This is a genomic window from Rhodococcus quanlei, from assembly GCF_055231015.1.
Genome location: NZ_JBUYWD010000025.1, coordinates 1 through 57,671 on the forward strand (window position 1 = coordinate 1; position 57,671 = coordinate 57,671).

General features: G+C 64.0%; 53 protein-coding genes and 1 tRNA gene (1 of these 54 running past the window's edge). 16 read left to right on the forward strand and 38 right to left on the reverse strand.

Translation table 11 applies throughout. The annotated features are described in order from the left end of the window. Nucleotides 1-467: 467 nt before the first annotated feature. Entirely contained in the window at nucleotides 468-1,745 is a 1,278-nt protein-coding gene (gene tyrS / locus ACZI8Q_RS17855; protein WP_463374910.1) for a tyrosine--tRNA ligase, read from the reverse strand. A gap of 8 nt (nucleotides 1,746-1,753) precedes the next feature. Beyond that, nucleotides 1,754-2,392 carry a DNA-3-methyladenine glycosylase gene (locus ACZI8Q_RS17860; RefSeq protein ID WP_463374911.1) on the reverse strand — a complete coding sequence of 213 codons (639 nt, stop codon included), beginning with the start codon at nucleotides 2,390-2,392 and terminating at the stop codon, nucleotides 1,754-1,756. Between the two features lie 87 nt (nucleotides 2,393-2,479). On the opposite strand from ACZI8Q_RS17860, the gene ACZI8Q_RS17865 reads away from it, so the two are divergent. From ACZI8Q_RS17865 to ACZI8Q_RS17875, 3 genes are read left to right on the forward strand one after another with little or no spacing between them, the layout of a single operon-like run. Beyond that, nucleotides 2,480-3,220 carry an ABC transporter ATP-binding protein gene (locus ACZI8Q_RS17865; protein ID WP_463374912.1) on the forward strand — a complete coding sequence of 247 codons (741 nt, stop codon included), beginning with the start codon at nucleotides 2,480-2,482 and terminating at the stop codon, nucleotides 3,218-3,220. Between the two features lie 6 nt (nucleotides 3,221-3,226). After that, nucleotides 3,227-3,982, forward strand: coding sequence for an ABC transporter permease (locus ACZI8Q_RS17870; RefSeq protein ID WP_463374913.1), 756 nt, complete (start codon nucleotides 3,227-3,229; stop codon nucleotides 3,980-3,982). An 8-nt stretch (nucleotides 3,983-3,990) separates the two neighbouring features. Further along, nucleotides 3,991-4,617: a TetR/AcrR family transcriptional regulator gene (locus ACZI8Q_RS17875; RefSeq protein WP_463374914.1), complete on the forward strand. Its 627-nt coding sequence runs from the start codon at nucleotides 3,991-3,993 to the stop codon at nucleotides 4,615-4,617. 18 nt (nucleotides 4,618-4,635) lie between these two features. Here ACZI8Q_RS17875 and ACZI8Q_RS17880 read toward each other — a convergent pair whose 3' ends face one another. The 17 genes from ACZI8Q_RS17880 to infC all read right to left on the reverse strand — a co-directional run bounded on the left by ACZI8Q_RS17880 (nucleotide 4,636) and on the right by infC (nucleotide 23,010). Further along, a complete protein-coding gene (locus ACZI8Q_RS17880) occupies nucleotides 4,636-4,851 on the reverse strand; it encodes a Trm112 family protein (protein WP_463374915.1) in 216 nt (71 codons plus the stop codon). Between the two features lie 37 nt (nucleotides 4,852-4,888). Continuing rightward, nucleotides 4,889-7,924 (reverse strand): acyl-CoA synthetase, encoded by a 3,036-nt coding sequence (locus tag ACZI8Q_RS17885; RefSeq protein ID WP_463374916.1) that lies wholly within the window; start codon nucleotides 7,922-7,924, stop codon nucleotides 4,889-4,891. 70 nt (nucleotides 7,925-7,994) lie between these two features. Then, entirely contained in the window at nucleotides 7,995-9,443 is a 1,449-nt protein-coding gene (gene argH / locus ACZI8Q_RS17890) for an argininosuccinate lyase (protein WP_463374917.1), read from the reverse strand. 2 nt (nucleotides 9,444-9,445) lie between these two features. Beyond that, nucleotides 9,446-10,645 (reverse strand): argininosuccinate synthase, encoded by a 1,200-nt coding sequence (locus ACZI8Q_RS17895; protein ID WP_463374918.1) that lies wholly within the window; start codon nucleotides 10,643-10,645, stop codon nucleotides 9,446-9,448. A gap of 62 nt (nucleotides 10,646-10,707) precedes the next feature. Further along, on the reverse strand, nucleotides 10,708-11,238 hold the full coding sequence (locus ACZI8Q_RS17900) for an arginine repressor (protein ID WP_463374919.1): 531 nt from the start codon (nucleotides 11,236-11,238) through the stop codon (nucleotides 10,708-10,710). After that, a complete protein-coding gene (argF, locus tag ACZI8Q_RS17905) occupies nucleotides 11,235-12,182 on the reverse strand; it encodes an ornithine carbamoyltransferase (RefSeq protein WP_463374920.1) in 948 nt (315 codons plus the stop codon). Before argF ends, ACZI8Q_RS17900 begins: the two co-directional genes overlap by 4 nt. Continuing rightward, nucleotides 12,179-13,375: an acetylornithine transaminase gene (locus ACZI8Q_RS17910; RefSeq protein ID WP_463374921.1), complete on the reverse strand. Its 1,197-nt coding sequence runs from the start codon at nucleotides 13,373-13,375 to the stop codon at nucleotides 12,179-12,181. Before ACZI8Q_RS17910 ends, argF begins: the two co-directional genes overlap by 4 nt. Continuing rightward, on the reverse strand, nucleotides 13,372-14,283 hold the full coding sequence (argB, locus tag ACZI8Q_RS17915; protein WP_463374922.1) for an acetylglutamate kinase: 912 nt from the start codon (nucleotides 14,281-14,283) through the stop codon (nucleotides 13,372-13,374). Before argB ends, ACZI8Q_RS17910 begins: the two co-directional genes overlap by 4 nt. After that, nucleotides 14,280-15,482 (reverse strand): bifunctional glutamate N-acetyltransferase/amino-acid acetyltransferase ArgJ, encoded by a 1,203-nt coding sequence (gene argJ / locus ACZI8Q_RS17920; RefSeq protein WP_463375006.1) that lies wholly within the window; start codon nucleotides 15,480-15,482, stop codon nucleotides 14,280-14,282. Before argJ ends, argB begins: the two co-directional genes overlap by 4 nt. A 29-nt stretch (nucleotides 15,483-15,511) precedes the next feature. Next, nucleotides 15,512-16,567 carry an N-acetyl-gamma-glutamyl-phosphate reductase gene (argC, locus tag ACZI8Q_RS17925; RefSeq protein WP_463374923.1) on the reverse strand — a complete coding sequence of 352 codons (1,056 nt, stop codon included), beginning with the start codon at nucleotides 16,565-16,567 and terminating at the stop codon, nucleotides 15,512-15,514. Between the two features lie 39 nt (nucleotides 16,568-16,606). Further along, the gene (locus ACZI8Q_RS17930; RefSeq protein ID WP_463374924.1) at nucleotides 16,607-17,023 is read right to left on the reverse strand and encodes a hypothetical protein; all 417 of its coding nucleotides are present in this window, start codon (nucleotides 17,021-17,023) and stop codon (nucleotides 16,607-16,609) included. A gap of 60 nt (nucleotides 17,024-17,083) precedes the next feature. Continuing rightward, nucleotides 17,084-19,573 carry a phenylalanine--tRNA ligase subunit beta gene (gene pheT, locus ACZI8Q_RS17935; RefSeq protein WP_463374925.1) on the reverse strand — a complete coding sequence of 830 codons (2,490 nt, stop codon included), beginning with the start codon at nucleotides 19,571-19,573 and terminating at the stop codon, nucleotides 17,084-17,086. A 52-nt stretch (nucleotides 19,574-19,625) separates the two neighbouring features. Further along, entirely contained in the window at nucleotides 19,626-20,696 is a 1,071-nt protein-coding gene (pheS, locus tag ACZI8Q_RS17940) for a phenylalanine--tRNA ligase subunit alpha (protein ID WP_463374926.1), read from the reverse strand. A gap of 114 nt (nucleotides 20,697-20,810) precedes the next feature. Beyond that, nucleotides 20,811-21,620 (reverse strand): TrmH family RNA methyltransferase, encoded by an 810-nt coding sequence (locus ACZI8Q_RS17945; RefSeq protein WP_463374927.1) that lies wholly within the window; start codon nucleotides 21,618-21,620, stop codon nucleotides 20,811-20,813. Between the two features lie 38 nt (nucleotides 21,621-21,658). Further along, nucleotides 21,659-22,048, reverse strand: a complete 390-nt coding sequence (gene rplT / locus ACZI8Q_RS17950) for a 50S ribosomal protein L20 (RefSeq protein ID WP_463374928.1) — start codon at nucleotides 22,046-22,048, stop codon at nucleotides 21,659-21,661. Between the two features lie 58 nt (nucleotides 22,049-22,106). After that, nucleotides 22,107-22,301 (reverse strand): 50S ribosomal protein L35, encoded by a 195-nt coding sequence (rpmI, locus tag ACZI8Q_RS17955; protein WP_463374929.1) that lies wholly within the window; start codon nucleotides 22,299-22,301, stop codon nucleotides 22,107-22,109. 43 nt (nucleotides 22,302-22,344) lie between these two features. Beyond that, entirely contained in the window at nucleotides 22,345-23,010 is a 666-nt protein-coding gene (gene infC, locus ACZI8Q_RS17960) for a translation initiation factor IF-3 (protein WP_463375007.1), read from the reverse strand. Between the two features lie 333 nt (nucleotides 23,011-23,343). On the opposite strand from infC, the gene ACZI8Q_RS17965 reads away from it, so the two are divergent. Both ACZI8Q_RS17965 and ACZI8Q_RS17970 read left to right on the forward strand, forming a co-directional pair. After that, nucleotides 23,344-23,697, forward strand: coding sequence for a DUF1844 domain-containing protein (locus ACZI8Q_RS17965; protein ID WP_463374930.1), 354 nt, complete (start codon nucleotides 23,344-23,346; stop codon nucleotides 23,695-23,697). Between the two features lie 143 nt (nucleotides 23,698-23,840). Continuing rightward, entirely contained in the window at nucleotides 23,841-24,083 is a 243-nt protein-coding gene (locus ACZI8Q_RS17970; RefSeq protein ID WP_463374931.1) for a hypothetical protein, read from the forward strand. A gap of 142 nt (nucleotides 24,084-24,225) precedes the next feature. Here ACZI8Q_RS17970 and uvrA read toward each other — a convergent pair whose 3' ends face one another. Further along, complete coding sequence (uvrA, locus tag ACZI8Q_RS17975) at nucleotides 24,226-27,159, reverse strand: excinuclease ABC subunit UvrA (protein ID WP_463374932.1); 2,934 nt, start codon at nucleotides 27,157-27,159, stop codon at nucleotides 24,226-24,228. A gap of 142 nt (nucleotides 27,160-27,301) precedes the next feature. Between uvrA and ACZI8Q_RS17980 the strand changes: the two genes are divergently transcribed. The 3 genes from ACZI8Q_RS17980 to ACZI8Q_RS17990 all read left to right on the forward strand — a co-directional run bounded on the left by ACZI8Q_RS17980 (nucleotide 27,302) and on the right by ACZI8Q_RS17990 (nucleotide 31,441). Further along, the gene (locus tag ACZI8Q_RS17980) at nucleotides 27,302-28,003 is read left to right on the forward strand and encodes an MBL fold metallo-hydrolase (protein ID WP_463374933.1); all 702 of its coding nucleotides are present in this window, start codon (nucleotides 27,302-27,304) and stop codon (nucleotides 28,001-28,003) included. Nucleotides 28,004-28,099: 96 nt separating this feature from the next. Continuing rightward, on the forward strand, nucleotides 28,100-29,044 hold the full coding sequence (locus ACZI8Q_RS17985; RefSeq protein ID WP_463374934.1) for a DoxX family protein: 945 nt from the start codon (nucleotides 28,100-28,102) through the stop codon (nucleotides 29,042-29,044). A 114-nt stretch (nucleotides 29,045-29,158) separates the two neighbouring features. After that, on the forward strand, nucleotides 29,159-31,441 hold the full coding sequence (locus tag ACZI8Q_RS17990; protein WP_463374935.1) for a HelD family protein: 2,283 nt from the start codon (nucleotides 29,159-29,161) through the stop codon (nucleotides 31,439-31,441). Here the strand turns inward: ACZI8Q_RS17990 and ACZI8Q_RS17995 are convergent. From ACZI8Q_RS17995 to uvrB, 4 genes are all read right to left on the reverse strand, one after another. Continuing rightward, nucleotides 31,438-32,913, reverse strand: coding sequence for an alpha/beta fold hydrolase (locus ACZI8Q_RS17995; RefSeq protein WP_463374936.1), 1,476 nt, complete (start codon nucleotides 32,911-32,913; stop codon nucleotides 31,438-31,440). The genes ACZI8Q_RS17990 and ACZI8Q_RS17995 overlap by 4 nt on opposite strands. Nucleotides 32,914-33,233: 320 nt before the next feature. Further along, on the reverse strand, nucleotides 33,234-33,686 hold the full coding sequence (locus ACZI8Q_RS18000) for a universal stress protein (protein WP_463374937.1): 453 nt from the start codon (nucleotides 33,684-33,686) through the stop codon (nucleotides 33,234-33,236). 153 nt (nucleotides 33,687-33,839) lie between these two features. Then, nucleotides 33,840-34,712: an SCO6745 family protein gene (locus tag ACZI8Q_RS18005; RefSeq protein ID WP_463374938.1), complete on the reverse strand. Its 873-nt coding sequence runs from the start codon at nucleotides 34,710-34,712 to the stop codon at nucleotides 33,840-33,842. A 32-nt stretch (nucleotides 34,713-34,744) separates the two neighbouring features. Beyond that, nucleotides 34,745-36,907 carry an excinuclease ABC subunit UvrB gene (gene uvrB, locus ACZI8Q_RS18010; RefSeq protein WP_463374939.1) on the reverse strand — a complete coding sequence of 721 codons (2,163 nt, stop codon included), beginning with the start codon at nucleotides 36,905-36,907 and terminating at the stop codon, nucleotides 34,745-34,747. A gap of 79 nt (nucleotides 36,908-36,986) precedes the next feature. Here uvrB and ACZI8Q_RS18015 point away from each other — a divergent pair, with 79 nt between their 5' ends. Beyond that, the gene (locus ACZI8Q_RS18015; RefSeq protein ID WP_463374940.1) at nucleotides 36,987-37,505 is read left to right on the forward strand and encodes a ribonuclease FAU-1 family protein; all 519 of its coding nucleotides are present in this window, start codon (nucleotides 36,987-36,989) and stop codon (nucleotides 37,503-37,505) included. Here the strand turns inward: ACZI8Q_RS18015 and coaE are convergent. Beyond that, nucleotides 37,492-38,715: a dephospho-CoA kinase gene (gene coaE, locus ACZI8Q_RS18020; RefSeq protein WP_463374941.1), complete on the reverse strand. Its 1,224-nt coding sequence runs from the start codon at nucleotides 38,713-38,715 to the stop codon at nucleotides 37,492-37,494. The genes ACZI8Q_RS18015 and coaE overlap by 14 nt on opposite strands. 148 nt (nucleotides 38,716-38,863) lie before the next feature. On the opposite strand from coaE, the gene ACZI8Q_RS18025 reads away from it, so the two are divergent. Then, on the forward strand, nucleotides 38,864-39,076 hold the full coding sequence (locus ACZI8Q_RS18025) for a hypothetical protein (protein ID WP_463374942.1): 213 nt from the start codon (nucleotides 38,864-38,866) through the stop codon (nucleotides 39,074-39,076). 152 nt (nucleotides 39,077-39,228) lie between these two features. Here the strand turns inward: ACZI8Q_RS18025 and rpsA are convergent, their stop codons facing one another. Then, complete coding sequence (gene rpsA / locus ACZI8Q_RS18030) at nucleotides 39,229-40,716, reverse strand: 30S ribosomal protein S1 (protein WP_463374943.1); 1,488 nt, start codon at nucleotides 40,714-40,716, stop codon at nucleotides 39,229-39,231. 213 nt (nucleotides 40,717-40,929) lie between these two features. Here rpsA and ACZI8Q_RS18035 point away from each other — a divergent pair, with 213 nt between their 5' ends. Then, nucleotides 40,930-41,823, forward strand: coding sequence for a class I SAM-dependent methyltransferase (locus tag ACZI8Q_RS18035; protein WP_463374944.1), 894 nt, complete (start codon nucleotides 40,930-40,932; stop codon nucleotides 41,821-41,823). An 11-nt stretch (nucleotides 41,824-41,834) separates the two neighbouring features. On the opposite strand, the gene ACZI8Q_RS18040 is transcribed toward ACZI8Q_RS18035, so the two are convergent. The 4 genes from ACZI8Q_RS18040 to ACZI8Q_RS18055 form a co-directional block, all read right to left on the reverse strand. Then, nucleotides 41,835-42,596 carry an amino acid ABC transporter ATP-binding protein gene (locus ACZI8Q_RS18040; protein ID WP_463374945.1) on the reverse strand — a complete coding sequence of 254 codons (762 nt, stop codon included), beginning with the start codon at nucleotides 42,594-42,596 and terminating at the stop codon, nucleotides 41,835-41,837. Beyond that, on the reverse strand, nucleotides 42,593-43,558 hold the full coding sequence (locus tag ACZI8Q_RS18045) for an amino acid ABC transporter permease (RefSeq protein ID WP_463375008.1): 966 nt from the start codon (nucleotides 43,556-43,558) through the stop codon (nucleotides 42,593-42,595). The genes ACZI8Q_RS18040 and ACZI8Q_RS18045 overlap by 4 nt, the downstream gene beginning before the upstream one ends. A gap of 19 nt (nucleotides 43,559-43,577) precedes the next feature. Beyond that, complete coding sequence (locus tag ACZI8Q_RS18050) at nucleotides 43,578-44,501, reverse strand: ABC transporter substrate-binding protein (protein WP_463374946.1); 924 nt, start codon at nucleotides 44,499-44,501, stop codon at nucleotides 43,578-43,580. Nucleotides 44,502-44,647: 146 nt separating this feature from the next. Further along, nucleotides 44,648-45,751, reverse strand: a complete 1,104-nt coding sequence (locus tag ACZI8Q_RS18055; RefSeq protein ID WP_463374947.1) for an isocitrate/isopropylmalate dehydrogenase family protein — start codon at nucleotides 45,749-45,751, stop codon at nucleotides 44,648-44,650. 19 nt (nucleotides 45,752-45,770) lie between these two features. Here ACZI8Q_RS18055 and ACZI8Q_RS18060 point away from each other — a divergent pair, with 19 nt between their 5' ends. Beyond that, complete coding sequence (locus tag ACZI8Q_RS18060; protein WP_463375009.1) at nucleotides 45,771-46,292, forward strand: 2'-5' RNA ligase family protein; 522 nt, start codon at nucleotides 45,771-45,773, stop codon at nucleotides 46,290-46,292. Nucleotides 46,293-46,375: 83 nt separating this feature from the next. Beyond that, nucleotides 46,376-46,807, forward strand: coding sequence for a thioredoxin (trxA, locus tag ACZI8Q_RS18065; protein WP_463374948.1), 432 nt, complete (start codon nucleotides 46,376-46,378; stop codon nucleotides 46,805-46,807). 21 nt (nucleotides 46,808-46,828) lie between these two features. On the opposite strand, the gene polA is transcribed toward trxA, so the two are convergent. Then, the gene (polA, locus tag ACZI8Q_RS18070) at nucleotides 46,829-49,564 is read right to left on the reverse strand and encodes a DNA polymerase I (RefSeq protein WP_463374949.1); all 2,736 of its coding nucleotides are present in this window, start codon (nucleotides 49,562-49,564) and stop codon (nucleotides 46,829-46,831) included. A gap of 64 nt (nucleotides 49,565-49,628) precedes the next feature. Then, entirely contained in the window at nucleotides 49,629-50,300 is a 672-nt protein-coding gene (locus tag ACZI8Q_RS18075) for an ANTAR domain-containing response regulator (protein ID WP_463374950.1), read from the reverse strand. A 100-nt stretch (nucleotides 50,301-50,400) separates the two neighbouring features. On the opposite strand from ACZI8Q_RS18075, the gene ACZI8Q_RS18080 reads away from it, so the two are divergent. The 3 genes from ACZI8Q_RS18080 (at nucleotide 50,401) to ACZI8Q_RS18090 (ending at nucleotide 51,780) form a co-directional block, all read left to right on the forward strand. Further along, a tRNA-Leu gene (locus ACZI8Q_RS18080) sits at nucleotides 50,401-50,477 on the forward strand. A 55-nt stretch (nucleotides 50,478-50,532) separates the two neighbouring features. Then, on the forward strand, nucleotides 50,533-51,165 hold the full coding sequence (locus ACZI8Q_RS18085) for a DUF2461 domain-containing protein (protein ID WP_463374951.1): 633 nt from the start codon (nucleotides 50,533-50,535) through the stop codon (nucleotides 51,163-51,165). 108 nt (nucleotides 51,166-51,273) lie between these two features. Further along, the gene (locus ACZI8Q_RS18090) at nucleotides 51,274-51,780 is read left to right on the forward strand and encodes an SRPBCC domain-containing protein (protein ID WP_463374952.1); all 507 of its coding nucleotides are present in this window, start codon (nucleotides 51,274-51,276) and stop codon (nucleotides 51,778-51,780) included. 24 nt (nucleotides 51,781-51,804) lie between these two features. Here ACZI8Q_RS18090 and ACZI8Q_RS18095 read toward each other — a convergent pair whose 3' ends face one another. The 6 genes from ACZI8Q_RS18095 to trpB all read right to left on the reverse strand — a co-directional run. Further along, a complete protein-coding gene (locus ACZI8Q_RS18095) occupies nucleotides 51,805-52,686 on the reverse strand; it encodes an acyl-CoA thioesterase (RefSeq protein ID WP_463374953.1) in 882 nt (293 codons plus the stop codon). Continuing rightward, the gene (gene pyk / locus ACZI8Q_RS18100; protein ID WP_463374954.1) at nucleotides 52,686-54,104 is read right to left on the reverse strand and encodes a pyruvate kinase; all 1,419 of its coding nucleotides are present in this window, start codon (nucleotides 54,102-54,104) and stop codon (nucleotides 52,686-52,688) included. Before pyk ends, ACZI8Q_RS18095 begins: the two co-directional genes overlap by 1 nt. Before the next feature lie 75 nt (nucleotides 54,105-54,179). Then, a complete protein-coding gene (locus ACZI8Q_RS18105; protein WP_463374955.1) occupies nucleotides 54,180-54,872 on the reverse strand; it encodes a TM2 domain-containing protein in 693 nt (230 codons plus the stop codon). After that, the gene (gene lgt / locus ACZI8Q_RS18110; protein ID WP_463374956.1) at nucleotides 54,869-55,909 is read right to left on the reverse strand and encodes a prolipoprotein diacylglyceryl transferase; all 1,041 of its coding nucleotides are present in this window, start codon (nucleotides 55,907-55,909) and stop codon (nucleotides 54,869-54,871) included. The genes ACZI8Q_RS18105 and lgt overlap by 4 nt, the downstream gene beginning before the upstream one ends. Then, nucleotides 55,906-56,709, reverse strand: a complete 804-nt coding sequence (gene trpA, locus ACZI8Q_RS18115; RefSeq protein ID WP_463374957.1) for a tryptophan synthase subunit alpha — start codon at nucleotides 56,707-56,709, stop codon at nucleotides 55,906-55,908. The genes lgt and trpA overlap by 4 nt, the downstream gene beginning before the upstream one ends. Next, nucleotides 56,706-57,671 carry the 3' portion of a tryptophan synthase subunit beta gene (trpB, locus tag ACZI8Q_RS18120; protein ID WP_463374958.1) on the reverse strand. The gene runs 378 nt beyond the window's last position, so 966 of the gene's 1,344 nt are visible here — the last part of the coding sequence; its start codon lies beyond the right edge, outside the window; its stop codon occupies nucleotides 56,706-56,708. Before trpB ends, trpA begins: the two co-directional genes overlap by 4 nt.

Here is a 57,671-nt window from a genome sequence, read left to right on the forward strand (position 1 = left end):
AATCCATCCCAGACGGAAGAATGAAATGAACCAACAGTCACACCCACCAAAAATGGTAGGCGCCAAAAACATTTGGCACTGACATTCATCGACACACTGTTGAGTTCTCAAAGAACACGCACACACCGACACCGTGGAAACATGTTTCCGAAGTATCGGGGCAACCGTTCTAGCTTAAAGCGTTCCGCACATTCGAAGCAAATCGTCTGTGTGGCCTTCCGCAAAGCCGCGAATGACTTCGCGCTTGCAGTAGGGTCATGCGCCTTCGTCCAACCTCGTGTCTCCGGCCTGTCGGTCGGAGTTGGTGTCCGTGTCGCTCTGACCTGAAATAAGTTACGCGACGGATAACGGAGCGTCAAATCCCCAGGTGGGCGCACCCCGGTTGGTTGAATCCGCTGGTCGATGCGACGAAACAGCGGCCGAACCGGGGCCTCGCCTCGAATTACATCATTGTGACCCGCAGCACGCTAGTCCGACACGACGCGAATGCCGGCGAAGTTGCGCTTTCCTCGCCGAATGACCAGCCAGCTTCCATGCAGCAGGTCGTCCGCCCCGGGTGTCCAGTCTTCTTCTGCGACCTTCGCGTTGTTGACATAAGCACCGCCCTCCTTGACCGTGCGACGGGCAGCACCCTTGCTCGCGCACAGGCCGCTGGCGACCAGGAGATCCACGATGGACGAGGGCTCGCCACCTGCGACATCGGAGACCGACGCCTCCCGCAGCGCAGCAGTCAAGGTCGCCTCGTCGAGTTCTTGCAGTTCGGCCCTCCCGAACAAAGCCTTGCTGGCGTGCTCGACCGCGCGCGTGTTCGCCTCCCCGTGTACGAGGGTCGTCATCTCCGACGCGAGCCTGCGTTGCGCCTCCCGAGCCTGCGGGCGTTCTGCCGTAGCAGTCTCGAGCTCCGCGAGCTCGTCCTTCGACAGGAAGGTGAACCACCGCAGGTACTTGACCACGTCGGCGTCGGCGGTGTTGACGAAGTACTGGTACCAGGCATACGGGCTCGTCATCTCCGGATCGAGCCACAGGCTGCCACCGCCGGTGGACTTCCCGAACTTCGTCCCGTCCGCAGCGGTCACCAAGGGAACTGTCAGTGCGTGAACCGACTCTCCGTCGACGCGTCGGTTCAGTTCCACGCCGGCAATGATGTTTCCCCACTGGTCGGATCCGCCGACCTGTAGTACGCAACCGTGATCGCGGCGTAGGTGTAGGTAATCGTTCGCCTGGAGCAGCATGTAGCTGAACTCGGTGTACGACATACCGTCGGCGTCGAGGCGCCGCTTGACGGTATCGCGCGCCAACATCACGTTGACCGAAAAGTGCTTGCCGATCTCACGTAGGAAGTCGACTGCCGACAGCTGTCCCGTCCAGTTCATGTTGTTCTCGATGACGGCACCTGTCGGCGAATCGTCGAAGTCGACGAACCGCTCGAGCTGTCCGCGAATCCGATCCGACCATTCGGCGACCGTATCGGCCGAGTTCATGGTGCGTTCCCCGACATCACGCGGATCGCCGATGAGTCCGGTGGCCCCACCGGCCAGAACGATCGGGCGGTTCCCCGCCCGCTGGAAGCGCTTGAGAGCGAGGAGCGGAACCAGATGTCCAGCGTGCAAGCTCGGACCGGTCGGGTCGAACCCCGCGTAGAGAGTGACCGGCCCGGCGTCGAGGTCGCGACGCAGCGAGTCCAGGTCGGTTGATTGGGCAATCAGCCCACGCCAGTCGAATTCGTCGATGATGTTCTCACTCACGCGCTCGATCATCCCATCCCTATCGAATCCGAAGTCGCTCGCGGGCTACGGCGGTATGCGGACACCGATTTCGAACCCACGATCCACAATCTCCATGGGCGATCGGCCGCACGGCTCACACCCACCCGTGGACCGGATTCCCATCGTCGGTCGACTCCGACCGAGTCGCCGTCCTCCCACTCGAGCCGAATCGGCGACGACTCGTCGAACAGATCCACACCGTTGTCGGCCAGGCCGATTCCGGCGGCCGAACCGAAGTTTCCGGGCCCTCGCGCAAGCTGGTGAGACAGAGCAGTTCTCACCCGCCGTTCGCGGACAATCGGCTCACCCGCGATTACCTCACCGGCGCGCAGGAGGATTCCGCCGGAATGGCCGACCGGCCCGTACGAGACGTTCATACAGAAGTGCATGCCGTAGCTCCGATAGACGTAGAGGCACCCGGCCTTGCCGAACATCACTGCGTTCCGTGGGGTCAGTCCCCGGTACGAGTGCGACGCAGGGTCAGGCCACGGTCCATCCGCTTCTCCCCCGTACGCCTCGACCTCGACGATACGGAGAGCGACGCCCGGCAAGCGAAGCACTGAACCCAGCACTCGCTGGGCCGCAGCCACGGGCCCGTCGACTTCGGTCAGAGAATCCACCGTCACGATCGCGATTGTGCTCTCGACCGACCCCTTTCGCCATCTCACAATTCACCGTACGATGAGTTCATCACACGATGAATGGAGACGGCCATGATCGCGAAACCCGCAGTCAGCACTCGTGAGCTCAACGTGGTTCGCGGCGGTAAGACGGTTCTGCACGGAATAGACGTCGAAGTCGCACGTGGTTCGATCGTCGGCCTGCTCGGACCGTCCGGATGTGGAAAGACCACGCTGATGCGATGTGTGGTGGGCACACAGATGGTCGAATCCGGAAGTGTGACCGTGCTGGGCCGGCCCGCCGGCAGCCCCCCGTTACGCAAGCGCGTCGGATACGTGACCCAATCCCCCAGCGTCTACTCGGATCTGACCGTGCAGCAGAACGTCGGATACTTCGGTGCGCTGCATGGCGTACCCAAGAAGGATGTCGACCACGCGATCGAGGCAGTCGGACTCGTATCCAACGCAAAACAAGCCGCATCCGATCTTTCCGGAGGCCAGTTGGGTCGGGTGTCGTTGGCGTGCGCGCTGGTCGCCGGACCCGAATTGCTGGTCCTGGACGAACCCACAGTGGGTCTCGACCCAGTTCTACGCTCCGAACTTTGGGAATACTTCACACAACTCGCCAAGTCCGGCACCACACTGCTGATCTCCAGTCACGTCATGGACGAGGCCGACCATTGCGATTCGTTGCTCCTGATGCGCGACGGTCACGTGCTGGCACACCCCACACCCGACGAACTCCGCCAGCAGACCGGCGAATCGCGCCTCGAAGAGGCCTTCCTTACGCTCATTCGCACATCGCACGTTCGCACATCACAGCAGGAGGTGTGAAGAAGGATGAATCCCAGAATCCTGGTGTCCACTGCGGGTCGGGTACTCACACAGCTGCGCTCCGACCACCGCACTGTCGCGATGATCCTCGTCGTCCCCAGCCTGCTGATGATCCTGCTGTACTTCCTGTACCAGAACGTGCCCACCACTCCCGGAACCCAGCCACTCTTCCCGCGAATCGCCCTCACCATGCTCGGCATCATCCCGTTCGTGATCATGTTTCTCGTGACCTCGATCGCGATGCAGCGCGAACGCACATCAGGCACACTCGAGCGGTTGCTGACCACGCCCTTGGCCAAATTCGATCTGCTCGGCGGCTACGCAAGTGCCTTCTCCGCTACCGCAGCGGCACAGGCCGCCTTGGCCTGTGCTGTTTCGTTCGGATTTCTCGGTCTCTCCACCCGCGGAGCCGTCGGTTGGGTGGTGCTGATCGCTATCGTCGTCGCGATACTCGGTGTCGCTCTCGGCTTGCTGTGTAGCGCATTCGCCCGCACCGAGTTTCAAGCTGTCCAGTTCATGCCGGTGATCGTCATTCCCCAACTGTTTCTGTGCGGACTCCTCGTCCCTCGTGACCAGCTTCCGACGTGGCTGGAATGGGCGAGCAACGTGGTGCCACTCAGCTATGCAGTCGACGCTCTCGGCGAGGTCGCCCAGAACCCGGGCGCCACGGCGATCATGTGGCGCGATCTGGCCATCGTGGCGGCCTTCGCTGTCGTTGCCCTGTGCCTCGCGGCGGCCACCCTCCGTCGCCGAACGCCTTAGGAGCTCGGATGTCTGGTGTCAACGATCCCGGCCGCCGCACCGGACGGCGCCCGGGTAATCCCGATACGAGTTCACGGATTCTCGACGCCGCACGAATCCGGTTCGCGCAGAACGGGTACGACAAGGTTTCGATCCGCTCGGTCGCCGACGATGCGGCTGTCGATGCGGCCCTGGTGCACCATTACTTCGGAACGAAAAGGCAGCTCTTCATAGCCTCCATAGAACTGCCGGTGAATCCGGACCTCGTACTCGATCAGATCCGGCAGACCCCCACCGAATCGATGGGAGCTGCCATCGCCGGGCAGATACTCAACATATGGGAGTCGCCGCAGCGCGATTCCGTGATTGCGCTCTTCCGGTCGGCTATGGCCGGTGAGGAGGTCGAACTGATCCGTAACTTTCTCTTGCAGGTGGTGCTGCGTGATGTCGCGCCCCGCGTCGACCATCCCGCCGGCACAGGCTCGATCCGAGTCCAACTCGTCGCGTCGCAGCTGATGGGGCTGCTGGCCGCCCGTCATGTATTGCACCTCGACCCCCTCGCGCGGGTGCCCGTCGACGAGCTCGTCGACCTGATCGCCCCGACACTACAGCGATATCTGACCGGACCACTGCCCGTGCAAGGTCATACCCCGTAGCGCCCCGAGCGACATTCTCTATTCGGTGGCGCTCGTCCCGCGCGCGACCAATGCCTCGTGCTCGGACTCGTCCACGTCCCGCGCCTCGTCGATCAGCAGTACCGGAATACCGTTCTCGATCGGATAGGCACGACGCAGTCGCGGGTTGTAGAGCATCTCGTCAGCAATCAGCAGAAGCGGCCCCTTGTCTTGCGGGCACGCCAAAATACCGAGCAACGTCGCATCGATCGCCACGTGAAGGTCCTCTCGAAAGTGTGGGAGCGAGTTCAGATTACCGCGCGCCGCCGGGGACGGATGCCAGCACAGTCGGTGAGACGATCTCGGCTGCCACGGCCTTGGTCATCCGCTTGTAGCAGGACGTCTTCGGGTCGAGATACCACGTCCGCGCACTCGGCTGGGGGAATCCCGCTTCGCGCAGCGCCGACGCACTCGGTCGGTACGACGGTCCGAGCGGAATCGATTCGACGACGTGGATGATGTCCGGTCGTTGCTCGACGGGCAAAGAGTCGAGAGCGTGCGCCACTTCGGCCTGGCGGGGAGCACGACCCGCGCGCAAGGTGACCGCCGCGACCGCCAGATCGACCTTTCCGTTCGGCACCCCATAGACCACCGCCAGGTCGATACGATTCACGGAAACCAACGTATCGACCACCGGCTGCGTGTACACCGACCCGTGACCTGTCCGAATAACCGTGCGCTTGTGGTCGACCAGCCAGTAGTCACCATCGACATCGCGCCGAAACAAGTTCTCGGTCGGAATCCAGGCGTCGCCGGCCGCAAAAATCCCTTGCATGGCATCGTTCGTACGCTCCGAATGAATTCCCGCCCGCCCCAGCAACAAACCGACCTCGTCGTCGTCGCACTCGCGAACGAATCCGTTCTCGTCCTCGAGGAGACGCCGCGCGACGGGGTCGTACGCTGCGATACGGACATCGGCACTTCCCGGGAGCGGACGACCCTTGGATCCGATCTTGACTCCCGCCACGTTCGCCAGAACGACGTCGCCCTCGGTCGAAGCGTAGAACTCGAGCACCTTGGCCGAGGGGAACCGCTCGATCGTCCTGCGCCACAACCCCGGCGGCATGCCCGAACCGATGAACAGACGCAGGTGGTGCGCGTCGTCGAGCGCAGGGACGTCTGCATCGAGAATTTCCCGCAGCATCGTCCACGTGTAACTGACCACAGTCACCCCGTACCGATGAATCTCTTCGCCGAACCGCTCGGGTTCGAGCCCCTTCGACAGGGCGATTCGCGATCCGCCGGCAACGGCACCACCGATGGCAGCGAGCAAGGTCGACGGATGGTGCACCGGGGCAAGGCAGTACACCGTGTCGCCGCGATCGAGGTCCGCGGCCGAGGCCGTTCCGAACGCCGACAGCGCCCACCTGTAGTTCGTGATGTATTTGGGTTCGAGTCGGCCGTTCGACTCGGTGAAGAGAATGAAGGCGAGCTCCCGTGCCCGTCCCGGATCCGGCCTGTACCAACCAGGTATACGGACCGCCTCCGGGTCGATCTGCTCGAGATCGATCACCTTCTGCTCGTCGTCGACGTCCAGACTACGGATGTCGCCGCCACCAAGGACGAGCACCTGCTTCCCGGTCCCCACCGCATCATCGATGTGATCCGGGTCCGCAATGATCTGCTCCACCCCACCCGCAGCCACGGCCGCGTCGAGGTTCGCTCCTGGCGCCAACAGCACTGACACGGCGCCGATTCGCGACAACGCGGCGATCGCAGTGAGCGCGCTCGGCCGCGTTTCCATCAGAACGCCGATACGGGCGGCCGGTCTCACCTTCGAATCGATCAGGCCGCGGACGACGTTGTCGATTCGGGTGTTCGCTGCCTCGAACGTGTAAGCGCGGTTGTCGAACAGGAAGAACTCCCCGTTCGGCGCCTTCTTCCGTTGCTCGTTGACCAGCCGACTCAACGAAATTCGAGTGTGTGGCTGGATCTGTCCGAGTCGGGCGAGTCGTGGCAACGCCCGGGTCGCCTCGCTCGACAATTCGACTGTGCCACGCACCGCACCCGCGGCGAAATCGCCGATCCCTTTACCCAGTCCCGCACCGACTTCGGCGACGGATGCAACCGTGTGCACTATGCGGTCACTGATCGATACACCCGTTTCGCTTCCGTGGTGCTCGTCGTAACCCATCGGTTCGATACCGGCCGGCCGCGCGGAGGTGTCCGACTCCGTCCAGCGAACCCATTCCCCTGTCGTGGGCCACGTGTGGGCTGCTGCTGCCGATCCGACCACCAGCCCGAAATGTCCAGCGCGCATAGAGGATTCGTACACATCGGCGCGCGGAGCCGCCCGACGGATACCACGGACGGCCAACGGCTGGCCGATGTCGTCGACCTCACCGACGAATGCCAGAATCGGGCACTTGATTTCCGCGAGTGCAACCACGCGGTCCTGGATGACGAAACCACCGGTCAGCATCCGATTGTGGACGATGAACTGTTTCAGAAGCTCTGCCACAGCGGGGCCCGACCACGCCACCCACCCTTCCGTCGCCAGGAAGCGGCGTTGCTGTTCACGGGGCAACAACGCCTCACGGTCGTGCAGTTGCATGAGGAAATCGACTCGCGATTTCAATGTCTTCACCGGATCCAGAAGCTGGAACCCGTACCGGGCCATCCAGCCCGACACGGCAAGTCGGTTGAAAACGTGATCGGCGAGGAAGTCGGCACCCTTCGTCGCAACCTCCGCGGGGATACCGAAAGGCAACCCCGCCAATGTGTCCACGGGGCTGCCGAAGGTCACCAGGCTGGCGAGGTTGCGGCTCCTGCGGTAGGCGGCCGCCTGGTAGGCGAACATGCCGCCCTGCGAGTAACCCGACAGGTGCACGTCTCGGCCGGTATGCGACCGCACCAGATCGACGATGTCGCTGACGGCGACGATGTGGTCGGCCAGATTACGGTCCCAGCCACCTTCCTCGGAGTCGGGTGAACCGAAGTCCACGACCCACGGGTCGAGTCCCATGTTGTGCAGAATCCCGACCGCACCCTGGTCGCGAGTGACGTCGTACACATCAGCCGACATCATCATCGGCGGAATCAGCACGATGGGCGGGCCGAGTTCGTCCGGCGGCGTATCCGGGAAGTACCGGCGCAGGCGATACATCGGCGCCCGCTCGACGATCTCGAACGGCGATGTCGTCGAATCGGTTTCCAACCCCCCGAGGCGAACCACTTCCAGTCCGTTCTGGGCCGTAGCCACCACTCTGCGAATCGGCCCCATCACGGACTCTGTGCTCAGTCCCACGAATACGCTCCCAGCCTCAAAGAGATGTGACGTACATCTCATTCACCTGACTCTGCCCTTACAGTACTTCGCGCCCTACCGGTACCGCAGGCACCCCCTCGGCAAGCCGACTTCAGTCCGTCCACACCCGCAATTCACGAGCGAGTTCCTGTACCCGGCCCAACTGTTCGGCTACACGAATACCGGCCGTGCCACCCCGGGCGTCACGGGACGCGATAGAGCCTTCCACCGTCAACACTTCCCGAACCTGTGGGGTCAGGGCCCGATCGACCTCCGCGAGTTCGTCGTCGGTCAGGTCGGCAAGGCCGACTCCACGAGCTTCGGCGACCCGTACGCACGCGCCTGCGGCCTCATGGGCCACGCGGAACGGAACGCCTTGGCGCACGAGCCACTCCGCGATGTCGGTTGCGAGGGTGAAGCCTGCGGGGGCCAACTGCGCCATCCGACCGGTATGGAACTCGAGTGTGCCGACCAGCCCCGCTATCGCGGGGAGCAGCAACTCGAGCTGGGCAACCGAATCGAATACCGGCTCCTTGTCCTCTTGGAGATCGCGATTGTAGGCGAGCGGCTGCGCCTTCAACGTCGCCAACAGGCCCGTGAGGTTTCCGATCAGCCGCCCGGACTTACCTCGCGTGAGCTCGGAAACATCCGGATTCTTCTTCTGCGGCATGATCGAGGAACCTGTCGACCAGGCGTCCGCAAGAGTGACGTATCCGAACTCCGGAGTGCTCCACAAGATGACCTCCTCGGCCATCCTGGACAAATCCACGCCGATGAGTGCGAGCACGAATGCCGCTTCCGCCGCGAAATCTCGCGATGACGTGGCGTCGATCGAGTTCTCGGCCGAGGAGTCGAAGTTCAGCTCGGCCGCGATCGCCTCCGGGTCCAGCCCCAGGGATGAACCCGCCAAAGCGCCCGCGCCGTACGGTGACACCGCCGCACGAGCGTCGAAATCGCGCAGTCGCGCAACGTCGCGCAAGAGCGGATGTGTGTGTGCCAACAGATGATGGGCGAGGAGAACGGGCTGCGCGGCCTGCAGGTGCGTCTTGCCCGGCATGACGGCGTCGGGGTGCGCTGCCGCCTGTGCGGTCAGCGCATCGACGACATCCAGAATGCCCGCCGCCACTCGACGGACCGCGTCGCGCAGCCACATCCGAAACAACGTTGCCACCTGGTCGTTGCGCGAACGCCCCGCACGCAACCGGCCACCGACCTCTGCGCCGACGCGATCGATCAACCCACGCTCGAGCGCGCCGTGCACGTCCTCGTCGCTCTCGCTCGGCGCGAAAGCGCCACTCGCCACATCGGCAGCAAGACGGTCGAGCCCGTCGAGCATCGCCGCGAGATCGTCCTCGGACAGCAGAGCGGCCTTGTGCAGGACGCGTGCGTGGGCCTTGGACGCACGGATGTCGTAGGGCGCGAGAACCCAGTCGAATTGTGTCGACTTGCTGAGCGCCGCCATGGCGACGGCCGGTCCGGACTCGAACCGGCCACCCCACAACGCGCCCGCGACGGTACCGCCCTGCTTCCGGGCGCCTTCGTTCGTGCCCTGCGAGCTCATGCTCACAGGCCCAGATCGCGCTTCGCCGCAACCTTCGAGGACAGGCCGTGGATCTCCACGAACCCCTTCGAGGCGGCCTGGTTGAAGCTGTCGCCCTCGTCGTAGGTCGCCAGGTTGAAGTCGTACAGCGATTGCGCGCTGCGACGGCCGTTGACGATGATGGCACCTCCGTGCAGCTGGAGGCGGATGTCTCCGGTGACGCGCTCCTGAGTCTTCGCGACGAAGGTGTCCAGAGCATCCTTGAGAGGCGAGAACCACAGACCGTCGTAGACCAGCTCGGACCAACGCTGCTCGGTCTGACGCTTGTAGCGACCGAGCTCACGCTCGAGGGTGACGTGCTCGAGTTCCTGGTGCGCGGTGATCAGCACCATCGCGCCGGGTGCCTCGTAGATCTCGCGGCTCTTGATACCGACGAGACGGTCTTCGACGACGTCCAGGCGGCCGACACCCTGAGCGCCCGCGCGCCGGTTCAACTCCTCGATCGCCTCGAGCACCGTGACGGGCTTGCCGTCGATCGCGACGGGCTTGCCCGCCTCGAAGCTGATGATCAGCTCGTCAGGTGCGTTCCAGTTGACCGTTGGGTCCTGCGTGTAGTCGTAGACGTCCTTGGTCGGGGCGTTCCACAGATCCTCGAGGAATCCCGTTTCCACAGCACGTCCCCAGACGTTCTGATCGATCGAGAACGGAGACTTCTTGGAGACGTTGATCGGGATCTGGTTCTCCTCGGCAAAGGCGATGGCCTTCTCGCGTGTCCACGCGTAGTCGCGAACCGGCGCGATGACGTCCAGATCGGGAGCGAGCGCTCCGAAGCCGACCTCGAACCGCACCTGGTCGTTTCCCTTGCCGGTGCAGCCGTGAGAGACGACGGTGCCGCCGTGGGCGCGAGCCGCCTCGACGATGTGCTTGACGATCAGCGGACGACTGATGGCGGAGACCAGCGGGTAACGGTCCATGTAGAGCGCATTGGCCTGGATGGTGGGCAGGCAGTACTCGTCGGCGAACTCGTCACGAGCGTCGACGACCACCGACTCGACAGCACCGCAATCGAGGGCACGCTGACGCACGACCTCCATGTCCTCGCCGCCCTGGCCGAGATCGATGGCGACCGCAACGACTTCCTTGCCGGTCTCCTTGCCGATCCAGCTGATGGCGACGGAAGTGTCCAGCCCGCCCGAGTAGGCGAGTACGACGCGATCGGCCATGGTGTTTGTGCTCCTTAGGTTGAAGATCTACAGAAAGATTCAATTGTCGAACAGGTCCGCGCTCATGCGAGTGATTCGATCATCGTCGCGAGTTCGGCGCCTGTCATCGGTTCGCGCGCCACCACGAGAATCGTGTCGTCGCCCGCGATGGTGCCCACCACGTCAGGTAATGATGCCCGATCCAGTGCGCTGGCCAGATAGTGAGCCGCTCCAGGCGGTGTTCTCAACACCGCGAGGTTGCCACTTCCGTCCGTGGAGACGAGGAGCTCTCCGAGCAATCGCGACACACGGTCGGTACCGCCGGACACTCCGCGGACCGGGCTGCCGTCCTCCGGCACCATGTACACACCGGCGCCGCCGTCTGCTGCCCGTAGCTTCACCGCCCCGAGTTCTTCCAGGTCACGCGACAGCGTGGCCTGGGTAGCTTCGATGCCCTCGACAGCCAGAAGCGTGGCGAGCTCGGTTTGACTGCGAACAGGGTTCGCCGACAACAAAGCGATGATGCGTGCCTGCCTACCCGCCCGCGTCGGAGCCGAGGCTCGGCCGGCGCGCGGCCCCACCGCGCGCACCTTCTCCCCCGGGCCGGAACTCATCGTCGCTCCGCGGACTGCGCAGCGAGTACCCACACCAACAATGCCTTCTGCGCATGCAGGCGGTTCTCGGCTTCGTCCCACACGACGCTCTGCGGTCCGTCGAGGACCGCGTCGGTGATCTCCTCGCCCCGGTGAGCGGGCAGGCAGTGCATGACGACGGCATCCGGTTTCGCCAGCCCCAGCAGGTCCTCATTGATCTGGAACGGGCGGAACGGTCCGACGCGGTCGAGCCCGTCGTTCTCCTGTCCCATCGAGGTCCAGGTGTCGGTGACCAAGGCGTCCGCACCCGAAACCCCACCTCTGGGGTCGTTGGTGACGGTGACGGTTGCGCCGGTTTCCGCGGCGCGTTCGGTGGCCGCATCGAGCACCCACTGCTTCGGCTCGAAGCCGGGCGGGCTGGCAATGGTCACGTGGATACCCGCGGTAACTCCACCCAGCATCAGCGAATGCGCCATGTTGTTCGCGCCGTCGCCGAGGTAGGTGAGCTTCAGACCCGCCAGCTTTCCCTTACGTTCGGCGAGCGTCTGCAGGTCTGCGAGCACCTGGCACGGGTGGAACTCGTCGGACAACGCGTTGACGATCGGAACGCTCGCACCCTCTGCCATTGCTTCGAGACGCTTCTGACCGAACGTGCGCCACACGATCGCATCCACATATCGCGACAGCACCCGTCCGGTGTCCTGCAGGGTTTCCTCCCTGCCCAACTGGGTGCTCTGACCGTCCACGACGACGGCATGCCCACCGAGTTGCGCTATTCCGATCTCGAACGAGAACCGCGTGCGTGTGGAGTTCTTCTCGAAGATGACGCCAACACCCCGGGGACCCTCGAGTGGCCGTTCGGAGAACGGTGCTGCCTTGAGTCCGGCGGCGATCTCGAGAACTTCTGCCTGCTGATCAGGGGTGAGGTCGTCGTCCCTGAGAAAGTGCTTCACCGGCGTTGTCATTTCTCCCCCTGCTCGGTCGATAGTGCCGAATCGAGAATTGCGGGTAGTGCTTCGACGAAACTCTCCGCTTGCCGGTCGGTCAGCACGAGCGGCGGCGCCAGTCGGATCACCCCGGGTTGTGCAGCGTTGACGAGATAGCCCGCGTCTCGCGCGGCGCTCTCCACCGCAGGTGCGATATCTCGCGTCAATACGATGCCCAAGAGCAGTCCCGCACCCCGAACGTGGTCGACGAGAGGATGCCGGAGCGCTTCGATGTCCGTGACGATGTTCTTGCCCAACGTGTCCGCGCGCGACACCAGATCGTCTTCGGCAACCGTCTTCAGCACGGCGAGAGCTGCGGCTGCACACACTGGATTGCCACCGAAAGTCGTACCGTGCTTGCCGGGACCGAACAGATCGGCAGCGGCACCGGTGGCCACACATGCGCCGATCGGCATTCCGCCGCCGAGCCCCTTGGCAAGCGTCATGACATCGGGAACGATCCCGACCGCCTGATGCGCATAGAACCATCCGGTCCGGCCGATACCGGTCTGGACCTCGTCGAGCACGAGGAGGGCGCCGTTGTCCGAGGTGATCTTTCGCGCAGCGGCCAGGTACCCCTCGGGTGGAACGACGACCCCGCCCTCCCCCATGATCGGTTCGAGAAACACCGCGGCCGTGTCGGAATCGATGGCCTTGGCCAGAGCATCGACGTCGCCGTACGGAACGAACTCGACGCCGTCGGGCATGGGCTCGAACGGCGCCCGCTTCGCGGGTTGACCGGTGAGCGCCAGCGCACCCATCGTCCGACCGTGGAAGGAATTGTGTGCGGCGATGATCTTTCTCCGGCCCGTTGCGCGAGCGAGTTTGAATGCCGCTTCGTTCGCCTCGGTTCCCGAGTTGCACAGGAAAACTCGTCCGGATGCGCCGAGATGGGACAGGAGTTTCTCCGCCAGCTCCACCGCAGGCTCACTCGCGTACAGGTTCGAGACGTGCCCGAGTGTTCCGAGCTGTGCGGTCACCGCTTCGATGATCGCGGGATGGGCGTGCCCGAGGATGTTGACCGCAATGCCTGCCAGTAGATCGACGAAACAGCGACCGTCCGCATCCGTGACGACGGCGCCTTCACCCTGCGCAAGTGCCACCCGGGGAACACCATAGGTGTTCATCAACGAGTTGGACCACCGTTGCTGAAGTTCTGGTGTACCGGTCATGACTGATTCCCCTCCGATGTGTGAGCGGCAGACGGTGTGACCATGGTGCCGATACCTTCCCCAGTGAACATTTCGAGCAGGACAGAGTGCGCGACACGACCGTCGATCACGTGCGCTGTGGGCACGCCGCCCCGTACGGCCCGCAGGCAGGCTTCCATCTTCGGAACCATCCCCGAGTCCAACGACGGCAGGAGCTGTGCCAGCGCGTCCGCGTCGATCTCGGTGGCCAGCGAAGTACGGTCCGGCCAGTCCGTATACAGACCCTCGACATCGGTGAGCACGACGAGCTTCTCGGCGCCGATCGACTCGGCGAGTGCCGCAGCAGCCGTATCGGCATTGATGTTGTGGACGACACCGTCGGCGTCGGGGGCGATCGTCGAGACGACCGGAATCCGTCCTGCCGCAATGAGATCCAGCACCGCCTCCGGATTGACTGTGGTCACATCGCCCACCAGGCCGATGTCGGCGTGCGCCCCGTCCACCATCACTGTGCGTCTGGTGGCCCGGAAAAGGTGCGCATCCTCACCGGAAATTCCGACGGCATACGGCCCATGAGCGTTGATCAATCCGACGAGTTCACGACCGACCTGCCCGAACAAGACCATTCGCACGACGTCCATGACTTCGGGTGTGGTGACCCGGAAACCGCCCTTGAACTCGCCCTCCATCCCCAGTCGGGCAAGCATCGCGTTGATCTGTGGTCCGCCGCCGTGCACGACGACCGGATGAATTCCCACCGTTCGCAGAAAAGCCATGTCCGCGGCGAAGGCGACCTTCAACTCGTCATCCACCATGGCGTTTCCGCCGTACTTGACCACCACCACCTTGTCGCGGAACTGCTGAAGCCACGGCAGCGCCTCGGCCAGCACGTGAGCCTTCTGGTGATCGTCGATTCCCGGAAGTGTCATGACGAGTACGCCGAGTTCTCTTCGACGTACGCATGAGACAGATCCGTGGTTCGGATGGAGACCTCGTGCTCACCGACAGCCAGGTCGATGTTCAGTTCGATGTCGATGCCGGACAGGTCGACCTCCCTGGCACCGGGAGCTCCCACGCCGTCGATACATACCGGATTTCCGTTGAACGACACCGAGATCTTGTCCGGGTCGAGTGCGACCGGCGCGATGCCGACCGCGGCCAGCACGCGGCCCCAGTTGGGGTCGGATCCGAACAGCGCAGTCTTCACCAGGCTGTCGCGCGCCACCGTGCGCGCCGCGATCAGCGCGTCCTCTTCGCTGGCGGCCCCGCCGACGGTCACCCGTATTCGCTTCGTGACCCCTTCCGCGTCTGCCATCAATTGATCGGCGAGGTCGTCGCAGACGGCCGTCACTGCTGCGTTCAGTTCGTCCTGTGTGGGTGTGACGTTGCTCGCCCCGGACGCCAGCAGCAGGACGGTGTCGTTGGTGGACGTGGCACCATCGACGTCGAGTCGGTCGAACGTGACACGCGTCGCCGCCCGCAACGCCTCGTCCAACTGTGCGGCCGTTGCCACCGCATCGGTCGTCACCACACAGAGCATGGTCGCCAGTGCGGGCGCGAGCATGCCCGCTCCCTTGGCCATACCGCCGACGTTCCACTTGCCGTCGTGATGCAGCGCAACCTGTTTGGGCACCGTGTCGGTGGTCATGATCGCGTAGGCAGCATCGGTGCCGCCGCTGATTCCACCCGCAAGTTCGTGCACGATCTCGGTGACTCCGGGAAGGAGTTTGTCCATCGGCAGCCGGTCACCGATCAGCCCTGTCGAGCAGACGGCAACTTCCACGGCACCGGTGTCGGTGCCCCAGTTGCTCAACGCGGATGCCACTTCTTCGGCGGTCGTGTGGGTGTCCTGAAATCCAGGTGCCCCGGTACAAGCGTTGGCGCCGCCGGAATTGAGGACCACCGAACGCAACCGCCCCGTCGTCAACGCCTGCTGCGACCACAGTACCGGCGCCGCCTTCACCTTGTTGGTGGTGAACACGCCGGCAGCTGCCAGATCCGGGCCTTCGTTGAACACGAGCGCGAGGTCGGGATTGCCGTTCGCTTTGATCCCTGCTGGGATTCCGGCCGCCCGGAACCCGGAGGGTGCGGTGATGCCCTGGTTTCGGAGCAGCTTGCCGTACGGCAGGTTCCGAACATCGCTGCGAGCTTCGGTGGTCACGGGGCAACTCCCACAGTCGAGAGACCGGTGGTCTCCGGTAGTCCAAGGACAAGATTCATCGATTGCACCGCGGCGCCGGCGGTGCCCTTCGCGAGGTTGTCGATCGCTGCGACGACCACGAGCTGGCCGGCGTCGGCGTCGACCGTCACGGACATCTGGATTGCATTGGATCCGATGACCGCACCGGTCTGTGGCAGCACACCGGTCGGCAGCACATGCACGAACGGTTCGTCCGCATACGCCTTCTCGTAGATCGCGCGCACCTCGTCCTCCGATGCGGAGGTCACGGCTGTGCACGTCGCGAGGATCCCGCGCGGCATAGGAGCCAACACCGGAGTGAACGAGACGGAGACTTTCTGGCCGGCGAGAGCCGAGAGATTCTGGATGATCTCCGGAGTATGGCGGTGGATGCCGCCGACACCGTAAGCGCGCACCGACCCCATCACTTCCGCGCCCAGGAGGTCCGGCTTCGGTGCGCGGCCGGCACCCGACGCACCCGTGACCGCAACGATCGTGACTCGCGGCTCGACGACACCGGCCACGACGGCGGGGGCCATCGCCAGCGTGGAGACCGTCGGGAAGCAGCCCGGAACCGCGATGCGCTTTGCGCCCTGCAACTTTTCCCGCGCACCGGGCAGTTCGGGAAGGCCGTACGGCCAGGTACCGGCATGCTCGCTCTTGTAGAACTTTTCCCAGTCCGCCGCATCCGAAAGTCGGAAGTCTGCACCACAGTCGATGATCACCGTCTCTGCCGGTAGCGCTTGTGCGTACCGGGCAGAGTTACCGTGCGGCAGGCCGAGAAACACCACGTCATGACCTGACAGTGTCTCTACGGATGTCTCCTCGAGGACACGGTCTCCGAGCGGCAACAGGTGTGGATGCTGCGACGCGAGGGTGGCACCCGCGTTACCGCCTGCGGTGAGCGCACCGATCACGATGGAACCGTCGAGATAGGAGGGGTGATTCAGCAACAGGCGAAGCACCTCTCCACCGGCATAGCCACTGGCTCCGGCAACGGCGACCTTGATCTGTTTGCCCAATTGCTCAGTCATAGGACTTATTATGCATCATAATGCAAACTAATTCATCCATCAGGTGCCGAGCGATCGTCTGATCTCGTCCAATCGCGCCTTGCCGGCCTTCTCCCGCGCCGCCCACTGCTCCTCCACCGATCGACCCGACGCGCTCTCGTGGTCGAGTTCCTCGGCACCGGATGCGCTGCCCACCCTGTGCTCGATCTTGTCCCGCACCGAGTCGAAAGTAGGGACGCCACCTGCCGTGTAGTCGGGTTCCACAGAAGAACTCGGCACGGCTGCACCCGAGACACCTGCATGGGGCGCTGTGCCCGCGAAGTCGATCGGCGGCGTCGGCACACGTTCGCCTCCGCTCGCGGCGGTACGGAGCGACGAGAGACCGGGTCGATCCGCTGCCACTGCGCGAACCACCTCGAGGAACTCGGCGTCGTTCAGTTGCGACGCTGCCGCCACAACTTCGTTCACCTCGACCATCGCACTGCTCCTACCGATCGCTACCCGTCCGTCCAGACTACGTTCCGTGAACCCAGCCGGTCAGCTCCTCAGTTCGGCACCGACTGCCGTAGTCGCCGCTGCGACGGCCGCGTCGCGTGCCGCGGATGCTTCGTCTTCGGTGAGGGTGCGATCGTAGCCGCGGAATCGCAACGCGAACGCGAGCGACTTACGACCCTCGCCGACCTGCTCGCCCTCGAATACGTCGAACAATCGCACATCCTCGAGCAGCTCACCACCGCCGCTACGCAGTGCCGCCTCGACATCGGCCACGGGGACAGGTTGATCGACGACGACCGCCACATCTTGCAGAACAGCCGGGAACGGTGACACCTGTGGGGCAGGCAACCGTTCCGCCAGAGGCAACGCATCCAGGTCGATTTCCACCGCACACGTGCGGGCGGGCAAACCGGCGCGTTCGAGAACAGCCGGATGTAGTTCGCCCGCATGTCCGACGACGACATCGTCGACGAGTAGCTCGGCGCAACGGCCCGGATGCCACGGCAGGTACTGGGCGGCGCGTAGTTCGACGTCGACGCCCGCGGCCTCGGCGATCGTTCGCGCCGCAGCGAACGCATCCGCTGCTTCCGCGGCGCGTCCCGGCCCCCACGGGCCGCTGGGTTCACGCATACCGGCCAAGACCGCGCCGACGTGGACGGGCTGGTCCGGCAGCGATGCCAGCAGCTCGGATATCTGCTCGTCCGTCGGTCGACGATCGACGGGAAGGGCATCAACCGGCTTGGTTTCCGGCCCGGGAAGCACGACCTGTGCAATCCCGAAGAGAGATGCGTCCCGCTGGCCACGCGAAACGTTGCGGGCCAGCACCTCGAGCAACCCTGGCAGCAGTGTGGTGGCCAATTCCGGGCGGTCCGACTCGAGCGGATTCAGCACCGAGCTGGTCACCCGTCGGGCATCGTCGGCGTCGAGTCCCCACACGTCGAACACGCCCGCAGGCAGGAATACCGGAGGCAGAACCTCGACGTACCCGCCGTGCGCGAGCGCACGACCCACCGCACGCTTCCGTCGTTGCGAGGGTGTGAGCCCACGGCCGGCGGGTGCTGCGGGAAGGATCGACGGAATCTGCTCGAGGCCCTCGAGCCGCAGCACTTCCTCGACCAGATCGGCCGGCTGGGTAAGGTCCGGACGCCACGACGGCGGGTTCACGGACAACTGACCGTCATTGCCCTCGTCCTCGACCTCCACGACGCAACCGACCTGCACCAGGCGACGTTCTGCGGTGCCTTCCGGATAATTCACACCTGCTACGCGGCCGGGAAGGTCCACACTCATGCGAATCTCGCGAGAAGAACCCTGTGCCTCGGAACGCACGTCGGTGAGTGCGGATTCAACGCGTCCTCCCGCGATCTCCACCAGCAAAGTCGCTGCGCGGTCCAGCGCTGCCACCGGAATCTGCGGATCCACCACTCGCTCGAATCGCTTCGCAGCCTCACTCGAAAGCTTGTGACGACGCCCTGTCTTGAAGACCGCCAGCGGATCCCACGTGGCTGCTTCCAGCAGCACATCCGTCGTGGTCGGCCCGACCTCGGTGCTCGCTCCACCCATCACACCGGCCAGGGAAATAACCCCTGAATCATCGGCGATCACGACGTCTTCTGCATCGAGGATGCGTTCCGCCTCGTCGAGGGTGGTCAGCTTCTCGCCCCCGGTCGCACGGCGCACGACGAGTTCGCCCGTCAACTTGACGGCATCGAACGCGTGCAACGGCTGCCCCAGCTCGAGCAGCACGTAGTTGGTGACGTCGACGGCCGGAGAGATGGGCCGAATCCCGGACATGAGCAGACGACGCTGTAGCCACCACGGGCTGACCGCCGCGGGATCGATCCCCGTCACCTTCCGCGCGGCGAAGCGGGTCGCATTCGACTCACTCTCGACACGAACCGGCCACCCCTGCCCGTCGTCCGGAAGTGCGGGAACATCAGCCGGATCGGCGAACTCCAGATCGAAGCCACACGCCAGTTCACGCGTGAGACCGCGCACCGAGAAGCAATATCCACGGTCCGGCGTGATGTTGAGTTCGATGACGGTGTCGTCGAGACCCATCAACTCGTTTGCGTCACCGCCGGGCTCTGCCGTGCCCGGCTCGAGCACGAGGATGCCGGAATGGTCTTTGCCGATACCGAGTTCCGCGACAGAACAGATCATTCCGTCCGAGATCTTGCCGTACGTCTTGCGCGACGCGATCGCGAAACCGCCCGGTAGCACCGCGCCGGGTAGCGCTACCACGACCAAGTCGCCCTCGGCGAAGTTGCGAGCGCCACAGACGATCCCCTGCGGCTCGGCCACGCCCACATCGACCTGACAGTAGCGAATGGGTTTCTTGAACTCGGTGAGCTCGGTGATCTCCTGGACTCTGCCGACGACGAGCGGTCCGTCGACCTGCTCGAGATTGTCGACTTCTTCGACTTCGAGACCGACCCGGACGAATCCGGCGTCCAGTTCCTCTGCCGTGACAGACCAGCCCGGGGTGGCCCGCTGCAGGATCTCGGTCAGCCAGGATTGCGCTACTCGCACGTCTGCTCAGCTCTCTCGTTCGTGAATGCCGTGGTATTTGCGATCATGGTGTTCAGCCCTGCACACCGAAGGGCAGCGTGAATCGGATGTCGCCCTCGACGATGTCGCGCATGTCCGAGATTCCGTTCCGGAATTGCAGCGTCCGCTCGAGACCCATGCCGAATGCGAACCCGGTGTACACGTCCGGGTCGATTCCCGACGCACGCAACACGTTCGGGTTGACCATGCCGCAGCCACCCCATTCGACCCAGCCTGCGCCGCCCTTCTTGTTCGGGAACCACACGTCCACCTCCGCTGACGGCTCGGTGAACGGGAAGTAGTTGGGGCGCATCCGGGTACGGGTATCGGAACCGAACAATGCACGCGCGAAGGCGTCGAGGGTGCCGCGCAGGTTCGCCATCGTCAGACCCTTGTCCACAGCGAGGCCTTCCACCTGTGAGAACACCGGCGTGTGTGTGGCGTCCAGTTCGTCGGTACGGAAGGTTCGTCCGGGGCACACCACGTAGATGGGGACCTCACGCGAGAGCATCGTGCGGACCTGCACAGGTGACGTGTGGGTGCGCAGCACCTGGCGCGAGTTCTCCGGTGCCACGTGGAAGGTGTCCTGCATCGTGCGTGCAGGATGATCCGGCAAGAAGTTGAGGGCATCGAAGTTGAAGTGCTCGGTCTCGACCTCGGGCCCCTCGGCAACCTCCCAGCCCATTGCGACGAACACATCCGCGACCTGCTCGGAGATGATGCTGATCGGGTGACGCGCCCCGACAGGCCGACGCTGCGACGGCAACGTCACGTCGATGGTTTCGGCGACGAGTACCGCCGCGTCACGCTCCGCGAGGAGCACGGTGCGGCGCGCTTCGTAGGCCTCCGAGACTCGGGTCCTCGCCATGTTCACACGTTTGCCCGCGTCGGCCTTCTCCTTGCCGGGCAGCGTCCCCAGAGCTCGCCGAGCCAGGGCGATCGGCGACTTGTCCCCCATGTGCGTAATCTTCACCTGAGCGAGGTCGTCCAGATCACCCGCAACGGTCAGCGCGGTCTCGGCCGCATCCACCGCGGACTTCAGCGCTTCCTCGGTGAGGGCACTCGAATCGACTTCCGGCGCTGCGGCGCCCTCCTTGTTAGCCACGAGCGACGCCTCTCCTGTACTTCACCGACTGCACCGACTTCACCAACTGCTCCGAACTCATTCTCGACCTTCGAACTCTCCCCGGCAGATCTTAGGCGATCGCGCACAGGGCCCTCACTCGTCCGCTGTGTGCCTGCTCTGCACCCGGGCACTCGAGTACAGACAAATGGATGCCGCGGTCGCCAGGTTCAAACTCTCGGCACGCCCGTGAATAGGAATACGCACACGGTGGTCGGCACGCGCGGCAATCGCCGGATCGAGTCCATGCGCTTCGTTACCGAACAACCACGCCGTCGGTACTGCAAGCAACTCGTCCGCGTCGTCCAGGTCGACCTCTCCGTCAGCAGCCGTGGCCAACACCTGGATCCCAGCTGCCGCGATCGTTTCCAACACGGCATCGGTGTCACGCTCGCGGGCCACCGGAAGATGAAAAAGGCTCCCGGCAGAGGCACGAACACATTTACCGTTGTGCGGATCCACGCTGTCGCCCGCCAAAATGGCGGCGTCGGCGCCCATCGCGTCCGCCACCCGCAGAACCGTGCCCGCATTACCGGGCTCGCCGATCGACACGGGTACGGCGAGAAGCCGTGCATCATCGGTGACTGCATCATCGAGCAGCACGTCCACGAGGTCGCACACCGCCACGAGCCCCGGTGGTGTCACAGTGTCGCTGAGGCCGCGGACAGCACGCTCGGTGACGAGCGCAGTACGCACACCTGCCGATTGCGCTCGGTCGAGCACAGCTCCATAGCGGACCGCGGCATCAGCGGTATGGAACACCTCGTGGACCACCGTCGTCGCGAGGGCTTCATCCACCGAGTTCTCGCCCTCGACGAGGAACCGTCCGGTCTTGCGCCGCTCGGCCGTCCGCAGCAGCTTCACAGCAGAAACGACCCGTGGGGTTCGCTCGGTGAGCGGATCCACGGGTCGTCTCGAGGCTTTCGAACTGCGTGATTCGAGGCTCAGGCCACTTCTCCGGCAGCAGCGTTCACGTCGGAGGGCAGCGCAGCCTTGGCGATGGCCACCAGACCGGCGAACGCTTCACCGTCCGACACGGCGAGCTCGGCGAGGTTCTTGCGGTCGACCTCGACCTCGGCCAGACGCAGACCCTGGATCAGGCGGTTGTACGTGATGTCGTTCGCACGCGCCGCAGCGTTGATACGCGTGATCCACAGCTTGCGGAAGTCACCCTTGCGCGCCCGACGGTCGCGGTATGCGTAGGTGAGCGAGTGGAGCTGCTGTTCCTTGGCCTTGCGGTACAGACGCGAACGCTGTCCGCGGTAACCGCTGGAGGCCTCGAGAATCGAACGGCGCTTCTTCTGGGCGTTGACCGCCCTCTTTACGCGTGCCACTGAAAAATCCTGTCAATCTAGGGGTATCGCTGACGACCCCGGGTGGTCAATGCAAATGTCAGATGTCGAGCAGGCGCTTGATGCGCGGGGTGTCAGCCTTGCTGACAACCGCCTTGCCGTCGAGGCGACGGGTCACCTTGGTCGCCTTGTGCTCCATCAGGTGGCGGCGACCGGCCTTCTGGCGCAGGATCTTTCCGCTGCCCGACACCTTGAATCGCTTCGCGGTGCCGCTGTGGGTCTTCGACTTGGGCATGAAATCCTCAGTTCTGTATTTCTGTCGTGCCGATGAAATCGGGCTAGCTGGTCGGAGCCTCGGTGGACTCGCCTCCGGACGCAGGCTTGGTCGGGGTCGCGCGCTGGGCAGGGCGTGCAGCAGCACTCTCCTGCGCCTTCACGCGTGTCTTCGCACCCTTGTGGGGCGCGAGCACCATGGTCATGTTGCGGCCGTCCTGCTTCGCCGACGTTTCGACGAATCCGAGGTCGGCAACATCTGCACCCAGTCGCTGCAGAAGCCGGAATCCCAGCTCGGGCCGAGACTGCTCACGGCCACGGAACATGATCGTGACCTTGACCTTCGATCCCGCTTCGAGGAAGCGAACGACATTACGCTTCTTCGTCTCGTAGTCGTGATCGTCGATCTTCGGGCGGAGCTTCTGCTCCTTGATGACTGTCAACTGCTGGTTCTTACGCGATTCACGCGCCTTCTGCGCAGCTTCGTACTTGAACTTGCCGTAGTCCATGATCTTGCAGACCGGCGGTCGGGCGTCCGGCGCCACCTCGACCAGATCGAGGTCGGCGTCGAGAGCCAAGCGGAGTGCATCTTCAACACGCACGATGCCCACCTGTTCGCCGCCGGGTCCGACGAGGCGGACTTCGGGAACTCGGATGCGCTCGTTGATGCGAGTCTCAGTGCTGATGGGGCCTCCTAGGTTGAACGGGCTGGTCTTCGTGACCGCCCGCAGCCTGTACCGCCCGCTTCCCAACAAAAAACCCCGCTGCGGTGACCTGTCACCTTGCGGGGCCCGATGTCGACCGATCTCGCGATCCCTGCCGACGATTGTCGGAGAGTTCACGCCCTCAGCACCTGAGGAACCTGGCAGACACGAGGCCGAACCAGGTGACCGGACCACTGAACGGCGGCTTTGCATGCCGTGCAGGGTGGGAGTCGGACTCCACTTGCTGCCCCCGAACTGGTTCGAGGGCGGTCGTTGCGATCCAGGATAGCATTCGCCCACGTCGCGAGCGAATCGCCACCGAATGAGCCCCTGTCCGCGCGGGATGGAATCATTGTCGTCATGACGGACAACTTCGACGCCGACCCCAACGACCCGGTTCGCGAACTCGCGGACGTTCCCGCGGTGGAGGTCATCAGCCGTGCCGCGGTGATGCTGATGAGTTCAGGGGCCGAGAAGCTCGGGCTGTCCGATCCGAATCCCGATGAGAGCCCGCACCGGGACCTGGACGAGGCGCGCCGCGTCATCACGGCCCTCGCCGGACTGGTCACGTCGTCGGTCGAGTATCTCGGCCCCCACGCCGGCCCCATCCGTGAGGGTCTGCAAGCCCTGCAGCGCGCGTTCCGGGAAGCGTCCCCGTATCCGGACGAGCCCGGCAAGGGCCCCGGGGAGAAGTACACCGGCGCGGTGCACTGACGACCACGCGCACTGACCCGACCATGCGCCTCACGTCGATACTGACCGAGGTCTCGGGCGAACCTTCGGCTGCGTGGGGATCGGCACAGTAGGCGCGCTCCTTCCTGACTCCGAATGCAACTCTGGTCACAGCATCGCGCAGCGTGCACGACGACGACGTGACACACATCGGCGCGCATTCGACGTCCGCACAATCCACGCACCTCGTCCTCGTTCCTGGTTTCCGGCTCGGAGGGTGGGCAGGGAACCGGTCGCCGCAGCGAATCAGCCGCGTCGCCTACGTGGACAGCGGACCGATGCCGTCAGGCAGCAGCGATCGTGACGACTTCGACGGCGTGAACGACTCCCCCTTCCTGCGTGGTCCGCTCGAGACGCTGTGCACGTGACCGACGAACGCCGCCTGGACATGCCGACAACCGTCGTGGGCAACAGCTTCCCGTCGGCTGTGATTGCCGAGATGGCGACGGGCGGTCATCCCATGACCGGCCGCGAAGGTGGTGCACGAAGTCGCGATCGTCTGACGAACGGTCAGCGCTTCGCTGCCACCTTCCTCGCGGCCCGCTTGCGTACGGCCGGCTTCGTGGCCTCCTCGATCGGGGTCGGCCGTGCATCGAGCACCTCGCGGAGGAATTTGCCGGTGTAGCTCTCCGGTACCTGAGCAACGTCCTCCGGCGTGCCTTCTGCGACGACCCGTCCGCCACCGAAACCTCCTTCGGGACCCATGTCGACGATCCAGTCCGAAGTCTTGATGACGTCGAGGTTGTGTTCGATGACGATGACGGTGTTGCCTTTGTCGACCAGACCGTTCACCACCGCCAGCAGCTTCCGGATGTCCTCGAAGTGCAGGCCCGTGGTCGGCTCGTCCAGGATGTACACGGTCCGGCCAGTGGAACGCTTCTGCAACTCTGCAGCCAGCTTGACGCGTTGCGCTTCACCACCCGAGAGGGTTGGCGCCGGCTGACCGAGGCGGACGTATCCGAGGCCCACCTCGACGAGGGTCTTGAGGTAGCGATGAATTGACGTGACCGGTTCGAAGAACTCGGCGGCTTGCTCGATCGGCATGTCGAGCACTTCCGCGATCGTCTTGCCCTTGTAGTGAACCTCGAGCGTTTCGCGGTTGTACCGGGCGCCCTGGCAGACTTCGCAGGGGACGTACACGTCGGGCAGGAAGTTCATCTCGATCTTCAACGTGCCGTCGCCCGAGCACGCTTCGCAGCGACCGCCCTTGACGTTGAACGAGAATCGTCCCGGCTGGTATCCGCGAACCTTCGCCTCGGTGGTGGCCGCGAACAGTGTTCGGATCTTGTCGAACACACCGGTGTAGGTAGCTGCGTTCGAGCGCGGAGTCCGGCCGATCGGCGACTGATCGACCTGAACCAATTTGTCCAGTTGATCCAGTCCGTTGATCCGCGTGTGACGACCGGGCACCTGCCTGGCGCCGTTGAGCTTGTTGGCCATCACCATCGCCAGGATGTCGTTGACGAGCGTCGACTTTCCCGAGCCGGATACCCCCGTCACCGTGGTGAGAACGCCCAGCGGGAAACTCACGTCGATGCCGTGAAGGTTGTGTTCCCGGGCTCCGACAACCGTCACCTGACGCTTGCGATCGACCGAGCGGCGCTCGGCCGGGACCTCGATGAAACGTCGCCCGGCCAGGTATGCGCCCGTGAGCGATTCGTCGCACTCGAGCAGCTCCTGGTATGGGCCGCTGTGTACGACTTTGCCACCGTGCTCACCGGCAAGCGGACCGATGTCGACCACCCAATCCGAGGTCCGGATGGTGTCCTCGTCGTGTTCGACGACGATCAATGTGTTTCCCAGGTTCCGGAGCCTGGTGAGTGTTTCGATGAGTCGGCGGTTGTCTCGTTGATGCAGACCGATCGACGGCTCGTCCAGAACGTAGAGGACGCCCACCAGACCGGATCCGATCTGCGTGGCGAGCCGGATGCGCTGTGCCTCACCACCCGACAGGGTGCCGGCCGCCCGCGACAGCGACAGGTACTCGAGGCCGACGTCCAGCAGGAAGCCCAGCCGCGCCTGCACCTCTCTGAGAACCTGCCCTGCGATTGCCTCCTCACGGGAGGCGAGTGACAGGCTGTTCAGGAAGTCCGCGCAGTCTGCGATCGAGAGTTCACACACCTCTGCGATCGACTTCTTGCCGAATTTGGCGCTGGCGATCGATACCGACAGAATCTCCGGCTTGAGCCGCGCTCCCCCACATGCGGGGCACGGCGTATCGCGCATGTAGCCGTCGTACCGTTCCTTCATCTGGTCCGACTCCGTCTGCTCGAGACGGCGATGTAGGAACGGCATGACGCCTTCGAAATCGGCATAGTAGGAACGGACACGGCCGTAGCGGTTCTTGTAGCGAACGTGAACCTGGTCGGTGCTGCCGGAGAGAATAGCGCGACGAGCCCTGACGGGCAGTTTGTTCCACGGTGTGTCCATGTCGAATCCGATGACATCTCCGAGACCGGACAGCAACCGACCGAAGTACTCGGAGGTCTGCCCCATGGACCACGGAGCGACAGCGCCCTCCGCCAGGGTGAGTTCGGGGTCGGGCACCACCAGGTCCGGATCGACCTCCTTGCGGATGCCGAGGCCGATGCATTCGGGGCACGCACCGTAAGGCGAATTGAACGAGAACGATCGAGGCTCGAGATCGTCGATGGCGAGTGCGTGCCCGTTGGGGCACGCCAGCTTCTCCGAGAAACGGCGTTCACGATCGGCTGCGTTTTCGTCACGGTCCACGAAGTCGAGGACCACGATGCCCTCGGCGAGGCGTAACGCCGTTTCGATGGAATCGGTGAGCCGTTGCTTGGAGGTCGGCTTCACGACGAGTCGGTCGACGACCACCTCGATGTCGTGTTTTTCCTGCTTCTTCAGAGTGGGCGGGTTGGTCAGTTGGTGGACCACTCCGTCGACGCGGATGCGCGAGTACCCCTGCACGTTCAGCTGGTCGAACAGATCGACGAACTCGCCCTTGCGGGTGCGAACGACAGGCGCGAGAACCTGAAACCGGGTTCCCTCTTCCATGTCGAGGACCTGGTCGACGATCTGTTGCGGGGTCTGCCGCGCGATCTGTTCACCACAAGTGGGACAATGCGCGGTGCCGGCGCGTGCGTAAAGGAGGCGGAGGTAGTCGTAGACCTCGGTGATGGTACCGACGGTGGACCGCGGGTTGCGGTTCGTGGACTTCTGGTCGATCGACACCGCGGGCGAGAGCCCCTCGATGAAGTCGACGTCCGGCTTGTCCATCTGGCCGAGGAACTGCCGGGCATACGCGGACAGCGATTCCACATACCGGCGCTGACCCTCAGCGAAGATGGTGTCGAATGCGAGGCTCGACTTCCCGGATCCAGACAGGCCGGTGAAAACGATCAGGCTGTCACGAGGCAGATCGATATCGACTCCTCGCAGATTGTGCTCGCGAGCACCCTGCACGATCAGGCGGTCCGCCACTCCAAGTCCCTTCTCACACCACGTCGGTTCGACACCGAGAAATCAAGCCTTGTCATCGTAGTTCTCCCTACCGACACATTTCCCGGCACGGTCCGTCGTACGCCTCTCACCTGCATCGATTCGATAGCGGTAACCTTCCCTCATGAGCGATCATCAAGCAGAAGCCGGCCCACTGCAGATCAGCGACGACTACACGGGGCATGTCCGGCCCGGCTCGCCTCCTCAGCGGCGCAGTGGCGGCGGCGCCACGATCACGAAAATGTCCGTCGGCCCGATGGACAACAATGTGTACGTCGTCGTTTGTTCCGCCACCGGCGAGTCGCTGCTGATCGATGCGGCGAACGAGGCGGACCGCCTTCTCGCGCTGCTGGAACAGCTACCGAAGCCGCCGGGTCAGATCGTCACGACGCACCAGCACGGTGACCACTGCCTCGCCTTGAAGGAGGTTGTCGAGGCCACTACAGCGGTGACGGCTGCACACCCGCTGGACGCAGATGCACTCCCGGTCACCCCCGAACGATTGCTCTCCGACGGTGACACCGTCCGCGTAGGCGAATTGGAACTGGCGGTGATTCACCTTTCCGGCCACACACCGGGCTCGATCGCCCTCGCATTGACCGACTCGGACGGCCGCGCACACCTGTTCACCGGCGACTCACTCTTCCCCGGCGGTGTCGGAAAGACCGCGGATCCCGAGAAGTTCGATTCCCTCCTCACGGATGTCGAGACGAAACTCTTCGCCCGCTACCCTGACGACGCTGTCGTCCACCCCGGCCACGGAGACGACACCACTCTGGGAACCGAGCGGCCACATCTCGGAGAGTGGCGCGAACGAGGCTGGTGACGGCTCGGTCGGTTTCGGCAGAGCCGTATCGGGCTACACGGGACACGCACCCTCGTTATGGTGGGTGGACACGTCCAGATCCGATGGAGGATGCGAATGCTTGTTCGTCGAATTGCCCGTCCACTGTTGTCCACGATCTTCATTGCCGGCGGCATCGACGCGCTGAAAGACCCCGCAGGGAAGGCGCAGGCCGCAGCACCGCTGATCGACAAGTCCACCGAAACCCTGCCGTCGTCGGTGACCCAGAAAGTACCCACCGATGCCGAGACCTTGGTGAAGATCAACGCCGGAGTCCAGATCGGTGGCGGCGTGTTGCTCGCTATCGGAAAAGCACCGCGGATAGCCTCGCTTGCCCTCGCCGGCAGCCTGATCCCGACCACCCTGTCGAGCCACGACTTCTGGAACGAAACCGACCAGGCACAGCGGTCGGCGCAGCAAATGCACTTCCTGAAGAATGTGAGCTTGCTCGGCGGTCTACTCATCGCCTCTGTGGACACCGAGGGCAAGCCGTCCCTCGGTTGGCGTGGGCGGCGTGCGGCCCGAGGTGCGCAAGCTTCCCTGGCTTCGGCACTACCGTCGGGCAGCTCTGGCGACCACCCACGCGGCGAGCACGCATTCGCCGCGGTTTCCGAGCGCGCACGCAAACTGGGAGAAGAAGCAGCAGAACGTGCTCCCGGAATCGTCGACACGGCCCGCGAGCGCGGCTCGGAGATTGCCAAGACAGCGGCCGAGAAAGGCAGCGAACTCGTCGAGGTCGCCAAGGACCGCGCCCCAGAACTCGCCGAGACAGCACGCGAAAAGGGCAGCGGATGGGCATCGGTGGCCGCTGAGAAAGGCAGCCACTGGGCATCGACCGCCGCGGAGCGGAGCGAAGCCCTCGGCCAACGTGCGCATGAGCAGGGCGACTCGCTCGGCAAACGCGCGCGCAAACGGGCCGAGATCGCACGCAAAGAGGGCGACGTCGCCAGAATGCGTGCGCGTAAACAGGCTGAGGTAGCACTCGCGAAGGCCCGCGCCGAGCGCACAAAGCTGACTCGCTGACACCGCCCGCAGAGCGCGCTGACCAGCGCACTCTGCGGGCTTCACCCTTCCCGACTAGACTTCCTTGGCACTTTTCGCCGCGCAGTGCGGCACCGATCCAGCCGAGGAGACCACTTGCCCCACGAGGGAACGTCACACGACGAGCGCGAGTTCGAGCAGCAGTACGTGACGACGCTGTACAAACGCCTCGATGCCCTCCGCAGCTACGCAGAAGAACGCTTGCGCCGAGTTCTGTTGGAGTCGGGCGGCACACCTCAGGCCCGCAGCGAACGCGAATCGTTCAACCAGCTCTACACCGAAGATATTGCCAAGTACGACGCCGCCGAGAACGGCTTGGCGTTCGGCCGAATCGACGTCGACGGTGAACCCAGATATGTAGGACGCGTCGGCATCCTCGACGAAGAGAACGACTACGACACTCTGCTGCTGGATTGGCGTGCACCGATGGCGCGGCCGTTCTATCTCGCAACGACGGCGGCCCCGGACGGTGTCACCCGCCGACGGCATATCCGCACCCGCAGTCGCACCGTCACCGCGATCAATGACGAGTATCTCGACCTGGCCGCCGCGGAAGCGGCGGGAGCCACGACGGCCTCCGGCGGTGTCGCCGGTGAGAGCGCACTCCTGTCTGCGCTGAACGCCGCCCGCACCGGCCACATGAACGACATCGTCGAGACGATCCAAGGTGAGCAGGACGCCATCATCCGCACCGACCACAAGAGCGTTCTGGTCGTTCAGGGTGGTCCCGGGACCGGGAAGACCGCTGTCGCGCTGCACCGTGCCGCTTACCTGCTGTACACGTATCGTCGTCAGCTGGAGAAAAGTGGTGTGCTCATCATCGGCCCCAACCCGACATTCCTCGAGTACATCGGACAGGTCCTACCCTCCCTCGGCGAGACCGGCGTGCTGCTGTCCACCATCGGAGATCTGTACCCGGGGGTTCATGCCACCCACGAGGAAACCCTCGATGCGGGAGTGCTGAAGGGATCCACCGATATGCTCGCGGTCCTGAAGAAGGCGGTACGGGATCGCCAAGAAGTTCCGAAGGAGCCCGTCACGCTGAGTTTCGACACGTACGAGCTTCGTCTGGACCGCAAGATCGTTACCCGTGCGCGCGGCCGGGCCCGGTCGTCGAGACGTCCGCACAACCTTGCTCGCCCCATATTCGTCTCGGCGATCATCGAGGCACTGGCCGACCAGTTGGCCGGCCGAGTGGGCGAAAATCTGGTCGACGAAGGGAACCTCCTCAGCCGCAACGACATCGCGGACATGCGGGACGAGATGCGTGAAGACTCGGACATCATGACCGCAGTGAATGGGTTGTGGCCGGAGCTCTCCCCCACCGTCGTGTTGCAGGATCTGCTCACCTCACCCGAGCGGCTTGCTTCGGCAGCGCCCGACCTCGAACAGAGCGAGCGAGACTCGCTGAACCGCAGCGCTGGTACGGGATTCAGCGACGCCGATGCTCCACTTCTCGACGAGCTGGCCGAGCTGTTGGGAGTGGACGACGCTGCCGAGCGTGAACGCGTGCAACGTGAATGGCGGGCACAGATCGAGGATGCCCAGGGCGCGCTCGACATTCTGACCGGTTCCGCGCCGCAGGATCTCGAGGACGACTTGGACCCCGAGATCCTGATGGCGTACGACCTCGTCGATGCGAGCCGGCTGGCGCAGCGCCATGACGTGGGTCGCCGACAGACGACGGCCGAACGCGCTGCCGCAGACCGAACCTGGACGTACGGGCACGTCATCGTCGACGAAGCCCAGGAACTCTCCGATATGGCCTGGCGAATGCTGATGCGCCGCATTCCGAATCGGTGGATGACACTCGTCGGGGACACTGCCCAGACCGGCGACCCGGCCGGTACCACGTCGTGGAGCGAAATTCTCGAGCCGTACGTCGCCAAACGCTGGAAGTTGACGGAGCTGACGGTCAACTATCGGACCCCCGCCGAGATCATGCGAGTTGCGCACCAGGTATTGCAGGAGATCGATCCGAACCAATCCGAGCCACGATCGGTCCGCGAATCCGGGTTCGACCCGTGGGCACTACGGGTGGCCTCCGACGACGCTCTCGCGGAGGCGGTCCGCGAATGTGTGAACCGTGAGAAGGGTCCAGGAACGATTGCGGTCATATGCAATCATCCTCGCGCTACTGCACTCGCCGACCTCGAATCGGACTCCGTCAGCGTTCACACCGTTCGCGACGCCAAGGGCCTCGAGTTCGACACCGTTCTCCTCGTGGAACCGCAGGAGATCCTCGACGAGTCACCACGCGGAATCAACGACATCTACGTCGCGCTGACCAGGGCGACCCAACGCCTGGGTGTCGTGCACCACCGGCCGCTGCCGAAAGCTCTGGATCTGTGTGTACCCGCCGATGAGGAACCACGTTAATCGGATTCGCAGGTCAGATCGTGGGCGGGCAGTTCACCAGTTGTCAGATAGTGCGTGGCGATAGCGGTTGCGCAGGAACTGGTTCCGGGAAATCCACCCGGCAGGCCGAAGGGCATCCTCTGAGGCAGCACCAGGTGCGCCGACTTGTCCACGACAGTGACCAGTCGCGATCCCGCAATGCGATCCCGTAGGTTCCGTGCACCGGTCGCGGGGGTCACGGTGTCACCGTCGTTGGTCAACAACAGGATTCCCGGCGCCTGATCCAATCCCGTCTCCGGATCTTCTCGGCCGGGGTACGGCCAGTACGCGCATGCCGCCGAGAATCCGAGGCCCACGTAGGTCAGCGGCGCATCCTCGACGGCCTGGCGGTGCTCCGCAAGGATCGCGTCGGTGTTCTTGGTCCATTCGTCTGAATTGCAGTTGAACGCGGTCCACCATCCAACCCTGGCGCCACCAGAGAGGACGGTGCCGAGTTCTCGATCAACGAGCGGAGAGATCTGGAACTGCGCGATCATCCCGACCGTAGCTCGCAGCGATTCGACCGACGCGTCCGCGTAGCGGGCAGTGTGGATGCCGACGAGCTTGGCCAGCACCGCTTCGTTGGTCGCATTGCCGACACTGAAAAGGACGACGTTCAGATCATTCGCAGTGAACGTCTCGTTGCCGAGAAAGCGGATCGGCTTGGTAACGAGATCGGCACGTAGCTCGTCGATCGACGCCAGTACCTCTTCCACGGTGTCACCGAAAAACGTGCCACGCCCAGCTACCCAGGGCGCGAACTCGGTCTCGACGGCCTGCTGCCGGGCGCGGTAGCGCTCTTGCATGATCTCGTGCGGGGACTTCACTGGGTCCACCACAGAGTCGAGTACCCACCTGTCGACGCGGCCGGGGAAGGTCCGCGCCAGCTCACGTCCAAGCGCCGTTCCCTGTGAGACCCCGAGATAGCTCCACTTCTCCGCCCCGAGCAATTGTCGAACGAGGTCGAGGTCGCGAACGGTCTGCCAGTAGGTGATAAAGGGCGCGGTCGATGTGCCGTCGACCGTTCGGGCCGCCCCATCGAGGCAACTCGCGGTCCATCGCCTCGCCTCTTCGAGTTGACGATCGGTCGACCGGTCGGACGTGTCGAGAATGTCGTAGCTGTCCCCCGTACCGCTACTGAGGAGGACCGGATCGCCCGAGGCCTCCGGATCGCATGACTGTGCAGTCGACGACGTCGCCGTGCCGCGCGCGTCGAAACCGATCACGTTGAACGACGCCCGCAACTCGGGCATTCCACCCGAGAAGACGTGGGGGTCGAGGAGAGAACCGGCGCCGGCGCCGCCTGAACTCGTCAGGAGCGGAACCGCTTCGGGATTCCTGCTGGGAAGCCGCGAAATCCAGAAGCTGGCTTCACGACCATTGCCGATATGTGCCCAGTCGAGTGGCGTACGGACCCGAGCACATTCCAAACCCGACAACAACACCGCACGCACGGCCGCATCCCCATCACCAGCGGTCCCGTGCTCGACAACATCCGCTGGACACGGATGCCAGGCAAGTTTCTGACCAACGAACCGCGCATCCCCCGATTCAAATGCGGACATCGGACTCGCAGCAGCACCGATGCTGCCTGAGCACCCCAAGAACACCACCGATGCGATTATGGCGATCCGCCTGGCCCATCCCCAAAACACCGTGCGCACGACACGTCCTCCCCGAATGAATGGTCCTCGCACGCTGATCAGCGTGCGGCCCTACCCCACACTGCATGGCGGCCCCATACCCGTTGGGGTATGGGGCCGCCATGCAGTCCTCAGCGAGTTGTGTGGACGATCAGCACATCCGACGTCGACTTACGTGCGGCGTCGGACGGCACGGAACCGAGGAGACGGCCCGTCAACGTGTTGAGACCTCGGTTACCGATCACGAGAAGGTCCGCTTTCGTCTCGTCGACCAACTCGAGAAGCGACTCCACCGGGGCACCGACGACTGCCCGCTCGTCGACTTCCGTCACGCCGGCACCATGCGCACGCTCCCTTGCTCGACGCAGGATGTCGTACGTCGGTGCGGATCCGGTGATCTGGTAAGCCTCGTCCTTCAACGCGTCTGCCGCCTTACCCACGTCCTTGGGATCGGCCGGGTAGTACGCGCAGGCGATGATCAGTTTCGCTCCCGCATCCCCCGCGATGGCAGCGGCCTTCTCGACGGCCCGTAATGACGATTCGGAGCCATCGGTTCCGACGACAACGGTCCGGTAGGCGCTCATTCATTCCTCCAATAGTGCGGACGGTCAACAGACCGCGGGCACGCACCGCCGATGCGTGAACCCGTCAGCCACTCTGCTGACACTAGCGGTAACAGTCGATCGTGGGGTGCTTTTGCTGTACGCGCCACACATCTTGTCACTGAGAGAAGTGTTTCACCGCGACCGCCCGTAGCGGGGCCCGAACAGGCCCTTGGGAAAGACTCCTGCGCCGACGATCGTGTCTCGCCACGGTATCGCCAACTCCAACAGACGATCCACCCCGTCCTCCCCGAGGTTCGCCCAAGGCGCGCACGCCAGTTCGTCGGTCAGATCCTCGACCACCTCACGCAATTCGGTCCCTTCACCAGTGAGCGTTCCGTCACTGCCGATCAGTTCCCGATCCTGTAGGTCGGCTACTGCGACGTCCCATTGTTTCTGCGACCATCCCCGACGAGTTCGCGCGTACTTCTTCTCGAACCCGATCCCGGTCGCCGTGTGCGTGATGAGTGCTTCGAGTCCGCTGAGTCCAGCGGTCTGCACAGCAGCAATGTGACCGTCGCCCCGGTACTCACGCAAAAGCGTCAAAGCGTGCCAGAAGGCGATATGCGGCGAGTCCGGCCAGTCGAGATCGGCGTGACCCGCATACAGTGGACGACCTTCCGGCCCCGGGATTCCGTCTACCGCGATGGCCAACAGCTGTGCGGCCTCGGTCATTTCCGGCGAGGACGTGACTTCGTCGCCGAGCAGCCGAACGTATGCCTCCCCGACGGCTGTGAATCGTGCTGCGACCACATCGCGCGGCGAGGCCAGCTCCCACGCCTTCGGAATCACTGTTGCGACGAGCTCGGGCTCGAAGTTGTAGAACACCGACGTCACCACCCCGGCACCTACCGCACCCATCGGCGCAGACCGTCCCGCAAAGTAGGTCATCCGGCCCGTTTCGAGACCTACCTCACCGAAACGCGAATCGGCCTCCGGCACGAAATAGCTCACGGCATGTAGAAGCTCCATCGACCGGGCGGCACGCCCCGCACTCTGCGCATCCATATCGCAGACCGTACCGCCCGTACCGATCACCCCTATGTCAGCCCAGCCGCGTCCATCCCGCGCAATTCCTTTTTCAGATCGGCGATCTCGTCGCGTAACCGGCCGGCCAACTCGAATTGAAGCTCGCGTGCGGCGTTCATCATCTGGTCAGTGAGTTGCTCCACGAGGTCGGCCAGTTCGGCCCTCGGCATCGACTTGGTGTCGCGCCCTTCGTACACACCAGCACTGACCGCCCGTCCTGCCTCACCCTGTGCGCGACGACCACGCGACGCGTTGCGGCCGGAACCACCTACCTCCACTCCTGCCGCCGTGTCGTCCGCTTCCTCGTACACCTGATCGAGAATGTCGGCGATCTTCTTACGCAGCGGTTTCGGATCGACGCCCATTTCGGTGTTGTAGGCGATCTGCTTCTCGCGGCGCCGCTCGGTCTCCTCGATCGCATGCTGCATCGAGTCGGTGATCTTGTCCGCGTACATGTGTACCTGACCGGAGACGTTTCGCGCTGCACGGCCGATGGTCTGAATGAGACTGGTCGAACTCCGCAAGAAGCCTTCCTTGTCTGCGTCGAGAATGGCTACCAAAGACACCTCGGGTAGGTCCAACCCCTCGCGGAGGAGGTTGATACCGACCAGCACGTCGTATTCGCCCAAGCGGAGTTGACGCAGCAACTCGACGCGACGCAACGTATCGATGTCCGAGTGCAGGTACCGCACCCGAATTCCGAGCTCGAGCAGATAATCGGTGAGGTCTTCGGCCATCTTCTTGGTGAGCGTGGTGACGAGGACCCTTTCGTCCTTGTCGGCCCGTTCCCGGATCTCGTGCACCAGATCGTCGATCTGCCCCTTGGTGGGCTTGACCACCACCTCGGGATCCACAAGCCCGGTCGGACGGATGACCTGCTCCACGAATTCGCCGCCGGCCTGCCCCAACTCGTACTTACCAGGCGTTGCCGAAAGATACACGGTCTGTCCGATCCGCCCCGCGAATTCCTCCCACGTGAGGGGGCGGTTGTCGGTTGCGGACGGCAGCCGGAATCCGAACTCGACGAGATTGCGCTTACGCGACATGTCCCCCTCGTACATCGCGCCGATCTGGGGGACCGTCACGTGGGACTCGTCGATCACGAGGAGGAAATCCTCCGGGAAGTAATCGATGAGCGTGGCGGGTGCAGACCCTGCCGACCGCCCATCGATGTGACGTGAGTAGTTCTCGATCCCCGAGCAGAATCCGACCTGTTTGATCATCTCGAGGTCGTATTGTGTGCGCATCCGCAATCGTTGCGCCTCGAGCAGTTTCCCCTTGTTCTCGAGGTCGGCGAGCCGCTCGTCGAGTTCCGCTTCGATGTCCTTGACCGCCCGCTCCATACGCTCAGGGCCTGCCACATAGTGCGTGGCCGGGAAGATTCGCAACGAATCGACCTGGCGGACGACGTCACCGGTCAGCGGATGAAGATAGTAGAGCGCCTCGATCTCGTCACCGAAGAACTCGATCCGCACTGCCAGTTCCTCGTAGGAGGGGATGATCTCGACGGTGTCACCGCGCACCCGGAACGATCCGCGGGTGAACGCCATGTCGTTGCGGTTGTACTGGACGTCCACCAGGAGACGCAGCAACGCGTCGCGAGGCACCTCGACACCGACCTCGAGTTCGATGGATCGATCTAGATAGGACTGCGGGGTGCCGAGACCGTAGATGCACGACACCGATGCCACCACGACGACGTCTCGCCGAGACAGCAGGCTGGACGTGGCAGAGTGCCGCAGACGTTCCACGTCGTCGTTGATCGAAGAGTCCTTCTCGATGTACGTGTCCGTCTGCGCGATGTACGCCTCGGGCTGGTAGTAGTCGTAGTAGGAGACGAAGTACTCGACCGCATTGTTGGGCAGCATGTCACGAAGTTCGTTGGCCAACTGGGCGGCCAGCGTCTTGTTCGGCGCCATGACCAGCGTGGGACGCTGCACCTTCTCGATCAGCCACGCGGTGGTGGCCGATTTTCCGGTGCCGGTCGCCCCCAGGAGAACGACATCCTTCTCCCCCGCCGCGATCCGCTTCTCGAGATCTGCGATGGCCGTCGGCTGATCACCCGCCGGAACATGATCGCTCACGACCTCGAAGCGGCCCGTCGTCCGTTCGATCTCACCGACCGGACGAAACTCTGAATGCGCAACCACTGGGTGTTCGGATGCAAACGCCATGCAGCCAGGGTATGCCCGCACACCGACACGTGCCGCGCTCACGTGATGTCCACCACCGCTCTGCCGGTAGGTTTCACCCATGGACGGATCGCCTACACACATCCATCCGCCGAAAATCGAGTACTTCGACCTGGCGGAGCACACCAACACCGATCCGAAGGGATTCGTTCGGCCCGTACAGCACTTCCGCGTGGAACCATGGGGGCTGTACATGGCGCGCACCGCCGACCACCGGCAGTTCCACTACCTCGAATCGTGGCTGCTACCCGACCTCGGACTGCGCGCGTCGATCTTCCACTACCACCCCTACCACGCGCGCGATCAAGATCATTACGTCGACATCGGGACGTTCACCCGTGGCGACACCGTGTGGACATCCGAAGACCACTACCTCGATCTGGTGGTGCGGACCGGACGCGATACCGAATTACTCGATGTGGACGAACTTCTCGCTGCCTCCCGGCAGGGAGTCCTCGACGAGGCCGCCGCCGAACGTGCGTTCCACACCGCCGTCCGCGCTGTCGACGGCATAGCCGCGCACGATCACGACCTCGACGCATGGTTGGCCTCTGTAGGCATGCCGGTCAGCTGGCGTTGATACTCCACCCCGTTCTGTCCGCCCATTCGTGAGCACGGTGGAAGGCGTCGTCGAACCAGGGCGCCTTCACATCGGAGTAGGTTGCGATGGCATCCGCATACTTTGCATGAGTGGCAGCAGCCGTAGCCGCGCGTCTCTTCAGTGCCAGATACTCCCCCTGGGCTGCATCGTCGGCTCGCAACCAATCACGGAACAACAGCGCGAACTGCTGCCCCGGCCAACCGTCGACCCGAATGTGAATGTGCACCGGGCGCCCCGGATCGGCGCCGCCGTGCACCCGCTTCTCCCAGACGGCCGGATCGGTTTCGCCGCCTACGTAGCGCGGCTTGGGAACATCCGAGGTGACGTTCTCGATACGGGGAAAGCCGGCGTCAGCGAGCGGTGTCGCCAGCTCGTCGGCCACGGCCAGATTCGTGACAGTGATCTGCAGATCGATGACGTCCTTGGCATCGAGACCGACAACCGCAGTCGACCCGATGTGGTCGATCCGCAGGGCACGCTCGCCGCAGATCATCTTCAGCCGCCCGATCAGACGCGCAGCCTCATCCGGCCAGGCGGGATCGGCCGCAGCCAGTTTCGGTAGCGTACGCACCACGGCGCGAGTGCGAACGTTCTCCTCGAACGGCACGAGACGCTCCGTCCACAATGTGCGGATCTGTGGCTCCAGCGCGCCCGGCTCCCCACTGTTGTCGAGCCAGATATCCGCCGCCTTACGACGCTGATCGTCATCCGCCTGTGCCGCGATCCGCGCCCGAGCATCCGATTCGGGCATCCCCCGAGATTCGACCAGTCGGTGCACCCGCTCTTCCGCATCGACGTACACGACCGCCACCAGATTGAAGGCGGGCCCCATACCGCCTTCCACCAATAGCGGAATGTCCTGCACCACAACTGCGTCTGCCGGGGCCTCGTCGACCTTCTCGGCAGTCCGCTTCCCGACAAGTGGGTGCACGATCGAGTTCAGGGCGGTGCGCGATTCTTCGTCGGCAAACGCCAGAGCGGCAAGCGCAGGACGGTCCAGAGCCCCAGCCGAGTCGAGGATGCCGTCACCGAACCGATCGACGAGGGCAGCAAGGCCCGGACTTCCCTGCTCAACGACCTCGCGGGCGATCAGATCAGCGTCTACGATCACCGCGCCGAGTTCCGCGAGAACGTTCGATACCGTGGACTTACCTGCTCCTATGCCTCCGGTGAGGCCGACTCTCAACACGGAACCAGTGTCGCATTCCCCCGGAAGCCGCGGCGCTCAGGTAGTCCCATTTGGAACTCACCTGCCCCAAATACCACAAGAGCGCACTTCTGTCCGTTATGTTCAACGTAACGTACCAGGGCAGTACCTACGCTTCGAAAGGGACCTTATGCGCGCACTCAGCCGACAGACTGGTCGACACCGCCTCGGCATGGCCGGCGGCGTGCATTGCATCGAAATCCCTCAGGTGGCCGTCGCACTGACCGAACACCGCCGCACCTGGCTGACGGCACTCATCGGCCAAGGACGTCACAGCTTCACCGCGATCCGTAAGCGCACGTCCGACGTCTCGGCACACTGGATTCCGGTCGTCGCCAACTAGAGAACGACCCTCCTCTTCACCCAAACGCTCCGGCCTGCGGCCGGAGCGTTTGTGCATCCGAGTTGCGTCTCGTCGGATCGTCCCGAACAAAAGGGGCCCCGTCACCGATGGTGACGGGGCCCCTTTCTACCTGATCTGGTCAGGCGTACGTGCTATGCGTTGCCGGACAGCTTCTCACGCAGTGCTGCCAACTGTGCATCGCTCGCCAGCGATCCGCCGGTGGAAGCGGACTCGGTTGCGGAACCGGTCGACGCAGGAGCGTCGGCATCTCCGGAACCGGACTCGGACGAGTAGCCGGCGGCAGCGGTGGCAGCCTCGGCAGCCTCGTCTGCGGCAGTCTTCTCCATCTGAGCTGTGTGCATCTTGTGGCGACGCTCGGCCTCGGCGTAGCGGTTCTCCCACTCTTCACGCTGCGCGTCGAAGCCCTCGAGCCATTCGTTGGTCTCGGCGTCGAAGCCCTCGGGGAAGATGTAGTTGCCCTGCTCGTCGTAGCTGTCGGCCATGCCGTACTTGGACGGATCGAACTCGGCGTTGTAGTCCTCGTTGGCCTGCTTCAGCGACAGCGAGATACGACGACGGTCGAGGTCGATGTCGATGACCTTGACGAGCGCATCGTCGCCGACGCCGACAACCTGGTCCGGAACCTCGACGTGGCGCTCGGCCAGCTCGGAGATGTGGACGAGGCCTTCGATTCCCTCTTCGACGCGCACGAACGCACCGAACGGAACCAGCTTGGTGACCTTGCCGGGCACGATCTGGCCGATGGCGTGCGTGCGGGCGAACTGACGCCACGGATCTTCCTGCGTTGCCTTGAGCGACAGGGAGACGCGCTCGCGGTCGAGGTCGACGTCGAGAACCTCGACGGTGACCTCGGTGCCGACCTCGACAACCTCGGACGGATGATCGATGTGCTTCCAGGACAGCTCGGAGACGTGAACGAGGCCGTCGACGCCGCCGAGGTCCACGAAGGCACCGAAGTTGACGATCGAGGACACGACGCCCTTGCGGACCTGGCCCTTCTGGAGCTGGTGCAGGAACTCGCTGCGAACCTCGGACTGCGTCTGCTCGAGCCATGCACGACGGGAGAGAACGACGTTGTTGCGGTTCTTGTCGAGCTCGATGATCTTGGCCTCGATCTCCTTGCCGACGTACGGCTGGAGATCGCGCACGCGACGCATCTCGACGAGCGAGGCAGGCAGGAAGCCGCGGAGTCCGATGTCGAGGATGAGGCCACCCTTGACGACCTCGATGACGGTGCCCTTGACGGCCTCGTCCTTCTCCTTGAGCTCCTCGATGGTGCCCCAGGCACGCTCGTACTGAGCACGCTTCTTCGACAGAATCAGTCGACCTTCTTTGTCCTCCTTGGTGAGGACGAGAGCTTCGACCTCATCGCCCACGGAGACGACCTCGTTGGGGTCGACGTCGTGCTTGATGGAGAGCTCACGGGAAGGGATGACGCCTTCGGTTTTGTAACCGATGTCGAGCAGAACCTCGTCGCGATCGACCTTGACGATGGTTCCTTCGACGATGTCGCCATCGTTGAAGTACTTGATCGTGGCGTCGATGGCGGCGAGAAAGTCCTCGGCGGAGCCGATGTCGTTGACGGCTACCTGCGGCGAGGTCACGGTGGTGGAGGGCATGTGTTGAGTTGCTCCGGACGGGTTGTGGTCGGTTGATTAAGTTCTGTCGGACAAGCAATCCGAGTGCGCGACACATTCCCGGATAGGGAAATATCACGAATCGGGTCACGGCAAGCACACGAATGCACTCGCGTGCAATAGGCTACGCGCCCGGATGCTAGCTGGGCAAACCGGTCAGCCACTGCTTCGCTGCGAACGCCTACTGTGTCGATCATGGCCGACGCGACGCCCACCCCACCGACTCCGCCCAACGGACCCGACTCCGACGATCGTCATGCTGCGGCGATCGATGCCCTCGGAACCACCGGTGTGAGCAGAACCCCTGTCGACACTGCCGCGAGCGAACGCGCCAGCCGAGCGTGGTGGGACGCCGACGCGGACGATTACCACCGCACGCACGGCGCGTTTCTCGGCGTCGATTCAGCTGCCGGCGAGTTCGTATGGTGCCCCGAGGGCCTCCACGAAGGCGATCACCATCTTCTCGGTGACGTATCCGGCAAGGACGTCCTCGAGGTGGGCTGCGGATCGGCGCCGTGCGCGCGGTGGCTCGTCGGGCAAGGCGCACGGGTCGTCGGACTCGATATTTCCATGCAGATGCTCGCCCGCGGCCTCGACGCCATGCAGTCAGGTGGCGCGCCTGTACCGCTGGTGCAGGCCGGAGCCGAGTCACTCCCCTTTGCCGACGCGAGTTTCGACGTTGCATGTTCGGCATTTGGCGCTGTTCCGTTTGTGGCGGATTCCGCGCGGGTGATGCGAGAGGTCGAGCGAGTTCTACGACCGGGCGGAAAGTGGGTGTTCGCCGTCAATCATCCGATCCGGTGGATCTTTCTCGACGACCCCGGCCCCCGTGGACTGACTGCGACGCTCCCCTACTTCGACCGGACGCCGTATGTGGAAACCGACGACACCGGGGTCCCCACCTACGTCGAGCACCATCGGACGATCGGTGATCGCGTCCGCGAGATCGTTGCCGCGGGACTCGAGGTTCGCGACATCATCGAACCCGAGTGGCCCGAATGGCTCGATCGAGAATGGGGGCAATGGAGCCCACTTCGCGGACATCTCTTCCCCGGTACCGCGATCTTCAGCTGTGTGAAACCCGCATAGTCGCGAACGACCTAGAGCAGATTCGACAGGAACGCCTTCGTACGATCGTGCTGGGGATTCGACAGCACCTCGCGAGGGTTGCCTGATTCCACCACCACGCCACCGTCCATGAACACGAGTTCGTCCGCGACCTCGCGAGCGAAACCCATCTCGTGGGTGACGACCACCATCGTCATGCCGTTCTTCGCCAAGTCCTTCATCACGCCGAGCACCTCGCCCACGAGTTCGGGGTCCAGAGCGGACGTCGGCTCGTCGAACAGCATCAACTTCGGGTCCATCGCCAGTGCACGCGCAATCGCGACTCGCTGCTGTTGGCCCCCGGACAGCTGGGCCGGGTAGGCATCGGCCTTGTCCGTGAGCCCCACCTGCTCGAGCAACTCCCGCGCCCGCGCAACAGCCTTCGTCTTGCCGATCTTCTTGACCTGCATCGGCGCCTCGATCACATTCTCGAGCGCCGTGCGGTGCGGGAACAGGTTGAAGTGCTGAAACACCATGCCGATGTCGCGGCGCTGTTTCGCAGCCTCCTTGGGGTGCATTTCGTGGAGTTTGCCGCCCTTCTCGCGGTACCCGACGAGATCGCCGTCCACATAGAGCCGGCCGGCGTTCACCTGTTCGAGGTGGTTGATGCAGCGCAGGAAGGTCGACTTTCCGGAGCCGGACGGACCGACCAGGCACAGCACCTTGCCCTTGTCGATTTCCAGGGTGATCCCCTTGAGCACTTCCAGGGCGCCGAAGTTCTTGCAGACCTGATCGGCCTTGATCATCGGTGTCATTTCAGTTCCCGTCCATGTCCCTCGGGCGAACCATCGGCTTCGGTGTCGACGACCACTGGTTTGCCCTGCGCGGACGCCAACTTCCGCAGTTGCCGCGCCGTCAGTTTCCGGCTCGCTCCCTTGGAAAAATACCGCTCGAGGTAGTACTGGCCGACCATGAGAATGCTGGTGATCGCCAGATACCAGGTGGCAGCTACCAACAACAGCGGAATCGGCTGGAAGTTGGCACCCGAGATGTCCACGACGCGACCGTAGAGGTCGAGGGTGTAGGGAACCGCAGCGACGAGGGATGTGGTTTTGAGCATTCCGATCAACTCGTTGCCCGTGGGCGGGATGATGACGCGCATCGCCTGTGGCAAGACCGTGCGCCGCATCGTCTGACCCCAGGTCATTCCCAGTGCGATCGATGCCTCCGTCTGCCCTTCGTTGACCGAGTTGATTCCCGCGCGCACGATCTCCGACATGTACGCGGCCTCGTTCAGCGCCAGACCGATGACGGCGAAGAGAAACGCCGCGCTGATGCCCTGCAGTTCGATGTGGACGAATTGATGTACGAACGGAATTCCGAGGTCCAGTTGCTTGTAGATCGACGGAAACAGACCCCAGAACACCAATTGCACGTATACCGGGGTGCCCCGGAACACCCACAGATAGGTCCAGGCGCTGACTTTGAGAACGGGGTTCGGTGACAGCCGCATCACCGCGAGAATCACACCGAGGACAATGGCGATGGACATGGCCAGAACGGTCAGCTGGATCGTCTTCCACACACCGGCCCAGACTCGGGTGTCGAACAGGTATCTCCCGTAGGTGTCCCAGCGGTATGCCTCGTTGGTGGCCGCGCCGTACACGAACAGCCCGAACAGAATCAGGACCACGGCTGCCGCGATCCAGCGGCCCGGCCGTTTCAGTGGAACAGCTTCGATCGGAGCGGGCGTGGACGACGCCAAAGTCTTCTCCATTTCACTCACGCGGCGGCGCTCAGCTCGTCGCGCCGTTGATCTGCGATGTCGCGATGACACCCACCTCCACGCCCCAGTTCTCGGCAATGGTCTGGTAGGTACCGTCGTCGATCAGGTGTTGCAAAGCCTGCTGCAGAGCAGGCCCGAGCGGCGAACCCTTGGCAATCGGCCACCCGTACGGTGCGGCATCGAGAATCGGGCCGGCCTCTTCGAGTGCGCCGTTGCTCCGCTCGATCGCGAACGCGGTGACGGGAGAGTCCGCCGACATCGCGTCGACCCTTCCCAAGGCAACCGCATTGGCTGCGCCATCCTGACTTTCGAACTTCAGGATCTCGATGGGCGGCTTTCCTTCGGCAACGCACGCCGCGCTCTTCGTCGGAACATCCTCGATGTCCGAGATCGTGGTGGTCTGCACGGACACCCGCAGGCCACAGGCGTTCCCGGGGTCGACGGACCCACCTGACTGCTGAGCCCATTGAATACCAGCGCTGAAGTACGTCACGAAGTCCACCGACTCTTCCCGTTCCTTCGTATCCGTGAACGAGGACATGCCCATGTCGTAGGTGCCGGCCCTGACCGCGGGAATGATCCGTGCAAAGTCGGCCTCGCGGTACTCCGGTGTCACGCCGAGCACATCACCGACTGCGTTCAAAAGGTCGACGTCGAACCCGATGATCTCTCCGCTCGGGTCCTTGAACTCGTTGGGTGAGTACGGAACGTTGACGCCGACGACGAGCTGCCCGGACTCCTGGTTCTTCTGCGGCAGTTGCGCAGCAATGGCGTCGACCTTCCCGACGTTCACCTCTACATACTCGTCACCGGACGGCGGCCCGGTCCCCTCGGTGTTGGTCGTGCACCCCGCCAGCAGCACCGCACCGACACCGATGAGGGCGAGCGCCACCCGGACTCCGCGGCCCGAGGCGACGGCGTTTCGACCAGACACTGGTGGTCCTCCATGGATCGTGTTCGTACCGAATCGACTGGCATCGGAAACCGCGGAAATCCCGATTTTGTCGAACGGTAGGTTACGGCACGGCGAACCGCGGTGATAATCGCGGAAAGGCTGTCGACTCGTCGGAGGATGCGGGATCAACGCCGCTGGGTCCGGGCCAGCACCGTCTCGGTGAATTCGCTCGTCGACGCGAGCCCACCCAGGTCCGCAGTCGCGACGCCGGCCGAGATGGTGGCCTCCACCGCGTGGGTGATCCGTTGCGCGGCGGACACGAGAGTTCGGTCCTCGTTCTTGTCGCCGAGCCACTCGAGCAGCATTGCCGCCGACAGGAAGAGTGCGGTGGGGTTGGCCCTGTTGTGACCGGCGATGTCGGGGGCGGCACCGTGCGCCGCCTGAGCCATCGCTTTGGTTTCCGACGCGTTCACCGAGGGCGCCGTCCCGAGCGAACCGGACAGTTCCGCCGTGAGGTCGGAGAGGATGTCACCGAACATGTTCTCCGTCACGACGACGTCGAAGTCCGCACCACGGCGGACGAGCAGCGCGGTCATCGCGTCCACGTGTTCGTCGTCGACCATCACATCGGGGTACTGCTCCCCCACTTCCGCACACACGTCTCTGAAGAGACCGGTCGTCATGGAGAGCACGTTGGCCTTGTGAACGATCGTGACGTGCTTTCGTCGGCTGCGCGCAAGCGTGAACGCTGCGTGGGCGATTCGTTCGCACGCGCGACGAGTCACCACACCCACGGCCAGCGCCACGTCCGGGGTGGGCATGAATTCTCCGCTGCCAAGGAACATGTTGCGGTCCGCGTACAAGCCTTCGGTGTTCTCCCGCACGATCACGAGATCCATCCCGGGCACCGTCGCCACCACCCCGCTGAGCGTCCTGGCGGGGCGGATGTTGGCGAACAGATCGAATCGCTTGCGAATCACGCCCCCGGGAGTGAGCTGACCCCGAAACGGTGCCGGATACGAGGCATTGTCATGTGGGCCGAGAATCCACCCGTCGAGTCCGTCGAGAGCGTCGAGGGTGCCGTCGGGAATAGGCGTTCCGTGGGAATCGATGGCGTCGCGCCCGAGCGGCAACGGCACCCAATCCACCGATCCACCTGCAGCCGCCAGCGCCGCAGAGACGACCTGCTGCGTAGCAGGAACGATTTCGTGGCCGATGCCGTCGCCTGCCATCAATCCGATGCGGACGGCGCTTACACTGTTGTCGGTCATTGCGCGGGTATCGCTCATGAGGCCATCATTACTCACCATGGTCCAGTCGGTGGAACTGCTCCTCGACCCGCACCTCGACCGTGCCGTGCGTGCCGAATGGCAGACGCTGTGGGATGCCGGAATGCCGAGCCTGCGCCGCATCACTGCCGAATCGAACCGTCCGCACATCACCTTGTTCGTCGCGCGCAGCATTCCGCCCGAAGTAGACGAAGCCCTCACCAACACTGTGAGTGCACCGTCATTTCCGATCCGGTTGGGTGGGCACCTGGTCTTCGGAAGCAAGCACGTCACCTTGGCCCGGTCGGTGCTGCCCAGTCGTTCACTGCTCACCCTGCACCGACGGGTGTGGGAGGTTGCGTCGCACGGCCTGGACGTGCCATCACACATCGAGCCGGGCCGCTGGACCCCGCACGTGAGCTTGAGCCGTCGACTCCCGTCAGCCGATCTCGGCACGGCGGTGAGCATCCTCGACGGCGCGGATCTCTCCGGTCACGGAACAGCGCTCCGCAGATGGGACGGCGACGACAAACGCGAATGGACCCTGACCCTTCCCCCGTGACCCGTCCACTCCCTCGGGTCGGGAAGAATCGGGCACCGATCAGCGTTGACATGACCAACGTGCACACCGACGAAAGGACCCCCGTGGCCATTCAGACCCTGACACAGCAAAACTTCGACGAGGTCGTGACCAGCAGCGACGTGGTTCTGGTCGACTTCTGGGCCTCGTGGTGTGGCCCCTGCCGCAGCTTTGCCCCCACCTTCGAGGCCTCCGCCGAGCAGCACCCGGACGTGGTACACGGCAAGGTCGACACCGAAGCAGAGCAGGGCATTGCCGCTGCCGCCCAGATCCGCTCCATCCCGACGATCATGGCGTTCCGTGAGGGCGTGCTCGTCTTCAACCAGGCCGGAGCGCTGCCCCCGGCCGCGCTCGAGGACCTCGTGACGCAGGTGAAGGGTCTCGATATGGACGAGGTACGCAAGCAGATCGCCGAGCAGGCGCCGGCCGCGAGCGACAACACCGAGCAGGCGCCAGCCGCGAGCGACAACACCGAGCAGGCGCCAGCCACGGATTAGCGGCGGGAGCGGGGCCGGGGTTCAGTGCGCTGCGGCGTCCCAGCTCCGGCCGGCCCCGATCGACACATCCAACGGGACCGACAGCGAGATCGCGGACGCCATGTTGTCGCGCACGAGTTGCTCCACCCGGTCCCGCTCGCCCGACGCGACTTCGAGAACGAGCTCGTCATGCACCTGCAGCAGCATGCGTGAGCGCAGCTTCGCCTCTGTCAACGCCTTCTGCACGTTGATCATGGCGACCTTGATGATGTCGGCGGCAGTGCCCTGGATCGGCGCATTGAGGGCGGCCCGTTCGGCGACCTCGCGGCGCTGCCGGTTGTCGCTGTTGAGGTCCGGCAGGTAGCGCCGCCGCCCGTAGAGTGTGGAGGTGTAGCCATCTTTTCGGGCCTGCTCCACCACTTGGTGCAGGTAGTCCCGCACACCCCCAAACCGGGAGAAGTAGGCGTCCATCTGCGCTTTCGCCTCGTCGGTCGAGATCTTGAGCTGCGCCGCCAGCCCGTACGCACTGAGTCCGTAGGCGAGTCCGTAGGACATCGCCTTCACCCGGCGACGTAGTTCGGGGGTGACCTCCTCGATCGGCACACCGAATGCGCGAGCACCGACGAAGCTGTGCAGATCCTCACCGGTATTGAACGCCTCGATGAGCCCTTCGTCGCCGGAGACGTGCGCCATGATGCGCATTTCGATCTGGCTGTAGTCCGCGGTGAGCAGCGTGTCGAAGCCGTCACCCACCACGAATCCGTCACGGATCTGTCGTCCGGCGTCAGTTCGTACCGGAATGTTCTGCAAGTTCGGTTCGGTCGACGACAAACGCCCTGTGGCAGCCACCGTCTGATTGAAGGTGGTGTGAATTCGGCCGTCGTCGTCCACCGTCTTGAGCAGTCCATCGACGGTCACCTTGAGCCGAGTGGCATCACGGTGAGCGAGAAGGTGCTCGAGGAACGGGTGTGACGTCTTCTCGAACAGCCCCTGCAAGGCGTCGGCGTCGGTGGTGTAGCCGGTTTTCGTCTTCTTGGTCTTGGGCATCTCGAGTTCGTCGAACAACACGACTTGAAGTTGCTTGGGCGAACCGAGATTGATCTGCTTGCCGATCACCTCGTAGGCGGAGTCCGCAGCTGCGGCCACCTCGCCGACGAAACGACTCTGCAGGTCCTGCAGGTGATCGGTGTCGACGGCGATGCCGGTGGCCTCGAGGTCTGCCAGTACATCGAGCAGGGGCAGCTCCATCTCGGTGAGCAACCCCAGAGATTCGATGTTCTCGAGTTCGGTGTCGAGCGCTGCTGCGAGATCGACCACCGCGCAGGCACTGAGAATCTCCGATTCCGCCGCTGCCGCGTCGAGCTGATCGGTGTCGTCGAGCAACGACAGCTGGGCATCACCGGAGTCCTCCGCCCGCAGTTCACGGCGCAGATACCGGAGGGACAGGTCATCCAAGTTGAATGAACGCTGACCGGGCCGAACCAGGTAGGCAGCCAGAGCGGTGTCGCTGGTCAGCCCGCCCAAGGTCCAGCCACGTCCGCGGAGCGCGTGCATCGCCCACTTCGCCTCGTGCAGCGCCTTCGGCTGGCCTGCGTCGGCGAGCCACGCGCCGAGCGCCTTCTCGTCCTCCGGGGTCAACGCTGCGGTGGTCACGTACCCCCCTTCGCCGTCGGAGGCCGCGATCGCGATTGCCGTGACGTCACCGCCGTACGGCCTTCGGGTTCCGACGACTGACAGTCCGTGGCGTTCGCCCGTCGACGCGTGCTCGGTCAGCCAAGCGGAAAGTTCACCCGGATCGATCACGCCTCCGCGAACCTCGAAACCTTCCTCGGCTTCCGGTTCGGCGGACTCGAGGGTGGCGAACAGTCGATCGCGCAGCACCTTGAACTCAAGGTCGTCGAACAACGCGTGAATCGCCTCACGATCCCACGCTGCGAGCGCGAGTTGATCAGGTGTGTAGGGCAATCCGACGTCGCGGACCATCTCGGTGAGTTCGCGGTTGAGCAGCACGTTCGCAAGGTTGTCTCGAAGCGCGTCGCCGACCTTGCCGCGAACCTTGTCGACGTTGTCGACGAGCCCGGCCAGGGTTCCGTATTCGCGGATCCACTTGGTAGCTGTTTTCTCGCCGACGCCCGGGATGCCGGGCAGGTTGTCGCTCGGGTCACCTCGCAGTGCCGCGAAGTCGGGATACTGGGCGGGAGTGAGGCCGTACTTCTCCTCCACCGCCGTCGGGGTGAACCGGGTGAGCTCCGAAACTCCGCGCTTCGGATACAGCACGGTCACATCGTCGGTCACCAACTGAAGTGAGTCACGATCGCCCGTCACGACGAGCACCCGGTATCCCAGAGCCTGCGCTTGTGTGGTCAGGGTTGCGATGACGTCGTCGGCCTCGAACCCCTCCACCGCCATCACGGGGATACCCATGGCACCGAGCACGTCCTTGGTGATGTCCACCTGGCCCTTGAACTCGTCCGGTGCCTTGCTGCGGTTCGCCTTGTACTCGGGGAACTTGTCCGCGCGAAATGTCTGGCGAGACACGTCGAACGCCGCCGCCAAGTGGGTGGGCTTCTCGTCGCGCAGCAGGTTGATCAGCATCGACGTGAAGCCGTATACAGCGTTGGTGGCCTGGCCGGTATTGGTCTTGAAGTTCTCGGCAGGCAGGGCGTAGAAGGCACGAAACGCCAGCGAATGCCCGTCGAGGAGCATCAGCGTGGGGCGTTCGTTCTCCGATCCCGAGGTCGCAGAGACAGTGGACGAAGGTGTCGTTGCGGGGCTCACGGTTGCCCAGTCTAGGGATGCGTCCCGACAACGTGACCGGGCGCTGCGCAAACCCCCGGCAGGGTTACTCGGTGGATTCGTCACCCAGCGTTTCCAGCACCACCTCGGCCACTGCCTTCATGCTCGAACGACGATCCATTGCCGCGCGCTGAATCCAGCGAAATGCCTCCGGTTCGGTGAGGTTCTGGGACGTCATCAGCACACCCTTGGCGCGCTCGATGACCTTCCGCGCGTCGAGCCGACCCGACAGATCGGACACTTCCTTTTCGAGAGCGGTGATCTCCTTGAACCGGCTGGCCGCCAGTTCCACGGCCGGAATCAGGTCCGTGATCGAAAACGGCTTGACGAGGTACGCCATCGCACCGGCGTCACGGGCGCGTTCGACGAGTTCGCGCTGACTGAACGCGGTGAGAATCACCACCGGCGCAATCCGTTTGGCAGCGATTTCCGATGCGGCGTCGATACCGTCGCGGCGTGGCATCTTCACATCCATGATGATGAAATCCGGCTTCAACTCGACGGCCAGATCGACCGCCACCTGGCCGTCACCTGCCTGCCCCACGACGTCGTATCCCTCTTCGCGAAGCATTTCGACGAGATCGAGACGGATCAGAGCTTCGTCCTCGGCCACGACAACCCTTCGCGGACGCGCAGCGTCCCCTTCCGACCGGCGCGATGCGTCCCCATCCGAGGGACGCGACACACCTTGTGGTTCGGGAGCACTCATGACCACCACTCTCGTCTAGACGACTGCCCAAGGAACTGGGAATGAACGTTAGGAGGGTACCGGTGGTTGACTCTACGGAACGATCTTCTACAGTTGTACTCCGCAAGACGCCCTCGTATCCCAATTGGCAGAGGAAACGGATTCAAAACCCGTACAGTGTGAGTTCGAGTCTCACCGAGGGCACCACGAGTTCTTCCCTTTCATCACAGGTCAGCGAGCGGACAGCGCGTAACCTGACACCATGAGCTTCCAGGGATTCCCCGAGGCCGCCCTCGACTTCTACGACGACCTCGAGATGGACAACACCAAAGCGTTCTGGGAAGCCCACAAGGACACCTATCGGACCGCGATCGCGGGGCCGATGCGTGAGCTGGCCGATGCCCTCGCCGACGATTTCGGGACCGCGAAGATCTTCCGTCCATACCGCGACGTCCGGTTCGCCAAGGACAAGACGCCGTACAAGACCCATCAGGGCGCATTTGTCGGTGTCGGACCGGCGACCGGCTACTACGTGGAGCTGGGTGCGCCGGGGGTCCGAGTCGGCGCCGGGTTCTACGACGCCTCAGCAGACTGCCTCGCCGCCATCCGCGCGGCAATCGACCACAAACTGTACGGACCCGAGTTGGCGACCATCGTCGCAGGTCTACGCCATGACGATTGGGAGATCGGCGGACACCGACTCAAGACGTCACCGCGTGGCTGGCCCGCCGACCACCCACGGATCGACCTGCTCCGCCACAAATCGTTGACGGCGATGCGCAGCTACGGCTTCGACCGGATCATCCACACACCCGACCTCGTCGACCGGATCCGCGCCGACTGGCGCTCGGCGACACCGCTGGTCGACTGGATCGCACGGAACAGCACCGTCTGATCCCGTGGCACACAGACCGGGTGCCACGGGGCCCGGCGCCACAGAAACCAGTATCATGGGTGCACTACGCGGGGAATCGAATTCGGGGATCGAGCACGGAGGTCGGCAATGGATATCGGCACCGTCACATTCACCTATGACGGCCGAGTGGCCCTACACTTCCAGCGGGCCCTGTCGCACCCACCCGAAAAGGTGTGGGCCGTCATCACGGAGCCGCAGTACTTGCAGCACTGGTTTCCTGCCGAGGTCCGGTTGGATGTCGAGCCTGGCAGCGAGTTGATCTTCCACGTCACCGGCGAGCAGGTCCGTCGGTACGGGTTGGCCGCCGATCACACGTCGACCGGAACCATGATCACCTTCCGGCGGGGCCAAATCTTGGAGTATCTGTGGGACGGCGAAACTCTGCACTGGGAGATCGCGCCGGACGGGCAAGGTGGGTCGTGGTTGACACTCACCCACACCGTCGAGGAAGAGGAGTCGGCGTACGCGCACGCTCCGGGCTGGCATGCCGGCCTGGAAGTGGTCGAAGCACAGTTGGCCGGCCGTGAGATCGACTGGTCGCCGTGGGATCGCGCAGACGAACTCGCATCGTCCGCCTACAGCCGGCCGGCCTGAGGTCTGGTGTTTCCTGCTCGACCTCTACCGCTCTTTCCGGGGGAAGTGCCGGATCAGACCTTCTTGAACCACGGTGGCCAACAGCTGACCTTCCAGCGAGAAGAATCGCCCGGTTGCCAATCCTCGTGACCCAGCCGCGACTGGCGACTCCGTGGCGTACAGCGCCCACTCGTCGTACCGGAACGGCCGATGGAACCAGATCGAGTGATTGACGGTCGCGGCGACGATGCGATCGAACCCCCACGACAAACCGTGAGTGGTGATGATCGAGTCGAGGACCGTGGTGTCGGACGAGTACGCCAGTGCCGCAGCATGTATCAGCTTCTCGTCCGGAAGCTCCCCGTCCGCTTTCATCCACACACGATTGTGGTTGAGCTTCTCCCCCGTGCCCTTCAGAATCCAGGCGGGATCGTTCGCATACCGCATGTCGATCGGCTTGAGCGCATCGACGAACATCTGCAACCGATCCTCGTACCCGAGCAGGTGATCGCCGATCGGCGGCAGCGTGTCCGGGAACGGAACGTCCGGGACGTCGACGGCATGCTCGAGGCCCTTGCCCCAATCTTGGAAGGCGGCGAGCATCACGAACAACTCCTCGCCTTCCTGCAGCGCGGTGACCTGACGGTTGGCGAATGCCCGCCCGTCACGATGGCGATCGACTCGATACTCGATGGGCTTCTTGACGTCGCCGCCACGAATGAAATGCGCGTTGAGGGCATGGACCGGTCGGCCCTCGCCCACCGTCCGTCCGGCGGCGACAAGCGCCTGAGAGACCAGCTGCCCACCGAACGTGCGACTTCCGACCTGCTCCGGGTGCTGTCCGACGAACACGTCCTCACCCGTCTGCTCGAGATCCAGCAGATCCAGCAGGGTCTCGAGATCGGACTTCGCCGTAGTTTCGCTCATCAGTGATCCTCTTCGCCGATACGGTGCACGTGAATCAGGTTGGTGGAGCCGACGGTGCCCGGCGGGGACCCCGCAACGATGACGACCAGGTCACCCTTGTTGTACCGACCGAGGCCGAGGAGCGCATGGTCGACCTGACGCACCATCGCGTCCGTGCTGGACACAGGATCGACAATGAACGTTTCGGTGCCCCACGTCAACGACAGCTGACTGCGAACCTCCGGCAGCGGGGTGAACGCGAGCAGCGGCAACGGGGTGTGCAGTCTCGCAAGACGGCGCACGGTGTCGCCCGACTGGGTGAAGGCCACCAGTGCCTTCGCATCCAACCGCTCACCGATGTCACGTGCGGCGTACGAGATGACACCACGCTTGGTGCGCGGCACGTGGGTCAGTGGGGGAACCCTGGTGGACTCGCCCTCCACGGCCTCCACGATGCGGGCCATCGTGCGGACCGTTTCCATCACGTACTTGCCGACTGACGTCTCTCCCGAGAGCATCACGGCGTCCGCACCGTCCAGTACCGCGTTCGCGACGTCGGATGCCTCTGCGCGAGTGGGACGCGAGTTCTCGATCATCGATTCGAGCATCTGGGTGGCCACGATGACCGGCTTGGCATTCTCACGGGCAATCTGAATCGCCCGCTTCTGGACCAGCGGAACCTCCTCGAGAGGCAATTCGACACCGAGGTCGCCACGCGCCACCATCACCGCATCGAAGGCCAGGACGATCGCCTCGAGATTGTCGATCGCTTCGGGCTTCTCGAGTTTCGCGATGACCGGGATCTTGCGGCCGACCCGCTCCATCACCTCGTGCACGAGTTCGATGTCGGCCGGCGAACGCACGAACGACAACGCGATGAAGTCGACGCCGAGATCGAGTGCGAATTCGAGATCCGCGATGTCCTTGTCCGACAGGGCAGGGACCGACACGTTCATACCGGGAAGTGACACACCCTTGTTGTTGCTGACCGGGCCGCCTTCGGTGACGCGGCAGACGACGTCGTTGCCGTCCACCTCGACGACGACCAGACCGACCTTGCCGTCGTCGACCAGCAGTCGGTCGCCCGGCTTCGCATCCTCTGCGAGTTGCTTGTACGTGGTGGACACACGATCGTGTGTGCCCTCGCATTCGTCCACGGTGATCCGCACGAGTTCACCGTTGGCCCATGTGGTTCGGCCCTCAGCGAACCGCCCGAGGCGGATTTTCGGTCCCTGCAAGTCGGCGAGAATACCGACGGCGTGACCGGTCGCGTCCGATGCTGCCCGAACGCGGTGGTAGTTCTCCTCGTGATCGGCGTGTTCGCCGTGTGAAAAATTGAGCCGGGCGACATTCATTCCACTCTCGACGAGTTCGCGAATGCGGTCACCGGTGGCGGTTGCAGGTCCCAGGGTGCATACGATCTTCGTCCGTCGGTTCACGCGCTCGAGCCTAGTCGCCACCGGAGTGCATCTCCATTCACACCCACCGCGGCAACCGACCGTGCGGAGGAAGCCTCAGTCCCTCAGGGGGCGCCCGTCCTTGTCCCGGACACTTCCGACGAGCATCATGATGCCGTCGATCAACGGCCAGATGGCGCCGAGCCCGCATGTCAACCAGGTGACCGCTATCTGCATGACTGCGATTCCCGGCTGATTCAGGTAGAAGCGGCCCGCTCCGAATGCTCCGAGCAGGAGTTCGAGAACGCCGGCAGTGACCTTGGATTTGTCCGAGTAGGGCTCGCCTGTTTGGGGATGGCGACCGAACGGTGCCATCGGATCCACATAACCACCCGGGATCGGTGAATACCCGGGCTGCCCGTAGCCCGGGTACGGCTGTCCCTGCGGCGGAAAGCCGGGCGTCTGCTGCCCGTACTGCTGCTGACCCAGAGTTGGGTCGGGAGTCCCGTAGACCGGTCCCGTCGCGTCGCCGGGCGACGGGTACGCGTCACCGGGCGACGGGTATGTGGGCGTGTTACCCCAACCCGGACCGTTGCCCACGCCCGAGTAAGTGTCCCAGCCTGGACCACTGCCGTTCGGGGTGGGATCGGACGCTCCCGGCCCCTGCGACGACAAGGACGCTTCCGCGGTGGCGTCGTAGTCGAAGGGCGAACCGAACTCGGGAGTGCCGCCATCGGCCTTGCCGACCGACTCGCCGGTATTCCTGTCGTTGTCGTCCGGATTTTTGGACGGATTCCCAGGTTCAGTCATCGCGCGTCATCCTTCTTCCCATCGACTTTATTGTCATCGACCTTGGTCGCGCCCGCAGACTTCTCTTTCTCACCCTGAACGACTGCGGTTGCCTTCGTGTCGGTGTCGGCCTTCGTGTCGGTGTCGGCCTTCGTGTCGGTGTCGGCCTTCGTGTCGGTGTCGGGCCTCGAATCGGTCGGTTGCAACTCGGCCGGATCCTCCCTGCCCTTCGTGGCGAACACGACATAGGCGACCGCACACAGGAACACGAGCGTGGAGGTGAAGGAGTTGATCCGAATACCCGCGATCATGCTGGCCGGGTCGCTGCGCATCAACTCCACCCAGAACCGCCCGGCACAGTAGCCCGCCACGTACAGAGCGAACAGACGTCCGTGGCCGATCTTGTAGCGCCGATCCACGACGACGAGGAGCACGACCACGAGCACGTTCCACAATGCTTCGTACAGAAATGTCGGGTGCACGACGAAAGCGACCGTGCCGTTGGACACGCCGTCGATCAGCCCCGGATCGACCTGCCCGGCATCATTGACGCGCTCGTAGATCTCGAGCCCCCACGGCACATCCGTTTCCCTGCCGTAGAGCTCCTGATTGAAGTAGTTGCCGAGACGGCCGACGGCCTGCGCAGCGAGAATTCCGGGGGCGATGGCGTCGCCGAGTGCCGGCAGCGGAATCCCCCGCCGTCGGCAACCGATCCACGCGCCGACAGCGCCCATGGCCACGGCACCCCAGATGCCGAGTCCGCCCTCCCACACCTTCAGTGCGTCGAGCGGGTCTTGACCTTCGCCGAAGTACTTCGGCCAGTCGGTCATGACGTGGTAGAGGCGGCCACCGATCAATCCGAACGGAACCGCCCACACCGCGATATCGAGAACGGTTCCCTTCTCACCGCCGCGGGCAACCCACCGACGGTCACCCCACACGATCGCGATGATGATGCCGACGATGATGCACAGAGCGTAGGCACGCAAAGCAAGAGGCCCGACATACCAAACGCCCTGCGGCGGGCTCGGAATGTATGCAAGAACGTCCACGGTCACGACGCCACGGTAGCCGAACGGACGCCTTCGGCAAGCTCCGACGTGAGCGATCGCACCGCGTCGAGGCCTTCGGCAGCAGCGCTGACCAGCGCAGATCCGACGATGACGGCGTCCGCATACGACGCGATCTCCGCGGCCTGTGCGCCCGAACGCACGCCGAGTCCCACGCCTACGGGGATGTCGGAATGGCTGCGAATCCGCGCGGTGAGTTCCGGTGCCATCGACGACACTGCGTCACGCGCGCCGGTGACGCCCATGGTGGACGCGGCGTAGACGAAACCGCTGCTCGCTTCGAGCGTCATGGCAAGACGTTCCTCCGTGGACGACGGCGCCACCAGGAAGATTCGATCGAGGTGATGCTCATCGGAGGCTGTCATCCACTGGCCGGCCTCCTCCGGAATGAGGTTCGGGGTGATCATGCCGAGACCACCCGCATTCGCCAAGTCACGTGCGAATCGGTCGACGCCGTACTGCAGAACCGGGTTCCAGTAGGTCATCACCACCGCATTGCCGCCGCGCGCAGCAATCTGTTCGACCACGGTGAACACGTCGCGGACGCGCACTCCGTTGTCCAGAGCGGTCTCGGCGGCCTTCTGAATGGTCGGGCCGTCCATCACCGGGTCGGAGTAGGCGATACCGACCTCGACGATGTCGCAACCGGAATCCACCATGGCGGATACGGTGTCGATCGAGCCGGACACTGTCGGGTAACCGGCAGGAAGGTATCCGACCAGTGCGGCCCGCTCTTCCTCACGGCACTGCGCGAACGTCGGGGCGAGGCGCGAGAGTCGTTCGCTCACTTGGTCGAACCTTCCTTGTCTGTGGAGTCGGTGTCGGTGGGGTGGCTGTCACTGTCGGGGTCGTCGAACAGGCCGAACCACTTGGCGGCCGTGTCCATGTCCTTGTCGCCGCGACCCGAGAGACTGACCACGATGATCGCGCCCTCGCCGAGTTCGCGGCCGAGCCGCAGGGCACCTGCCACGGCGTGTGCCGACTCGATCGCCGGAATGATCCCCTCTCGCTCCGACAGCAGGCGCAACGCGTCCATCGCCTCGGTATCGGTGACCGGCTCGTAGGTGGCACGGCCGACGTCCTTGAGAAGAGCGTGTTCCGGGCCGACTCCCGGGTAGTCGAGGCCGGCCGAGATCGAATGCGACTCGATGGTCTGGCCGTCCTCGTCCTGCAGCAGGTACGAGTACGCGCCTTGGAAAGCCCCCGGAGTTCCTGCGGAGAACGTGGCAGCGTGACGCCCTGTCTCGACGCCGTCTCCTGCCGCCTCGTAACCGACCAAACGCACCGACGGGTCGTCGAGAAACGCGTGGAAGATGCCGATGGCATTGGATCCACCACCTACACAGGCGGTAACGGCATCGGGGAGGCGCCCGGTCAGGTCCTGGACCTGCTCGCGCGCTTCCATACCGATGACGCGCTGGAAGTCCCGGACGATGGTCGGGAACGGGTGGGGGCCGGCCGCGGTGCCGAAGCAGTAATAGGTGTTGTGGGCGTTGGTGACCCAATCGCGGAGGGCCTCGTTGATCGCGTCTTTGAGCGTGCGTGAACCCGACTCCACGGAGACGACCGACGAGCCGAGCAACCGCATCCGCGCCACGTTGAGCGCCTGACGCTGCGTGTCCACCGCACCCATGTAGATGACGCATTCGAGGCCGAGCAGTGCACACGCCGTCGCTGTGGCCACCCCGTGCTGTCCTGCTCCGGTCTCGGCGATGATGCGCGTCTTGCCCATCTGCTTGGCCAGAAGAAC

Bases quoted from the DNA above. Each gene is read 5' to 3' on its own strand.
- ACZI8Q_RS17865 (WP_463374912.1), top strand. From the start codon at position 2,480: ATGATCGCGAAACCCGCAGTCAGCACTCGTGAGCTCAACGTGGTTCGC.
- ACZI8Q_RS17870 (WP_463374913.1), top strand. From the start codon at position 3,227: ATGAATCCCAGAATCCTGGTGTCCACTGCGGGTCGGGTACTCACACAG.
- ACZI8Q_RS17875 (WP_463374914.1), top strand. From the start codon at position 3,991: ATGTCTGGTGTCAACGATCCCGGCCGCCGCACCGGACGGCGCCCGGGT.
- ACZI8Q_RS17885 (WP_463374916.1), bottom strand. From the start codon at position 7,924: ATGAGATGTACGTCACATCTCTTTGAGGCTGGGAGCGTATTCGTGGGA.
- argH (WP_463374917.1), bottom strand. From the start codon at position 9,443: ATGAGCTCGCAGGGCACGAACGAAGGCGCCCGGAAGCAGGGCGGTACC.
- ACZI8Q_RS17895 (WP_463374918.1), bottom strand. From the start codon at position 10,645: ATGGCCGATCGCGTCGTACTCGCCTACTCGGGCGGGCTGGACACTTCC.
- ACZI8Q_RS17900 (WP_463374919.1), bottom strand. From the start codon at position 11,238: ATGAGTTCCGGCCCGGGGGAGAAGGTGCGCGCGGTGGGGCCGCGCGCC.
- argF (WP_463374920.1), bottom strand. From the start codon at position 12,182: ATGACAACGCCGGTGAAGCACTTTCTCAGGGACGACGACCTCACCCCT.
- ACZI8Q_RS17910 (WP_463374921.1), bottom strand. From the start codon at position 13,375: ATGACCGGTACACCAGAACTTCAGCAACGGTGGTCCAACTCGTTGATG.
- argB (WP_463374922.1), bottom strand. From the start codon at position 14,283: ATGACACTTCCGGGAATCGACGATCACCAGAAGGCTCACGTGCTGGCC.
- argC (WP_463374923.1), bottom strand. From the start codon at position 16,567: ATGACTGAGCAATTGGGCAAACAGATCAAGGTCGCCGTTGCCGGAGCC.
- ACZI8Q_RS17930 (WP_463374924.1), bottom strand. From the start codon at position 17,023: ATGGTCGAGGTGAACGAAGTTGTGGCGGCAGCGTCGCAACTGAACGAC.
- rpmI (WP_463374929.1), bottom strand. From the start codon at position 22,301: ATGCCCAAGTCGAAGACCCACAGCGGCACCGCGAAGCGATTCAAGGTG.
- ACZI8Q_RS17965 (WP_463374930.1), top strand. From the start codon at position 23,344: ATGACGGACAACTTCGACGCCGACCCCAACGACCCGGTTCGCGAACTC.
- ACZI8Q_RS17980 (WP_463374933.1), top strand. From the start codon at position 27,302: ATGAGCGATCATCAAGCAGAAGCCGGCCCACTGCAGATCAGCGACGAC.
- ACZI8Q_RS17985 (WP_463374934.1), top strand. From the start codon at position 28,100: ATGCTTGTTCGTCGAATTGCCCGTCCACTGTTGTCCACGATCTTCATT.
- ACZI8Q_RS18000 (WP_463374937.1), bottom strand. From the start codon at position 33,686: ATGAGCGCCTACCGGACCGTTGTCGTCGGAACCGATGGCTCCGAATCG.
- ACZI8Q_RS18005 (WP_463374938.1), bottom strand. From the start codon at position 34,712: ATGGATGCGCAGAGTGCGGGGCGTGCCGCCCGGTCGATGGAGCTTCTA.
- uvrB (WP_463374939.1), bottom strand. From the start codon at position 36,907: ATGGCGTTTGCATCCGAACACCCAGTGGTTGCGCATTCAGAGTTTCGT.
- ACZI8Q_RS18015 (WP_463374940.1), top strand. From the start codon at position 36,987: ATGGACGGATCGCCTACACACATCCATCCGCCGAAAATCGAGTACTTC.
- ACZI8Q_RS18025 (WP_463374942.1), top strand. From the start codon at position 38,864: ATGCGCGCACTCAGCCGACAGACTGGTCGACACCGCCTCGGCATGGCC.
- rpsA (WP_463374943.1), bottom strand. From the start codon at position 40,716: ATGCCCTCCACCACCGTGACCTCGCCGCAGGTAGCCGTCAACGACATC.
- ACZI8Q_RS18035 (WP_463374944.1), top strand. From the start codon at position 40,930: ATGGCCGACGCGACGCCCACCCCACCGACTCCGCCCAACGGACCCGAC.
- ACZI8Q_RS18040 (WP_463374945.1), bottom strand. From the start codon at position 42,596: ATGACACCGATGATCAAGGCCGATCAGGTCTGCAAGAACTTCGGCGCC.
- ACZI8Q_RS18045 (WP_463375008.1), bottom strand. From the start codon at position 43,558: ATGGAGAAGACTTTGGCGTCGTCCACGCCCGCTCCGATCGAAGCTGTT.
- ACZI8Q_RS18055 (WP_463374947.1), bottom strand. From the start codon at position 45,751: ATGAGCGATACCCGCGCAATGACCGACAACAGTGTAAGCGCCGTCCGC.
- ACZI8Q_RS18060 (WP_463375009.1), top strand. From the start codon at position 45,771: ATGGTCCAGTCGGTGGAACTGCTCCTCGACCCGCACCTCGACCGTGCC.
- ACZI8Q_RS18085 (WP_463374951.1), top strand. From the start codon at position 50,533: ATGAGCTTCCAGGGATTCCCCGAGGCCGCCCTCGACTTCTACGACGAC.
- ACZI8Q_RS18090 (WP_463374952.1), top strand. From the start codon at position 51,274: ATGGATATCGGCACCGTCACATTCACCTATGACGGCCGAGTGGCCCTA.
- ACZI8Q_RS18095 (WP_463374953.1), bottom strand. From the start codon at position 52,686: ATGAGCGAAACTACGGCGAAGTCCGATCTCGAGACCCTGCTGGATCTG.
- ACZI8Q_RS18105 (WP_463374955.1), bottom strand. From the start codon at position 54,872: ATGACTGAACCTGGGAATCCGTCCAAAAATCCGGACGACAACGACAGG.